Source organism: Zoogloea oryzae (genome assembly GCF_030161255.1).
Classification (GTDB): domain Bacteria; phylum Pseudomonadota; class Gammaproteobacteria; order Burkholderiales; family Rhodocyclaceae; genus Zoogloea; species Zoogloea oryzae.
In genome coordinates this window covers 1-56387 of the sequence record NZ_BSPX01000017.1, presented here as the reverse complement: position 1 = coordinate 56387, position 56387 = coordinate 1, and the positions used below count along the sequence as shown (strand labels likewise).

The 56387-nt window shown below is 67.8% G+C and carries 51 protein-coding genes and 1 riboswitch (1 of these 52 running past the window's edge); of the genes, 36 read left to right on the top strand and 15 right to left on the bottom strand.

All coding sequences use genetic code 11. From position 1 onward, the window contains the following. On the bottom strand, nt 1-574 hold the 5' portion of the coding sequence (locus QQK25_RS07705) for a cation:proton antiporter (RefSeq protein WP_284187416.1). Its footprint begins 662 nt before the window's first position; 574 of the gene's 1236 nt are visible here — the first part of the coding sequence; its start codon is at nt 572-574; its stop codon lies beyond the left edge, outside the window. Nucleotides 575-746: 172 nt separating this feature from the next. Between QQK25_RS07705 and QQK25_RS07700 the strand changes: the two genes are divergently transcribed. Continuing rightward, nucleotides 747-1238 carry a MarR family winged helix-turn-helix transcriptional regulator gene (locus QQK25_RS07700; protein WP_284187415.1) on the top strand — a complete coding sequence of 164 codons (492 nt, stop codon included), beginning with the start codon at nt 747-749 and terminating at the stop codon, nt 1236-1238. A gap of 34 nt (nt 1239-1272) precedes the next feature. Further along, complete coding sequence (locus tag QQK25_RS07695) at nt 1273-2055, top strand: gamma-glutamyl-gamma-aminobutyrate hydrolase family protein (protein WP_284187414.1); 783 nt, start codon at nt 1273-1275, stop codon at nt 2053-2055. On the opposite strand, the gene QQK25_RS07690 is transcribed toward QQK25_RS07695, so the two are convergent. Beyond that, a complete protein-coding gene (locus QQK25_RS07690) occupies nt 2052-2270 on the bottom strand; it encodes a hypothetical protein (RefSeq protein ID WP_284187413.1) in 219 nt (72 codons plus the stop codon). The genes QQK25_RS07695 and QQK25_RS07690 overlap by 4 nt on opposite strands. Next, nucleotides 2251-2913, bottom strand: a complete 663-nt coding sequence (locus QQK25_RS07685; RefSeq protein WP_284187412.1) for a class II aldolase/adducin family protein — start codon at nt 2911-2913, stop codon at nt 2251-2253. The genes QQK25_RS07690 and QQK25_RS07685 overlap by 20 nt, the downstream gene beginning before the upstream one ends. Nucleotides 2914-3049: 136 nt before the next feature. Here QQK25_RS07685 and QQK25_RS07680 point away from each other — a divergent pair, with 136 nt between their 5' ends. From QQK25_RS07680 to QQK25_RS07645, 8 genes are all read left to right on the top strand, one after another. Beyond that, nucleotides 3050-3523, top strand: a complete 474-nt coding sequence (locus tag QQK25_RS07680; RefSeq protein WP_284187411.1) for an RrF2 family transcriptional regulator — start codon at nt 3050-3052, stop codon at nt 3521-3523. A gap of 326 nt (nt 3524-3849) precedes the next feature. After that, a complete protein-coding gene (gene nudC, locus QQK25_RS07675) occupies nt 3850-4674 on the top strand; it encodes an NAD(+) diphosphatase (protein ID WP_284187410.1) in 825 nt (274 codons plus the stop codon). A gap of 20 nt (nt 4675-4694) precedes the next feature. Then, entirely contained in the window at nt 4695-5975 is a 1281-nt protein-coding gene (locus QQK25_RS07670; protein ID WP_284187409.1) for a glycerate kinase type-2 family protein, read from the top strand. A gap of 124 nt (nt 5976-6099) precedes the next feature. Further along, entirely contained in the window at nt 6100-6669 is a 570-nt protein-coding gene (locus tag QQK25_RS07665) for a YfiR family protein (RefSeq protein ID WP_284187408.1), read from the top strand. Next, nucleotides 6666-9431 (top strand): ATP-binding protein, encoded by a 2766-nt coding sequence (locus tag QQK25_RS07660; protein WP_284187407.1) that lies wholly within the window; start codon nt 6666-6668, stop codon nt 9429-9431. The genes QQK25_RS07665 and QQK25_RS07660 overlap by 4 nt, the downstream gene beginning before the upstream one ends. Continuing rightward, nucleotides 9424-11553 carry a putative bifunctional diguanylate cyclase/phosphodiesterase gene (locus tag QQK25_RS07655; protein WP_284187406.1) on the top strand — a complete coding sequence of 710 codons (2130 nt, stop codon included), beginning with the start codon at nt 9424-9426 and terminating at the stop codon, nt 11551-11553. Before QQK25_RS07660 ends, QQK25_RS07655 begins: the two co-directional genes overlap by 8 nt. Then, complete coding sequence (locus tag QQK25_RS07650) at nt 11550-13571, top strand: TonB-dependent receptor plug domain-containing protein (RefSeq protein WP_284187405.1); 2022 nt, start codon at nt 11550-11552, stop codon at nt 13569-13571. Before QQK25_RS07655 ends, QQK25_RS07650 begins: the two co-directional genes overlap by 4 nt. 120 nt (nt 13572-13691) lie before the next feature. Then, nucleotides 13692-14273, top strand: a complete 582-nt coding sequence (locus QQK25_RS07645) for a peroxidase-related enzyme (protein ID WP_284187404.1) — start codon at nt 13692-13694, stop codon at nt 14271-14273. Nucleotides 14274-14276: 3 nt separating this feature from the next. On the opposite strand, the gene QQK25_RS07640 is transcribed toward QQK25_RS07645, so the two are convergent. Further along, on the bottom strand, nt 14277-16610 hold the full coding sequence (locus tag QQK25_RS07640; RefSeq protein WP_284187424.1) for a putative bifunctional diguanylate cyclase/phosphodiesterase: 2334 nt from the start codon (nt 16608-16610) through the stop codon (nt 14277-14279). Between the two features lie 198 nt (nt 16611-16808). On the opposite strand from QQK25_RS07640, the gene napF reads away from it, so the two are divergent. The 11 genes from napF to QQK25_RS07585 all read left to right on the top strand — a co-directional run bounded on the left by napF (nt 16809) and on the right by QQK25_RS07585 (nt 28065). After that, on the top strand, nt 16809-17309 hold the full coding sequence (gene napF, locus QQK25_RS07635; RefSeq protein ID WP_284187403.1) for a ferredoxin-type protein NapF: 501 nt from the start codon (nt 16809-16811) through the stop codon (nt 17307-17309). Next, a complete protein-coding gene (locus QQK25_RS07630; protein ID WP_194271157.1) occupies nt 17306-17605 on the top strand; it encodes a chaperone NapD in 300 nt (99 codons plus the stop codon). Before napF ends, QQK25_RS07630 begins: the two co-directional genes overlap by 4 nt. After that, complete coding sequence (napA, locus tag QQK25_RS07625) at nt 17602-20160, top strand: nitrate reductase catalytic subunit NapA (protein ID WP_284187402.1); 2559 nt, start codon at nt 17602-17604, stop codon at nt 20158-20160. Before QQK25_RS07630 ends, napA begins: the two co-directional genes overlap by 4 nt. Before the next feature lie 74 nt (nt 20161-20234). Then, on the top strand, nt 20235-21143 hold the full coding sequence (napG, locus tag QQK25_RS07620) for a ferredoxin-type protein NapG (RefSeq protein ID WP_284187401.1): 909 nt from the start codon (nt 20235-20237) through the stop codon (nt 21141-21143). A 3-nt stretch (nt 21144-21146) separates the two neighbouring features. After that, a complete protein-coding gene (napH, locus tag QQK25_RS07615; RefSeq protein WP_284187400.1) occupies nt 21147-22022 on the top strand; it encodes a quinol dehydrogenase ferredoxin subunit NapH in 876 nt (291 codons plus the stop codon). Next, nucleotides 22022-22501: a nitrate reductase cytochrome c-type subunit gene (locus QQK25_RS07610; protein ID WP_153160662.1), complete on the top strand. Its 480-nt coding sequence runs from the start codon at nt 22022-22024 to the stop codon at nt 22499-22501. Before napH ends, QQK25_RS07610 begins: the two co-directional genes overlap by 1 nt. 25 nt (nt 22502-22526) lie before the next feature. Further along, nucleotides 22527-23186 carry a NapC/NirT family cytochrome c gene (locus QQK25_RS07605; RefSeq protein WP_153160660.1) on the top strand — a complete coding sequence of 220 codons (660 nt, stop codon included), beginning with the start codon at nt 22527-22529 and terminating at the stop codon, nt 23184-23186. A 203-nt stretch (nt 23187-23389) separates the two neighbouring features. Then, nucleotides 23390-25417 (top strand): PAS domain-containing hybrid sensor histidine kinase/response regulator, encoded by a 2028-nt coding sequence (locus QQK25_RS07600; protein WP_284187399.1) that lies wholly within the window; start codon nt 23390-23392, stop codon nt 25415-25417. A 206-nt stretch (nt 25418-25623) separates the two neighbouring features. Further along, a complete protein-coding gene (locus tag QQK25_RS07595) occupies nt 25624-26049 on the top strand; it encodes a c-type cytochrome (protein ID WP_284187398.1) in 426 nt (141 codons plus the stop codon). A gap of 28 nt (nt 26050-26077) precedes the next feature. Beyond that, on the top strand, nt 26078-27457 hold the full coding sequence (locus QQK25_RS07590) for a cbb3-type cytochrome c oxidase subunit I (RefSeq protein WP_153160655.1): 1380 nt from the start codon (nt 26078-26080) through the stop codon (nt 27455-27457). A 296-nt stretch (nt 27458-27753) separates the two neighbouring features. After that, nucleotides 27754-28065: a hypothetical protein gene (locus QQK25_RS07585; RefSeq protein WP_284187397.1), complete on the top strand. Its 312-nt coding sequence runs from the start codon at nt 27754-27756 to the stop codon at nt 28063-28065. Between the two features lie 4 nt (nt 28066-28069). Here the strand turns inward: QQK25_RS07585 and QQK25_RS07580 are convergent, their stop codons facing one another. Together QQK25_RS07580 and QQK25_RS07575 are read right to left on the bottom strand one after the other, a co-directional pair. Then, entirely contained in the window at nt 28070-29491 is a 1422-nt protein-coding gene (locus tag QQK25_RS07580) for a bifunctional aminoglycoside phosphotransferase/ATP-binding protein (protein WP_284187396.1), read from the bottom strand. 33 nt (nt 29492-29524) lie between these two features. Next, nucleotides 29525-30469, bottom strand: a complete 945-nt coding sequence (locus QQK25_RS07575) for a DUF805 domain-containing protein (RefSeq protein ID WP_284187395.1) — start codon at nt 30467-30469, stop codon at nt 29525-29527. 146 nt (nt 30470-30615) lie between these two features. Between QQK25_RS07575 and QQK25_RS07570 the strand changes: the two genes are divergently transcribed. From QQK25_RS07570 to QQK25_RS07555, 4 genes are all read left to right on the top strand, one after another. Further along, on the top strand, nt 30616-30861 hold the full coding sequence (locus tag QQK25_RS07570; protein WP_284187394.1) for an oxidoreductase-like domain-containing protein: 246 nt from the start codon (nt 30616-30618) through the stop codon (nt 30859-30861). A 9-nt stretch (nt 30862-30870) separates the two neighbouring features. After that, nucleotides 30871-30951: riboswitch (S-adenosyl-L-homocysteine riboswitch) on the top strand. A 61-nt stretch (nt 30952-31012) separates the two neighbouring features. After that, nucleotides 31013-34726 carry a methionine synthase gene (gene metH, locus QQK25_RS07565; protein WP_284187393.1) on the top strand — a complete coding sequence of 1238 codons (3714 nt, stop codon included), beginning with the start codon at nt 31013-31015 and terminating at the stop codon, nt 34724-34726. Nucleotides 34727-34756: 30 nt separating this feature from the next. Next, complete coding sequence (locus QQK25_RS07560) at nt 34757-35338, top strand: GIY-YIG nuclease family protein (protein WP_284187392.1); 582 nt, start codon at nt 34757-34759, stop codon at nt 35336-35338. A gap of 118 nt (nt 35339-35456) precedes the next feature. After that, nucleotides 35457-35900 carry a hypothetical protein gene (locus tag QQK25_RS07555; protein WP_284187391.1) on the top strand — a complete coding sequence of 148 codons (444 nt, stop codon included), beginning with the start codon at nt 35457-35459 and terminating at the stop codon, nt 35898-35900. 21 nt (nt 35901-35921) lie between these two features. On the opposite strand, the gene QQK25_RS07550 is transcribed toward QQK25_RS07555, so the two are convergent. Genes QQK25_RS07550 through QQK25_RS07540 form a run of 3 tightly spaced genes read right to left on the bottom strand, consistent with a single transcriptional unit; the run spans nt 35922 to nt 37579 of the window. Next, nucleotides 35922-36719 carry a CbbQ/NirQ/NorQ/GpvN family protein gene (locus QQK25_RS07550; RefSeq protein ID WP_284187390.1) on the bottom strand — a complete coding sequence of 266 codons (798 nt, stop codon included), beginning with the start codon at nt 36717-36719 and terminating at the stop codon, nt 35922-35924. Beyond that, on the bottom strand, nt 36716-36976 hold the full coding sequence (locus tag QQK25_RS07545) for a cytochrome C oxidase subunit IV family protein (RefSeq protein WP_284187389.1): 261 nt from the start codon (nt 36974-36976) through the stop codon (nt 36716-36718). The genes QQK25_RS07550 and QQK25_RS07545 overlap by 4 nt, the downstream gene beginning before the upstream one ends. A 9-nt stretch (nt 36977-36985) precedes the next feature. Then, nucleotides 36986-37579, bottom strand: coding sequence for a cytochrome c oxidase subunit 3 family protein (locus tag QQK25_RS07540; protein WP_284187388.1), 594 nt, complete (start codon nt 37577-37579; stop codon nt 36986-36988). A gap of 161 nt (nt 37580-37740) precedes the next feature. Between QQK25_RS07540 and QQK25_RS07535 the strand changes: the two genes are divergently transcribed. Continuing rightward, entirely contained in the window at nt 37741-38664 is a 924-nt protein-coding gene (locus tag QQK25_RS07535; protein WP_284187387.1) for a diguanylate cyclase domain-containing protein, read from the top strand. Between the two features lie 6 nt (nt 38665-38670). Here QQK25_RS07535 and QQK25_RS07530 read toward each other — a convergent pair whose 3' ends face one another. Both QQK25_RS07530 and QQK25_RS07525 read right to left on the bottom strand, forming a co-directional pair. Continuing rightward, nucleotides 38671-39162 (bottom strand): methyltransferase family protein, encoded by a 492-nt coding sequence (locus QQK25_RS07530; RefSeq protein ID WP_284187386.1) that lies wholly within the window; start codon nt 39160-39162, stop codon nt 38671-38673. A gap of 174 nt (nt 39163-39336) precedes the next feature. Further along, nucleotides 39337-39651, bottom strand: coding sequence for a hypothetical protein (locus QQK25_RS07525; RefSeq protein WP_284187385.1), 315 nt, complete (start codon nt 39649-39651; stop codon nt 39337-39339). Between the two features lie 128 nt (nt 39652-39779). Between QQK25_RS07525 and QQK25_RS07520 the strand changes: the two genes are divergently transcribed. Together QQK25_RS07520 and QQK25_RS07515 are read left to right on the top strand one after the other, a co-directional pair. Next, nucleotides 39780-41042, top strand: a complete 1263-nt coding sequence (locus QQK25_RS07520; RefSeq protein WP_153160638.1) for an AmpG family muropeptide MFS transporter — start codon at nt 39780-39782, stop codon at nt 41040-41042. A gap of 10 nt (nt 41043-41052) precedes the next feature. Then, nucleotides 41053-41772 carry a uracil-DNA glycosylase family protein gene (locus QQK25_RS07515; RefSeq protein WP_284187384.1) on the top strand — a complete coding sequence of 240 codons (720 nt, stop codon included), beginning with the start codon at nt 41053-41055 and terminating at the stop codon, nt 41770-41772. Between the two features lie 203 nt (nt 41773-41975). On the opposite strand, the gene QQK25_RS07510 is transcribed toward QQK25_RS07515, so the two are convergent. Further along, nucleotides 41976-43502: a helicase HerA-like C-terminal domain-containing protein gene (locus QQK25_RS07510; protein ID WP_284187383.1), complete on the bottom strand. Its 1527-nt coding sequence runs from the start codon at nt 43500-43502 to the stop codon at nt 41976-41978. Between QQK25_RS07510 and QQK25_RS07505 the strand changes: the two genes are divergently transcribed. Together QQK25_RS07505 and QQK25_RS07500 are read left to right on the top strand one after the other, a co-directional pair. After that, the gene (locus QQK25_RS07505; RefSeq protein WP_284187382.1) at nt 43501-43653 is read left to right on the top strand and encodes a hypothetical protein; all 153 of its coding nucleotides are present in this window, start codon (nt 43501-43503) and stop codon (nt 43651-43653) included. The genes QQK25_RS07510 and QQK25_RS07505 overlap by 2 nt on opposite strands. Nucleotides 43654-43691: 38 nt before the next feature. Beyond that, nucleotides 43692-44420, top strand: a complete 729-nt coding sequence (locus QQK25_RS07500; protein ID WP_284187381.1) for a YebC/PmpR family DNA-binding transcriptional regulator — start codon at nt 43692-43694, stop codon at nt 44418-44420. Nucleotides 44421-44522: 102 nt separating this feature from the next. Here the strand turns inward: QQK25_RS07500 and QQK25_RS07495 are convergent, their stop codons facing one another. Then, on the bottom strand, nt 44523-45194 hold the full coding sequence (locus QQK25_RS07495) for a choice-of-anchor E domain-containing protein (protein ID WP_284187380.1): 672 nt from the start codon (nt 45192-45194) through the stop codon (nt 44523-44525). Nucleotides 45195-45532: 338 nt separating this feature from the next. On the opposite strand from QQK25_RS07495, the gene QQK25_RS07490 reads away from it, so the two are divergent. Then, nucleotides 45533-45964 carry a PilZ domain-containing protein gene (locus QQK25_RS07490; RefSeq protein ID WP_284187379.1) on the top strand — a complete coding sequence of 144 codons (432 nt, stop codon included), beginning with the start codon at nt 45533-45535 and terminating at the stop codon, nt 45962-45964. Nucleotides 45965-46107: 143 nt separating this feature from the next. After that, complete coding sequence (locus QQK25_RS07485; RefSeq protein WP_284187378.1) at nt 46108-47739, top strand: ABC-F family ATPase; 1632 nt, start codon at nt 46108-46110, stop codon at nt 47737-47739. Between the two features lie 15 nt (nt 47740-47754). Here QQK25_RS07485 and QQK25_RS07480 read toward each other — a convergent pair whose 3' ends face one another. Next, nucleotides 47755-49887, bottom strand: a complete 2133-nt coding sequence (locus tag QQK25_RS07480; RefSeq protein WP_284187377.1) for an EAL domain-containing protein — start codon at nt 49885-49887, stop codon at nt 47755-47757. A 173-nt stretch (nt 49888-50060) separates the two neighbouring features. On the opposite strand from QQK25_RS07480, the gene QQK25_RS07475 reads away from it, so the two are divergent. The 4 genes from QQK25_RS07475 (at nt 50061) to QQK25_RS07460 (ending at nt 55654) form a co-directional block, all read left to right on the top strand. Continuing rightward, nucleotides 50061-50711 (top strand): hypothetical protein, encoded by a 651-nt coding sequence (locus tag QQK25_RS07475; protein WP_284187376.1) that lies wholly within the window; start codon nt 50061-50063, stop codon nt 50709-50711. Between the two features lie 31 nt (nt 50712-50742). Continuing rightward, nucleotides 50743-53718 (top strand): hybrid sensor histidine kinase/response regulator, encoded by a 2976-nt coding sequence (locus tag QQK25_RS07470; RefSeq protein WP_284187375.1) that lies wholly within the window; start codon nt 50743-50745, stop codon nt 53716-53718. Between the two features lie 223 nt (nt 53719-53941). After that, entirely contained in the window at nt 53942-55225 is a 1284-nt protein-coding gene (locus QQK25_RS07465) for a hypothetical protein (RefSeq protein ID WP_284187374.1), read from the top strand. Between the two features lie 9 nt (nt 55226-55234). Beyond that, nucleotides 55235-55654 (top strand): type 2 periplasmic-binding domain-containing protein, encoded by a 420-nt coding sequence (locus tag QQK25_RS07460; protein ID WP_284187373.1) that lies wholly within the window; start codon nt 55235-55237, stop codon nt 55652-55654. Between the two features lie 22 nt (nt 55655-55676). On the opposite strand, the gene QQK25_RS24430 is transcribed toward QQK25_RS07460, so the two are convergent. Beyond that, a partial coding sequence (locus tag QQK25_RS24430; protein ID WP_498027231.1) for a flavin monoamine oxidase family protein occupies nt 55677-56387 on the bottom strand: 711 nt, incomplete at its 5' end.

Sequence of the window (56387 nt, the reverse complement as noted above, 5' to 3'; positions counted from 1 at the left end):
TGGCGTAGCCAGGCGTCAGCTCGGTGGCGCCGCTGGCCGCGAGCACCGGGAGGAGGACGCTGACGGCGGCGAAAGCCACGCAGCCGTTCAGGGCCACGAGGCCGAACAGACGCCGGCTGAATGGCCCGTCGGCACCGGTATCGCGGGTGGTGGCGATGGTGATCGCCGGCGAAGTGGAGGCGGCGATGGCGGCGGCGAACAGCCCGCCGGCAAGCCCGAAGCCGAGCAGGTACATGAGGGTCGTGATCGTCGCGAAGACAGCGCTGGTCTCCGCCAGGCTGAGCAGTACGAGACGGCGGTCGATGCGGCGCCCCGTGAGCGGGAAGTGGTGGCCCAGTTCGAACAGGATCAGGCCGATCCCCGGGTAGATGAAAAACTGCGCGGCGTCGAGAATGTAGGGGTCGATCCAGCGCAGCCCGCTGTTACCGATCAGGACCCCGAACAGCACGAAGCCGGTGGTGCGCGGGAGCCCGAAGGCGCGACGGCTGATCTCGCCGCTGGCCAGCCCGCCGAGGAGGAGCAGGCCGAACAGCAGCAAGGGAGAGGCTTCGAAGGCGTAGAGCTGAGTCGGCATGAACGCGGCGGGTGCTTGGTCCGGGTGGGGAAAACCGGCCCGGTCTGCCTTCGCCCGGCAGGTGCGGGCGTGATGTCTGGGGCGAAAGCCTGCAACATCGAGACACGGTTTGAAATTTGTATTGATACAAATATAATTGACGACAATGAATTCTGCAAACACGAATCCGCGCTTGCCCGACGCAGCCGATGACCTGCCCATGGACACCATGCCCCTCGTGGTGCTCAAGCAGTTCCGGGTGATCTACGGGTCGGTGCGCCAGCACTTCCGGGATGTCGAACAACGTTGTGGGGTGTCCGGCTCGCAGCTGTGGCTGCTCCACGAGATTGCGCGAACGCCCGGCTGTGGGGTGTCTGAGCTGGCCAGCCGGCTGTCGATCCACCAATCCACCTGCAGTCAGCTGGTCGAGAAGCTCATCGCCAAGGGGCTGGTGAGCAAGGTGCGCAAGCCGGATGACCAGCGCCGCGTCGGCCTGCATCTGCAGGACGAGGCCGCCCGGGTGCTGGCCCTGGCCCCCGGTCCGTTCGAGGGGGTGCTGCCCCAGGCGCTGCAGGGGTTGCCGTCCGAGGTGCTGGCTCAGTTGCACCAGAACCTCGCGCAGGTGGTGGCCAATCTCACCGATCGGGATGAGCAGTCTGCGGAGCGTCCGCTGTCCGATCTTTGACGAAACAGGGGCTCGTGCCCCGGGAGGAGGCATCATGGCCCGCAACGCCACAATCAGGATTGGCCTGTCGGCGAGGCTGTTTCATCCCCAGGATGGTGCGACCGGTCTCCAGTCGAAAACGCTGCAGGTGCTGGAGCAATCCATCGCCCACTGGGTGATGTCCCGCAACGTGCTGGTCCTGATGGTGCCGTCCATCCTCAAGGACGGGCCGATCCACCGCAGCGACATCCGGCTGCGGGATTACGCGGATTTCCTCGACGGGCTCGTCCTCCAGGGCGGGGCTGACGTCAGCCCCGAGGCTTACGGCGAGCAGCCGCTCCGGGCGGATTGGGCCGGCGACCGGGTGCGGGACGCCTACGAGATGGAGCTGCTGCACGAGTTTGTCGAGGCGGGCAAGCCGGTGCTGGGGATCTGCCGGGGCATGCAGCTGATCAACGTCGCCTTCGGGGGCTCGCTCCATCAGGACATTCCGACCCAGTTCGGTGCCGGGGCCACCCACCAGGCCGATGCCTACGACCTGCACAGCCATGCGGTGGTCTTCACCGAAGGCGGTCAGTTTGCCCGGTGGTTCGGCGCGCCGGGGGGCGGGGATGTGGTGTCCATCCACCACCAGTGCGTCCGTGCCCTGGGCCGCGATCTGGTCGTCGAAGCCACCGCCCCCGAGGACGGGATGATCGAGGCGATCAGGCATACCGGCCACCGCTTCGTGGTCGGGGTGCAATGGCACCCCGAGTTCTACGCCGCCGGTGCGACACGCCTTCTCGACTGCGCTCCGCTGCTCGATGCCTTCCACCAGGCGGCGCGCAATGCGCGTTAGGTGGGCTGGGCGGCCAGGATCACCACATAGCCCAGCTTGAACACGGCGGCCGCCACCGGTAGGGCCAGGTGGCCGGCGATCTGCACGCCCAGGCTGAAGCGATCGGCCAGCGGGTAGGCGATGAGGATCGAGGCGATCATCCCGAGGCCGGCGACGATCATCATGATCTGACCCGTGGTGAGGATGCTGCGCGGATCAGGGGCGGAGGGCTGCATGGCGGACTCCCTGGGGTGTGGTGGCCGGCTGGCTGGCGGTGAGGGCGATGCGGCAGATGTGCTCCAGCCGCTCCACGTGTTCGAAGGCTTCCCACGGCGTCTTGCCGACGGCCACCACGCCGTGGCGGTCCAGCCCGACGATGTGGGGCGCCGGGCCGAGGGCTGGCTGGAAGGCCGCCTCGCAGGCTTCGGCGAGCTCCTCGCTGGTGGCAGGCAGGGCCGGCACGTCGGGCCCGACCCGGGTGTAGCGGGTGACCTCCGGGAAGTCCGCCGACAGCTCGGCCAGCCGGTGGCCCGCGTAGAGCGCCGCGACGATGTGGGTCGGGTGCAGGTGGAGCACCGTCAGGTTGCGGCTGCCGAACAGCGCCTGCAGGCGGCGGTGCAGCTCCAGCTCGCCCGACGGCCGCGGCCAGGCGTCCGGCGCGGGCGTCTGGTCGGCCGGGACGAACACGAACTGGGTGGGCACCAGCGCGTGCTTGACCACGCCGCTGGCCGACACCAGAAAGCCGCGGCGGTCGGTCATCGCCACCGACACGTTGCCGTCGCGGGTGCTGATCCAGCCCAGCTCGTAGGCCCGCCGCATCACGGCGCAGGCCTGCTCGACCACGGGGTGTTCGGGCGGGGTGTCCTTCTTCTCGATCATGGCGCTCTCCGTTGGGGTTGTTTGAAGTGGACTTTAGAATGCATCTTTTAAAGAGTCAACAAAAATGAATCTTTACGGAAATCCCCTATAATCGAAGGGTCAATCACCCCGCGGCCCCGGATCGCGCCCGCCGACCATGCACATCACCCTGCACACGGACTACGCCCTGCGCGTCCTGATCTACCTGGCCTCCAACGAAGAGCGCCTGCCGACGATCCAGGAAATCTCCGAGCGTTTCGACATCTCGCGCAGCCACCTGATGAAGGTGGTCAATCAGCTGATCCGCAACGGTTTCGTCGAGGGCATCCGCGGCAAGGGCGGCGGCCTGCGCCTGGCCCGGCCGCCGGCGGGGATCGGCATCGGCGACGTGGTGCGCAAGATGGAGACCGACCTGTCGCTGGTGGAATGCTTCACCGACACCAGCCGCTGCCTGCTCACCTCGAGCTGCAAGCTGCGGGGCGTGCTCGACGACGCGCTGGAGGCCTTCTTCGCGTCGCTGGACAAGGTGACCCTCGCCCAGCTGCTGGGGCCCGCCCAGCGGCAGATCCTGTTCATGCCCCAGCGCCCGCCCGCGCCTGCCGCCGGCCGCGGCGCCCCCTCCGACGGCTGAAGACGGCGCACGCTCCCGGGTCGATCCGGGGCTGCCGACGTGGCCCTGGCGCGTGTTTCCTTACCTACGCCGGCCATTCCCCCGCCAGCGAGGACCGCAAGTGCTTCCCACGTATCCGCACCTCGCCGGAGGCGCTGCCGCGTCCACGACACGGGTGAAATCCTGATACATCCGCCTATACCTTTCGAAATAGATCGAAGGTAATGTCTCGAGATGATGCATAATGGATACTTTCGTGCCGTGTTGCGGTGCGATGCGTCGCCCGGGCGGCGCCTGCTTTGCCTACAATCCTGAAATCCTCCCAGCCCCTGGAAGCCCTTCTGCCGATGACTGCGCCCCTTTCCGACACCTTCGACCTTGCCGACGCCCGAGGCTGGTGGTTCGTCCAGCGCGGCCGGGAAGTCCTCCTCGACGAAACCGGCGGCGTGCCCTGCGGCCCCAACCCGCTGCTGGGCCTCGATCCGCTGCCGGTGCTGCAGGTGGGCGAGTTCGACGGCATTCCCTGCTTTGCGGTCGAACTGCCCCTCGATGCGCCCTTCGGCGGCTTCTTCGGCGATCCGAAGCGCCTCTACGACAGCCTGCCGCTGCCGGCCCGCACGCCCCTGTCGCGGGCGCTGGAGGTGCTCGAATGGGATCGCACCCACCGCTTCTGCGGCAGCTGCGGCGCGCCTACCGAGCACCGCGGCGCGGCCATCGTGCGCCACTGCAGCAACGATGCCTGCGGGCGCGAGCACTTTCCGCGCGTCTCGCCGGTGGTGATCATGGCCGTCGAGCGCGGCGAGGAGATCCTCCTCGGGCGCTCCCATCACTTCCCGCCGGGCGTCTACAGCGTGCTGGCCGGTTTCGTGGATGCCGGCGAGAGCGCCGAGCAGGCCGTGCACCGGGAGATCTTCGAGGAGACCGCCCTCACCATCCGCGACGTGCGCTATTTCGCCAGCCAGCCGTGGCCGTTTCCCCATTCGCTGATGCTCGGTTTCCAGGCCCAGTGGGCCGGCGGCGAGATCGTCTGCGACCCGCGCGAGATCGAGGACGCCGCCTTCTTTCATGTGGACCGGTTGCCCAAGACCTTCCGCTTCAGTTCAACCCTGTCGTTCTGGCTGATCCAGGACTTCTGCAAACGCCACGGCCGCCCTTGGCCGGACGGCGTGTGACCCGCCCCGGAGACACCCCGATGTCGATTTCCCCCCGCGACCTGCTGACGCGGATGTTCACCGCAGCCGTCAGTGCCGCCCAGCCCGAGCATTGCCTGCCCCGCTTCCTGCCCAAACCGCCCAAGAAGGGCCGCACCATCGTGATCGGCGCCGGCAAGGCCTCGGCCGAGATGGCCCGGGTGCTCGAACGCCACTGGCCGGGCGAGCTGTCCGGCCTCGTCGTCACCCGCTACGGCCACGCCGTGCCCTGCGAGCGCATCCAGATCGTCCAGGCCGCCCACCCGGTGCCCGACGGCGCCGGCCGCGCCGCGGCGGGCCGCATGCTCGACATGGGCCGCCAGGTGACCGCCGACGATCTGGTGATCTGCCTGATCTCCGGCGGTGGCTCGGCCCTGCTGCCGCTGCCCGGCGACAACATGATGCTGCAGGACAAGCAGGCCATCTCCCGGGCGCTGCTCAAAAGCGGCGCCACCATCTCCGAGATCAACTGCGTGCGTCGCCACCTGTCGGCGGTCAAGGGCGGCCGGCTGGCGGCGGCCTTCCATCCGGCGCGGGTGGTCAATCTGCTGATCTCCGACGTGCCCGGCGACAACCCGGTGGACATCGCCTCCGGCCCCACGGTGGGCGATCCAACCACCTGCGCCGACGCCCTCGACATCGTCCGCCGCTACGCCATCGAGCTGCCCAAGGGCGCCCGCTGGCTGCTCGAGACCGGCGAGGGCGAGACGGTGAAGCCGGATGATCCGCGCCTCGCCCGGGTCGAGACCCACCTTATCGCCACCCCGCAGATGGCCCTCGAGGCCGCCGCCGAGGTGGCCCGCAAGGCCGGCGTCACGCCGGTGATCCTCGGCGACAGCATCGAGGGCGAAGCCCGCGACGTGGCCAAGGTGATCGCCGCCATCGCCCTCCAGGCAAAGCGCCACGGCCAGCCCGCCGGCGCGCCCTGCGTGCTGCTGTCGGGCGGCGAGACGACCGTCACCGTGCGCGGCGCCGGGCGCGGCGGGCGCAATGTGGAGTTCCTGCTCGGCCTTGCCCTGGCCCTCGATGGCGCGCCGGACATCTTCGCGGTGGCCGGTGACACCGACGGCGTGGACGGCCTGGAGGACATCGCCGGCGCCTTCGTCACGCCGGACACCCTCGCCCGCGCATGGGCGCTGGGCATCCGCCCCCGCGACAGCCTCGACGCCAACGACGGCCACGGCTTCTTCGGGGCGCTGGGCGACGCCCTCGTCACCGGCCCGACGCTCACCAACGTCAATGATTTCCGTGCCGTGCTGGTGGGTCTGCCGGGCAAGGGCTGAGCACTGACGGAGGGCCGGGCAGGGTCAAGAATCAGCCCGTCCGGCCGTTATCTCCGTCATGATTTGCGCGCATCTTTCGGCCTGACCGATGACGCCGGGGCTCAAGCTTCCGGGCGTCGTTGCGGTGGGGGCCTCTTCCCTTTCCACGCCGCCGCGCCAGGTTCCGCGTCTGAGTCGGCTTGCGCTTGCGGGCCTGCTGTTGCTGGCGGCCTGCTTTCCAGGGGGCGCCGCGGCCGAGACGGCGTCCGAGGCCCAGCTTCGGGCCGCGTATCTGGTCAATTTCCTGAAATACGTCGAATGGCCCGCCGCCATCACGGGGGCCAACATCTGCGTGCTCGGTCGTGACAGCCTGGCCGGGCCGCTGGCGTCCTACGAGGGGCGGCTGATCCAGGGGCGGGAGATCCGTATCCGCCGGGTCAGCCAGCCCGAGCAGCTGGCCGACTGCCAGGAGGTGTTCGTGCCGGACGGCGACGAAGAGCGCTTTGCCGGCGCGATCCGCAACCTGAGCCGGCAGCCGGTGCTCACCGTCGGCGAGAACGCCCGTTTCGTCGAGCAGGGTGGTGGCGTGGCCCTGGTGCGGGTGGACAACCGGCTGGTGTTCGACGTGAATCTGCCCGTGCTGCAGCGGGCCGGGCTGAAGGTCAGCCCGCAGATGCTGCGGCTTGCGCGTGACGTTGTCGGAGGCCATCGATGAGCCGCTTCGGTCCCGCCCTCGACGCCCGCATCGCCGCGCTCCCGATCTGCCGCAAGCTGACGCTGATCGTGGCCATCGCGGTGGCGGTCGGACTCGCCTTCGTGTTCGTGATCGTCGGGGTTGGGCAGCTGCGCGAGAACTACACGGCGCGGGTCGCCAAGCTGCGCGCGGTGGCCGACGTGGTGGCCTTCAACGCCTCGGCGGTGCTCGACTTCCAGGATGCTGGCGGCGCCACCAACCTCTTCCGGGCCTTCGAGAGCGATCCCGACATCGTCGCGGCCCACCTCGTCCAGAAGGGCGGCAGCTTCAGCCACACCTACATGGCGAAGGGCTGGCAGGCGCCCCTGCCGCCGCCGACGACCCGCCTCGCCGACCATTTCGCCACCCACTTCGACTGGATCACCCTGTCGGTGATGGTGCCGATGTACAGCGGCGGCGAGCTGATCGGATCGCTGGCGGTGGTCAGCCGGCTCGACAACATGTGGGGAGCCGTCGCGCTGCAGTTCCTGCTTTTCGGCGTATCCTTGGCGCTGGCCTTCGTCCTGGCCACGGCGGTGGCGGTGCGCCTCCAGCGCTCCATGAGCGGCGCCATCACCGCCCTCACCGAGACTGCCCGGCAGGTATCCGAATCCCGCGACTTTGCCCTGCGCGCCGACCGCAGCACCGGCGACGAGATCGGCGAGCTGGCCGACGCCTTCAACACCATGCTCGGCGAGCTGGCCAACCGCGACCGGGAGCTCGCCGCCCACCGGGAGCGCCTCGAGGAGACCGTCCAGACCCGCACCGCCGAGCTGCGCCTCGCGAAGGACGCGGCCGAGAGCGCCAACCGGGCCAAGAGCCAGTTCCTGGCCAACATGAGCCACGAGATCCGCACCCCGATGAACGGCATCATCGGCATCGCCGAGCTGCTCGACGCCAGCACGCTGGATGCCCGTCAGCGGGAGCTCCTCGCCAACCAGCGTTCGTCGGCCACGACCCTGCTCCATCTGCTCAACGACATCCTCGACTTTTCGCGGATGGAAGCCGGCAGCCTGCAGCTCGAGGCCGTGCCCTTCAACCTGCGGGAGACCATCGAGCAGACCGCGGCGGTGTTTGCGCCGGCTGCCCGCAAGAAGGGGTTCGAGCTGTCCGTAGACATCGCCCCGGCGATGCCCGATCTGTTCCGCGGCGATCCGCACCGGATGCGCCAGATCCTCAACAACCTCATCAGCAACGCCATCAAGTTCACCGAGCGCGGCGAGGTGCGCATCCAGTGCGCGCTGGTCGCCGGGGAGCCGGCGCCCTGCGTGCGCCTGACGGTGCGTGACAGCGGCATCGGCATCGGCGCCGACGCCATCGGGCGGATCTTCGATCCCTTCCGCCAGGCCGACAACTCCACCAGCCGGCGCTACGGCGGCTCGGGCCTCGGGCTGGCGATCGTCCATGACCTGGTGGCGCTGATGGGCGGCCAGGTGAGCGTGCGCAGCGAAGTGGACGTCGGGTCCACCTTCGAGCTGGCGCTGCCTCTGCTGCCCATCGACCGGGTGCGGCGCCTGCCGGCCTGGGTGGGCGGGCTGCGCGGAACGCGGGTGACGGTGATCTGCGCCGATCTGGAGCGGGGCGCCCGCTGGGCCGGCGCGCTGGCCATGGGCGGCATCGACGCCAGCATCGTCAGTGCCTGCAGCACCGCCCTCGACGCCCTGGCGGCCGGGCGGGTGGACGCGGTGGTCGTCGAGGAGGCGCTGTGCCTCGCCATGGCCGCTGCCCATCCCGATTTTGTCGGGCCCGGCGTGCCGGTGCTCTTCGTGCGCAGCTTCGCCACCCCGGAGGACATGCGTCTGGCGGTGCCGGCATGGGTTGGCGCCGAGGTCCACGAGCCGGTCTCCGACATCGCCCTGTGGCGTGGCCTGGCCGGGCTGCTGGGGGTGGATACCGGCTTTGTCCGGGTGCGCCCCGATCTGGGCGGCCTGCCCGCCGGGCTGCGGGTGCTGATGGTCGAGGACAACCAGGTGAATCAGCTGGTGCTCAACGAGATGCTGCGCAACTGCGGCTGCGCGTGCACCCTCGCCGGCAACGGCGAGGAGGCCCTCGCGATCCTCGCCGGGCAACAGTTCGACGTGGTGCTGATGGACATGCAGATGCCGGTGATGGACGGCCTCACCGCGACCCGCGAGCTGCGCCGCCGCGAAGCTGCCGAGGGGCGTCCCCGCCAGCTGGTGATTGCCCTCACCGCCAACGCGCTCGCCGGCGACCGGGAGATGTGCATCGAGGCGGGCATGGACGACTACGTCGCCAAGCCGGTCACCTTCGACGCCCTGCGCGCCGCCTTCACCCGCTGCATGCCGGCGGGGCGGCTGGCGCAAGCCCAGGCCGGAGAAGTCGCCGCGCCGGTGGCGCCGGTCAACACCGCCGAGGCGGCGCTGCCGGTGTTCGATGTCGAGATCCTGCGGGCCACCCTCGGTGAAGGGGCGGCCGATGTGCTGCCGGCGGTGCTGTCGTCGTATCTCACCGAAGGCGGGCGGAATGTCGACACCCTGGCGGCCATCGGCGACGACTTCGACCGCCAGCTGGTCACCCGCCTCCTGCACAACCTGAAGAGCTCCAGCGCCGCCATCGGCGCCCAGGCCTTCTCGGCCCTGTGCCGGGTGGCCGAGCAGGCCGCGCGGGAGGACGACTGGGACGCAGTGCGCCGGCACATCCCCGAGCTGGTGGTGGCCTTCGAGCCGGTCCGGGCCGCGGTCGCCGCGCGACTGCAGGAAGAAGGGGAGGCCCACCATGAATGAAGTGCGCGTGCTGGTGGTGGACGACGAGCCGGTGACCCGCATCATCACCGACAAGGTGCTGCAGGCCCAGGGCTTCACGGTGCGCTCCGCCGAATCGGCCGAGGCAGCCTTTGCCCTGCTGGCCGATGATTTCCGCCCCGACCTGATCCTCCTCGACGTGGTGATGCCCGGCATGAGCGGCTACGAAGCCTGCCGCCGGCTGCGCGCCGATGCCCGCTACGAGCACCTGCCGATCGTGATGCTCACAGCCCTCGACGACCAGAAGTCCATCGACGAGGCCTATTTCAGCGGCGCCACCGACTTCATCACCAAACCCCTCAACATGCCGCTGCTGCCGCACCGGGTGCGCCACCTGCTGCGCTCGGCGATGACCTTCCAGCAGCTCATGACGAGCCGCGAGACCCTGCTCAACACCCAGAAGCTGGCCGGGCTGGGCGACTGGACGCTGGACAGCAGCGGGGCCTTGCTCGAGTGTTCGGAGCAGTTCCGGGCGCTGCTGGGCATCGGCCGGCCGCCGCGTCCGGCCAGCGCCCTGCTGGCCCGCGTCCATCCCGAGGACCGGGCGCGGGTCGAGGCGGCCCGGGCCGGGTTGCGGGGCGGCGCCGGCTACGAGATCGAATACCGGCTGGTGGGGCCCGACGGCGCCATCACCCATCTGCTGGAGGTCGGCTACCCCAATTCGCCCGACGCCCCGCCGGGCGCCCACGGCTACACCCAGGACATCACCAAGCGCGTCGAGGTGGAAGCCCAGGTGCGTCGGCTGGCGTGGTTCGATCCCCTCACCGGGCTGCGCAACCGCTCGCGGATGGTCGAGCTGATGGCCGACGAGATGGCCGGGCCCGACGGGGCGGCTGGCGTCCTCAACCTGTTCTTCGTCCATCTCACCGGCCTGCGCAAGTTTGCCCTGCTGTTTGGCCAGGCCCGCGCAGATGCGGTGCTGCGGGCCTTCGTGGAGCGGCTGCGGCGTTTTCTGGCCGCCGATGCCGCGGCCCTGGCCGGTCTGCCGGACGACGCCCTGGCGGGCGTCGGTCTGGGCCGCTACGACGAGGCCGACTTCATGCTGAGCCTGCCGGGCGACCATTCGCTGCCGGCGCTTGCGCGCTTCGCCGAAGCCTTGCTGGCGGCCATCGCCGCACCGCTGGAAGTGGCCGCCGACGATCCGGGTGAGGCCTTCAGCCTGGCCCCCGCCATCGGCGTCAGCCGCAGCCCGGCCGACGCCCGCGATGTCCATGGGCTGATCCACTGTGCCATGCGCAGCGCCATCCGCGGCGCCGTCGAGGGTGGCAGCCGGGTGGTGTTCTTCGATCCCGCCCACGAGGCCGAGCTGGCCGCCCGCCACCTGCTGGAGCGCCAGCTCCGCGTGGCCATCGACCACGGCGATCAGCTCGAACTGTATTTCCAGCCCAAGGTGGACGCACTCTCCGGGGCGCCGGTCGGGGCTGAGGTGCTGCTGCGCTGGCAGCATCCGGAGCGCGGCATGGTCAGCCCTGGCGAGTTCATCCCGCTGGCCGAACAGAGCGGCCTCATCCGGCCGATGACCGACTGGCTGCTGGCCCGGGCGGTAGAGCAGATCGCCGCCTGGCGGGCCGCGGGGCTCACGCCGGGGCGGGTCAGCATCAACATGTCGGCCCACAGTTTCTATGGCGGCGGAGTGGTGCGGCTGATCGACGAGGTGCTCGCGCGCACCGGCGTGCCGGCGTCCCAGCTGGTCGTCGAGATCACCGAAGGCACCCTGATGCACGACCACGTGGCCGCGCTACAGGTGCTCAACGCCCTGCGCGAGCGCCAGATCGGGATCTCCCTCGACGACTTCGGCACCGGCTATTCGTCCCTCGGCTACCTCCAGCGCTTCCCCATCGACGAGATCAAGGTCGATCGCTCCTTCGTCACCGACCTGGACACCAACCCCGGCAACCAGGCGCTGGTGAGCGCCATCGTCGGGCTCGGTCGGGCGCTGGGGCTGGCGGTGGTGGCCGAAGGGGTCGAGACCGACGCCCAGGCCGGTCACCTGCGCCGTCTTGGTTGCCACATCCTTCAAGGTTTTCTGTATGGCCGGCCGATGCCGGCGGCGGATTTCGCCACCTACATTGCCCGACCTTTCCGGAGCGCATCCGCATCATGATGCCCATACCCCGCCTTCGCCGCGCCCCGCCGCCCCGCCTGCGTGTGCTAGCGGCGCTGCTCGCCGCCACCCTGGCGCCGCTGCCTGCCCTGGCCAACGCCCGGCTGGACGGCATCGCCATGTCCCTCGAAGAGCTGGCCGAGGTGCGCATCCTCGCCACGCCCAAGTTTGCCGAGGACGCCGAACATTCCCCGTCTGCCATCACCATCGTCACCCGCGCCGACATCCGTACCTTCGGCTGGCGCACCCTGGCCGACGTGCTGCGCTCGCTGCAGGGCTTCACCGTCACCGACGACCACACGTATTCGTACGCCGGTGTGCGCGGCGTGTCGGCGCCCGGGGATTACCGCCAGCGCTTCCAGGTGCTCATCGACGGGATGAGCGTCAATGAGAACGTCTTTGCCAGCGTGCCGGTGGATTCGGCCTTTCCCCTCGATCTCGACCTCGTCGAGCGCATCGAGGTGATCCGCGGGCCCAGCGCCTCGGTGTACGGCGGCGACTCGATGTTCGGGGTGGTCAATCTGGTCACCCGCAGCGGCGACAGCCTGAACGGCAACGAGGCGGCCCTGTCGCTCGGTAGTGGCCTCGACCGTCGCGCCCGCCTGACCCGCGGCGGCGAGACCGATGGCGGCATCGGCTACCTGGTGTCGGCCAGCGGGTTCAACGCCCAGGGGCAGGGGATGGATTTTCCCGAGATGGGCGCGGCCGGTATCGACACCCGCGCCACCCGGCTGCGTGGCGAAACCGGCGGGCGGCTGTTCGCCCAGCTGCGCAGCAACGACTGGCGCGCCACGCTCACGCACTCCGAGCGGGACCGCATCGTGCCCACCGGCAGCTACACCACCGATTTCAACGACCCGGCGCACCGGGAGAAGGACGTCTTCACCCTCGCCGAACTCGGCGCCGTGCAGGCGCTGGACGGCGACACCACGGTGCACGAGCGGGTGTACTTCGGCCGCTACCGTTACCGGGGCGTGTTTCCCTACACCGAAGCGCCCGATTACGTCCTCAACCGGGACGACGTGGTGGGCGAGTGGTGGGGCATGGAGGGGCGGGTGGTCAGCCGGGCGCTGGCCGGCCAGCGCTGGACGGTCGGCGCCGAACTGCGCGAAAACCTGCGCCAGGATCAAAAGAATGCCGACGCGGGCTACGGTTGCTACGGCCTGTCGACAAGCCCGTGTCTCGACAGCCGCGAGCAAAGTCGCCTGTTCAACCTGTACGCCCAGAACGAGATCAACCTGGGCCCGGCCACCTTGCTGACCCTCGGCATGCGCTTCGACCAGCGCTTTGGCGGCAACCGTCACTGGAGCCCCCGCGTCGGGCTGGTCCACGAAACCGCCAACGCCGGCATCTTCAAGCTGCTGTACGCCAGCGCCTTCCGCGATCCGACGGTGTTCGAGCGCTTCTACACCACCCCGACCTACATCTACGGCAACCCCGTGCTCCGCGCCGAGCGCATGCAGTCGATCGAGGCAGCATGGGAGAAACGGATCGGCAACGGCCGGCTGACGGCTTCGGTCTATCTGTTCCGCCTGAAGGACCTGATCGCCCCGGACGTCGACACCGGCGTGGTGCGCAACAGCGGGCCGCTCACCGGCCAGGGGCTGGAGCTGGAGTACGAGCAGCGCTGGCTCGACCGCTACAGCCTGCGCACCGGCTACACCTTCCAGCAGCCCCGGGGCGATGGCGGCCGCCCGGAGAACGCAGCGCGCCACATGCTCAAGGCCAATCTGGGCGCCGAACTGGGCGGCGGCTTCATCGCCGGCCTCGAAGGCCAGTACGTCAGCACCCGGCTCACCGGTGACGGCGGGCGGCGTGTCCCCGACTACGCCATCGCCAACCTCAACCTGCGCTACGTGCCGGCCGGCCCGGCGTGGGAACTGGCGCTGGGCCTGTACAACCTGTTCGACATCCGCTTCAGCGAGCCCGCCGCCGGCGACACGACCGTCGCCGGTGCGCGCTGGACGATGCCGCAGCTGGGGCGGACTGCGATGCTCACCGCCAGGCTGGGTTTTTGATGCGGGCCGTGCAAATTCCGTCAATCGGATTGACCTTTCCGCCGATCTGAGCCGGCGGGGTTTTCAGCCCGGCGGGGCGTCGTACACTGGTGTGACAACAACTCACATCAGGAGACCCGCATGACCGCCCTGCCCGTCAGCCGCTACCCCATCCCCGATCTCGCCAGCCTGCCCGACGACGTGCGCGAGCGCATCCTCGGCGTGCAGGAGAAGGCCGGCTTTGTGCCCAACGTCTTCCTCACCCTGGCCCACCGGCCGGCCGAGTTCCGCGCCTTCTTCGCCTACCACGACGCGCTGATGGAGAAGGACGAGGGCCTCACCAAGGCCGAGCGCGAGATGATCGTCGTCGCCACCTCGGGCGCCAACCAGTGCCTGTACTGCGTGGTGGCCCACGGCGCGATCCTGCGCATCCGCGCCAAGAATCCCCGCGTCGCCGACCAGCTCGCCACCAACTACCGCAAGGCCGAGATCACCCCGCGCCAGCGCGCGATGCTGGATTTCGCCATGAAGCTGTCGGCGGATTCCGCGTCGGTGGGCGACGCCGACATCGACACCCTCAAGGCCCACGGCTTCGACGACGAGGCGATCTGGGACATCGGCGCGATCACCGCCTTCTTTGCCATGAGCAACCGCCTGGCCAACCTCACCTCGATGCGCCCCAACGACGAGTTCTATCTGATGGGGCGCCTGCCCAAGACGTGACGCTCAGGCGCCCACGGCCTCCGGCGCGGCGAGCAGGGCGTTGAAGGCCTCGTTCGTCAGCGGACGGCCGAGCAGGTAGCCCTGAAAGGCGTCGCAGCCGAGTTCCTGCAGGGCGCGCAGCTGGAACGCATCCTCGATGCCCTCGGCCGTGCACTGCAGCTTGAGGGCGCGAGCCAGCCCGATCACCGCCCGCAGCATCGCCATCGCCTGGCCGCCAGGCTGGAGCAGGGGCTGGATGAAGGCCCGGTCGATCTTCAGGCGGTCGAAGCCGAAGTGCTGCAGGTAGGACAGCGACGAGAAGCCGGTGCCGAAGTCATCCAGCGCCAGTTGCACGTCGAGCGCACGCAGGGCTTCGAGCACGCGGCGTGCGATGCGCCGGTCGGCGAGGGTCGATTCGGTGATCTCCAGCTCCAGCCGGCGGGCCGGTAGTCCGCTGTCGCTGAGCGCCTTGCGCACCGCATCGACCAGCCCCAGGTCGTTGAGCTGGCGTACCGACAGATTGACAGCCACCCGCAGGGGGCGATCCCAGCCCACTGCGTCGGCACAGGCCCGGCGCAGCACCCACAGCCCGATGGGCACGATGAGGCCGGACTCCTCGGCCAGCTCCAGGAAGTCGGATGGCGGCAGCAGGCCCAGGTGCGGGTGCCGCCAGCGCAGCAGCGCCTCGGCCGCCACCGGCGGGCCGCCGCCGGCCTCGAAGACGGGCTGGTAATGCACCTCCAGGGTGCCGCGGCGGATCGCCTCGGACAGCTCGTGGGTCCGCCGCAAGCGCGTCGACACCCGCGTGCCGATCTCCTCGTCGAACACGACCAGGGTGTTGCGACCTTTCATCTTGGCGGCGTAGAGGGCCATGTCGGCGCAGCGCAGCAGATCGGTGCGGTTGTGGGCGTGGGCCGGCGCGAAGGCCAGCCCGGCGCTGGTACGCACCTCCAGGCGCAGATCGCCGATCAGGAATGGGTGGCTCAGGTTTTCGAGGACGCGCCGGCTGTGGTCCGCCATCGCCATCGGGCCGCCAGCGCCCGCCAGCAGGATGGCGAACTCGTCGCCCCCCAGGCGGGCCAGGGCCAGCCGGGTGCTGCCGCCGGGCGGCTTCTCGAGGCGGCGGGCGACCGCCGCGAGGAGGCGGTCGCCAACCCCGTGGCCGTGGGCATCATTGACGGCCTTGAAGGCGTCCAGATCGAGCACCAGCAGGCCGACGGGCTGGGCCGGCCCGGCCGGGTGGAAGCAGGTGTCGAGGGCGTGGTTGAACGCATGGCGATTGGCCAGCCCGGTGAGGCTGTCCCGGGTGGCGAGCCGTTCGAGTTCCTGGCGGTGGATCTGGTCGGCGGTGACATCCACGCCCACCCCGCGCCAGCCGATCACCTCGCCGCGGCCGGATAGCAGCGGCTTGCCGCTGAGCGACCACCACTGGCTGCCCGCTGACGTCTGCAGCGGCAGGATCAGGTCGCGGAAGGCCCGGTGGCTGGCGAGCCGGCTGGCCAGCAGGCGGGTGGCGTTGGCGAGATCGGTCCGGCGGCTGGCGTTGGCGGTCTCCAGCGCGGCGATCAGCCCGACCCCCAGCAGCGACGCGTCGCTACGGCCGAGGGCTTCGGCGAGGCGTGTCGAGGCGTGGGTGAGCCGCCCGTGGGCGTCGCATGCCCAGAACCAGTCGCGGGAGGCGTCTTCGAAGTCGGTCAGCAGCAGGGCGACCATCTGGGTCTGGCGCTCGGCCTCGAACTCGGCCAGGCAGCGTTCGACGAACTCCCGGGACGTGGCGAGCATGTCGCGGGTGACCACGGCGGCGTAGAGCAGCACGGCCACCGCCGCGGCGAGGCTGGTCTCCCGGTCGATCTGCCAGAGGGTGATCAGGGCCGCCGTCACCAGGGTGCCGAGCCACACCATGCCGGCCGGGGGGAACCGGGCGTAGCTGAGGGCTTCGGCAAACAGCACGCCGGCACTGAGGATGCCCAGCTGCATGCGCAGCTCGTCGTTGCCGCGCAGGAACAGCCAGCTGGTCATCACGATGAACAGCAGCGCGGTGACCAGCGCCTGCAGACAGACCAGCTCCGGCGTGATCAGCCGGGGGCTGTCGAGGCCCCGGGCGAGGCGCGGCAGCCAGAACTTCGACAGGGGGTTCAGGGCCATCGCGGCCAGCCACGCCACTGCCAGATAGGGGTCGATCAGCGGCCCGGCCATCCACACGAAGAGCGTGGCGACCGCCAGCATGGCCAGATCGGTGACCCACAATGAGGTGCGGGCGCGGTCCAGCTGACGTTCGAGCAGCCGCGCCTCGTCAAGCCCGGCCGGCCTCCAGGCATCCCTGATGCCAGCCAGAAGTCCACTTGGGCGGATACGCACAGGTGGCAAGGGTCTGGTCGTCAATGTGATGCCTTCTGGCAATGTCAATGGATTATTTTAACAGATTGTGATGTTCCTGGCGGTCTGGTCGGGGTGCGCGTGGTGGGCGACACCTTGGGAAATCCTTCGCATAGATCAAGGATTTCGGTCGGGCGGAGGCATAGGATCGATCCCCTCGACAATGACCACGAGCCCAACATGGATGTTTCCCGCCGCCGCTTTCTGGGTGCACGTGTGCCCGGCCCGGCGCCGTTTCGTCCGCCGTGGAGTGTCGTGGAGGCCGCCTTCCTCGATCGTTGCACCCGCTGCGACGACTGCGTGAAGGCCTGCCCCACCGGGCTCCTGCAGCGGGGTGACGGGGGGTATCCGGAAGCCGACTTCTCGGCCGCGGCCTGCACTTTCTGTGGCGACTGCGCCAAGGCCTGTGCCAGCGGCGCCATTGGCCGCGACACCACGCAGCCGCCCTGGTCGTTCGGGGTCGTCATCGGCGAAGGCTGCCTGGCAGCCCAGAACGTCGAGTGCCGCATCTGCGGCGAAGCCTGCGATGCCGGCGCGATCCGTTTCCGTCCCCGTATCGGCGGCGTTCCGCTGCCCGATGTCGATCTCGCCGCATGCACTGGCTGCGGCGCCTGCATTGCGCCCTGCCCGGTGGTGGCGGTGACCCGCAAGGCCCTTCCTTCCGCCCTGGAGCAATCATGAACATCGTCAGTCTCGTCCTGCGCATCAAGCCGGAGACCCGGGCGGAGGCCGAAGCGGCCCTGACCGCCTTTCCCGGCGTCGAATGCCACGGCATGTCGGACGACGGCAAGCTCGTCGTCACCGTCGAAGACGCCGAAGGCGCCGCCATGTCCGACACCCTCATCGCCCTGCACCGCGTGCCGCAGGTGCTCGCCGCCACCCTGGCCTACGAGCACTGCGGCGTCGAGGACGGCGACAGCCCTGTTTCGAATCAACCGGAAGCCCTGAAATCCCCCTGCGAGGAGGCTCAATCATGACCATCAACCGACGCGACTTCATCAAGACCCAGGCGATCGCCACGGCCGCCGCCACGGCCGGCATTTCGCTGCCCGCCCTCGCAGCGAAGAAGGAGGACGCCCCGGCGCCCGCCGAGAACGCCACCGCCGTGCGCTGGGACAAGGCGGCCTGCCGCTTCTGCGGTACCGGCTGCTCGGTGCTGGTGGGCGTGCAGAACGGCCGTGTGGTGGCCACTCAGGGCGATCCGGATTCCCAGGTCAATCGCGGCCTGAACTGCATCAAGGGCTACTTCCTGTCCAAGATCATGTACGGCGAGGACCGCCTCACCCGCCCGCTGCTGCGCATGAAGGACGGCAAGTACAGCAAGGACGGCGAGTTCACCCCGATCACCTGGAACCAGGCCTTCGACATCATGGCCGAGAAGTGGAAGACCGCGCTGAAGGCCGAAGGCCCGGGCTCGATCGCCATGTTCGGCTCTGGCCAATGGACGATCTGGGAAGGCTATGCCGCCGCCAAGCTGATGAAGGCCGGCTTCCGCTCCAACAACCTCGACCCCAACGCGCGCCACTGCATGGCCTCGGCCGTGGCCGGCTTCATGCGCACCTTCGGCATCGACGAGCCGATGGGCTGCTACGACGACATCGAGCAGGCCGACGCCTTCGTGCTGTGGGGCAGCAACATGGCCGAGATGCATCCGATCCTGTGGACGCGCATCACCGACCGCCGCCTCACCAAGACCGACGTGCAGGTGCACGTGCTGTCCACCTTCGAGCATCGCAGCTTCGAGCTGGCCGACAACGGCATGATCTTCGTGCCCCAGACCGACCTGGCGATCCTCAACTACATCTGCAATCACATCATCCAGGCGGGCAAGGTCAACCAGGAGTTCGTCAAGAAGAACGTCAACTTCAAGATGGGCGAGACCGACATCGGCTTTGGCCTGCGCCCGGCCCACGCGCTGGAGAAGGACGCCAAGTTCAACGGCTACCCCGGCGCCGACGGCAAGCCCAAGAACAACCCGAACGACGCCAAGCCGGCCACGTTTGAAGACTTCAAGAAGTTCGTCTCGACCTACACCCTCGACTACACCGCCAAGCTCACCGGCGTGCCCAAGGATCGCCTGCAGAAGCTGGCCGAGCTGTACGCCGACCCGAAGAAGAAGGTCGTCAGCTTCTGGACGATGGGCTTCAACCAGCACACCCGCGGCACCTGGGTGAACAACATGATCTACAACGTCCACCTGCTGGTGGGCAAGATCTCCACCCCGGGTTCCGGCCCGTTCTCCCTCACCGGCCAGCCGTCGGCCTGCGGCACCGCCCGTGAAGTGGGCACCTTCGCCCACCGTCTGCCGGCCGACATGGTAGTGACCAACCCGGATCACCGCCACCACACCGAAGAGATCTGGCAGCTGCCCGAAGGCACCATCAACGAGAAGATCGGCTACCACGCCGTGGCCCAGAGCCGCGCCCTGAAGGACGGCAAGCTCAAGTGCTACTGGACGAGCACCACCAACAACATGCAGGCCGGCCCCAACGTCAACCAGGAGATCTACCCGGGCTGGCGCAACCCGGCGGCCTTCGTGGTGGTGTCGGATGTATACCCCACCGTCTCGGCCCTCGCCGCCGACCTGATCCTCCCGTCGGCGATGTGGACCGAGAAGGAAGGCGCCTTCGGCAACGCCGAGCGGCGCACCCAGTTCTGGCGCCAGCAGGTCAAGGCGCCGGGCGAGGCCAGGTCCGATCTGTGGCAGTACATGGAGTTCTCCAAGCGCTTCAAGGTCGAGGAAGTGTGGCCGGCCGAGCTCATCGCCAAGAAGCCGGAGCTGAAGGGCAAGACCCTCTACGACGTGCTGTACGCCAACAAGGTGGTGAACAAGTTCCCGAAGGCCGATCTCGCCAAGGCCAACGAGCACGCCATCAAGAACTACACCAACGACGAATCCGAAGCCTTCGGCTACTACGTGCAGAAGGGCCTGTTCGAGGAATACGCGCTCTTCGGCCGCGGCCACGGCCACGATCTGGCCTTCTTCGACGTCTATCACAAGGCCCGCGGCCTGCGCTGGCCGGTGGTCGATGGCAAGGAAACCCTGTGGCGCTTCCGCGAGGGTTACGACCCGTACGTCAAGGCCGGTGAGGGCGTGAAGTTCTATGGCCACAAGGACGGCAAGGCGGTCATCTTCGCGCTGCCCTACCAGGACCCGCCCGAGAAGCCCGATGCCGAGTTCGACCTGTGGCTGTGCACCGGCCGCGTGCTGGAGCACTGGCACACCGGCACCATGACCCGTCGCGTGCCCGAGCTGCACAAGGCGGTGCCCGAGGCGCAGGTCTTCATGCACCCGGATGACGCCAAGAAGCGCGGCCTCCAGCGTGGCATGCAGGTCAAGGTCCAGTCCCGGCGTGGCGAGATGATGGCCCGCATCGAGACCAAGGGCCGCAACAAGCCCCCGGTCGGCCTGATCTTCGTGCCCTTCTTCGACGAATCCAAGCTGGTGAACAAGCTCACGCTCGACGCCACCTGCCCGATCTCGAAGGAAACCGACTACAAGAAGTGCGCCGTCAAGGTAGTGCGCGCCTGATCTTCCAGGTGGCTGGCTGCAGGCTGGGCTGACGCCTGGCCTGTCGCCACCACCCGGATCAAAGCAGAACAATCATGGATACCGGCAAGAAACCCGCCCGCAAGCCCTCCGATGCCGCCTCACCGGCGTCGGCGGCCCGGCGCAAGTTCATCAACAGCGTGGCTGCCGCGGCTGGCGGCGGCTGTCTGCTGGCGCTCGGGGCGGGGCTGTATGCCAAGAGCGCGTCGGCCTTGCCGGCCCAGGCCCTGCGTCCGCCCGGCGCCTTGCCTGAATCCGACTTCCTTGCGGCCTGCGTGCGCTGCGGCCTGTGCGTGCGCGACTGCCCCTACGACACCCTCCACCTCGCCGATCTCGGCGATCCGGTCGTCGCCGGCACGCCCTACTTCACCGCCCGCCAGGTGCCCTGCGAGATGTGCGAGGACATCCCCTGCGTGAAGGCCTGCCCCACCGGCGCCCTCGACCGCAGCCTCACCGACATCAACAAGGCCCAGATGGGCCTCGCCGCCCTCGTGGACCACGAGAGCTGCCTCAACTTCCTGGGTCTGCGCTGCGACGTGTGCTACCGGGTGTGCCCGGTCATCGACAAGGCGATCACCCTCGAAACCCAGCACAACCCGCGCTCCGACCGCCACGCGATGCTGCTGCCGACGGTCCATTCCGACGCCTGCACCGGCTGCGGCAAGTGCGAGAAATCCTGCGTGCTGCCGGTCGCGGCGATCAAGGTCTTCCCGCGCCAGCTGGCCCAGGGCGCGCTGCCGGCCCACTACCGCAAGGGGTGGGAAGAAAAGGCCCGCCACGGCGGATCGCTGATCGGCGATCAGGTCGAGCTGCCCGTGCGCGGCTTCGAGGGCCCCACTGCCGGACGCGCCGCCACCGAAACCGTGGTCGCCCCGACTGGCCCGGCGCCGGCACCTGCCGCGCCGGCCGCGCCACCGCCGCCTGCGAAGGCCGCCGGCGGCATCAACTCCCACTGGAAGCCGTAGATCATGGCGACCACCACGATTTCTTCCGCCAGGCCGGCCGACGCCGCCTGCGCCCCGGCCCGCAGCCTGTGGCAGCGTCAGCGCTGGCTGATCCTCCGCCGCACCAGCCAGCTGCTGATCCTGTTGGCCTTCCTGGCCGGGCCGTGGTTCGGGGTGTGGATCGTCAAGGGCAACCTGTCCTCGTCCCTCACCCTTGGCGTGCTGCCCCTCACCGATCCGCTGCTGGTGCTGCAGACCCTCGTCACCGGCCATCTGCCGTATTCGTCGGCGTTGATCGGCGCGGCCATCGTGCTCGGCTTCTACCTGCTGGTGGGCGGGCGGATCTTCTGCAGCTGGGTGTGCCCGGTCAATGTGGTCACTGACGCCGCCGCCTGGAGCCGTCGCCGTCTCGGCATCAAGACCGGCCGGGTGCCCGACGCTGCGACCCGCTACTGGCTGCTGGGCGGTCTGCTCGTGGCCGCCGCCGTCACCGGCAGCCTGGCCTGGGAATGGGTCAATCCGGTGTCGCTGCTGCACCGGGGCCTGATCTTCGGCATGGGCGGCGGGCTGTTCGTGATCGCCGGCATCTTTCTGTACGACCTGCTGGTGGCCAGCCGCGGCTGGTGTGGTCACCTGTGCCCGATGGGCGCTTTCTACGGCCTGCTCGGCAGGAAGGCGCTGGTGCGCGTCTCCGCCAGCAAGCGCGCCGCCTGCGACGACTGCATGGACTGCTTCGCGGTGTGCCCCGAACCCCAGGTGATCCGCCCGGCCCTCAAGCAGGTCGGGCAGGAGAGCCCCCTGATCCTGGCCTCAGACTGCACCACCTGCGGCCGCTGCATCGATGTGTGCGACAAACAAGTTTTCAAAATGACCCATAGGTTCGATCAAAGGAGCGAGTGATGAACAAGCCGACCTTCCATTCCGCCCGCCTGCGGGCAGCCGCCCTGGCCGTGTGCCTTGCCCAGACTTTCCTTGCTCCTGTCGCTGCTGTTGCCGCTGGCGAGCCGGCCATCAAGCTCATGACCCTGCGCGGTGCCGAAATCAACGCCAGCGACCCAGAAGGCGACGGCACCCGTTACGGCCGCGATTCCGCCCCGTTGCCCCGGGATTTCGTCCAGCAGCCGCCGCTGATCCCCCACACCATCAAGGGCTACACGGTCACCAAGAATTTCAACAAGTGCCTCGACTGTCACGCCTGGGCCCGTGCCAAGGAAACCGGCGCCACCAAGATCTCGGTGACCCACTTCAAGGATCGCGAAGGCCAGGAGCTGTCCAGCGTGTCGCCGCGCCGCTACTTCTGCAACCAGTGCCACGTGCCCCAGAGCGACGCCAAGCCGCTGGTGGGCAACACCTTCAAGCCCGGCACCGGGATGCGTTGACGGATAGACAAGGGAGTTCGGACAAATGGATACCAACAACAAGGGCCTGATCGGGCGCATCCGATCCCTCGGCTGGGGGTTTGCGGCGATGCTGTTCATCGCCGGCATCGTGTTCTGGGGCGGCTTCAACACCGCCATGGAATGGACCAACCGGGAAGCCTTCTGCATCTCGTGCCACGAGATGAAGGACAACGTCTATCAGGAGTACCGCTCCACCATCCACGCCTCCAACCGCTCCGGCGTGCGGGCCACCTGCCCGGACTGCCACGTGCCGAAGGAGTGGGGCCCGAAGATCATCCGCAAGATCCAGGCTTCCAACGAAGTCCTGCACAAGGTTCTGGGTTCGATCGACACGCCCGAGAAGTTCAACGCCAAGCGGCTGGAGCTGGCCAAGCATGAATGGGAGCGGATGAAGAAGACCGACTCCCGCGAGTGCCGCAACTGCCACAACTTCGACAGCTTCGACTACGCCGAGCAGGGCCGCCGTTCGTCCAAGATGCACCAGACCGGCCTGAACGAAGGCAAGACCTGCATCGACTGCCACAAGGGCATCGCCCACACGCTGCCGGAAGTCGAACAGGCCATTGGCGCGCCGAAGGAAGGCGCGACGCCGGAGGAATTCCATCCGCCCACGCCCAAGCCTGAAGAGGCCAAGCCTGAGGCCGACAAGGCCGCGAAGGGCTGATCCGCCGACATGGAGCACCCCGGGTCGCAAGGCTCGGGCAAGGGGGGAGGCGGGCCGCGTCATGCGGCCCGTTTTCCGTCTGGAGAAAGGCCTACTGCCGCCAGGGTGAAGCGACTGGAGTAAGATTCGGGTAACCCCTGCCGCCGGATGTCCCGGCTGGCATTTTCTCTCCCGAACTCCGGAGTCGGACTCTCTTGGTTCCCATGCGGAATGATGACGAATCCCAGGCCTGCCTGCTGAGCGCGATCCTCGAAGGCTCGGAGGACGGCGTGCTGGCGGTAGATCGGGATAATCGCCTCGTCGCCGTCAACGAGCGTTTCTTCTCGGTGTGGGGCGTGCCCCGTCCGCCCGGACCGCTGGCCGCGCTGTTCCGGAGCCCCTTCGATCCGATCTACGACGCGGTGTTGTCGCGGGTTGTTGCGCCCGCGCACTTCCAGGAATGGGGGCTCCATGTGCTTCCGCTCATGGAGCAGGTGGATTCCGGCGATGTGCCCCTCAAGGATGGCCGCACGCTCCGGGGGCATGCCATTCCCTGGCGGGCAGGCAACGGCGAGCTGCTGGGCCGGATCTGGTATTTTCGGGATGTCACCGAGATGGTCCGCTCGATCCAGACCATCGAAGCGAGCGAGCGGCGCTACCGCACGGCCTTCCAGACGACCCTCGATGCGATCGCCATCACGACCCTGGCGGGCGGCGTTTACGTCGACGTGAACCAGGCTTTCCTGGACATCACGCAATACAGCCGCGACGAGCTCATCGGCCGCAGCTCCCTGGAGCTTGGCATCTGGGCCGACACCAACGACCGCGTGTCCTTTGCCGAGAAGGTGCGCCGGGAGCAGGCGCGGGTCAGGCTGGAGGCCCGTTTCCGCAAGAAGAACGGGGAGATCTTCTGGGGCATGTTCTCGGTGTCGCCGATGGAGTTCAACGGCGAGCCCTGCCTGCTGTCGATCACCCGCGACATCACCGAAAGCAAGGCCGCCCAGGACGAGCTGGCCCGCCATCGGGACAGCCTGGAGCTGCTCGTCGCCGAGCGGACCGCCGAGCTGTCCCGGGCCAAGGAGGCCGCCGAGGCCGCCAGCGTGGCCAAGAGTGCCTTCCTGGCCAACATGAGTCATGAGATCCGCACGCCCCTCAACGCCATCACCGGCATGGCCTACCTCATCCGCCGCGGCGGGCTCACGCCCGAGCAGGCGGCCCAGCTCGACAAGCTGGTGGGGGCGGGCGAGCACCTCCTCAAGATCATCAATGGCGTCCTCGAGCTCTCGAAGATCGAGGCCGGCAAGATCGTCGTGTCCGAAGCGCCGCTGCGGGTCGAGAGCGTTCTGCAGAACGTCGTCTCGATGCTTCATGTCCGCGCCGTCGAAAAGCGCCTGCGGCTCGCCACCGAGTGCGATCCGCTGCCCGCCGATCTGCTGGGCGACGCCACGCTGTTGCAGCAGGCGCTGCTCAATTACGCGGCCAACGCGGTGAAGTTCACCGAAGGCGGCAGCGTGATCCTGAGGGTGAAGCTGCTGGAGGAAACCCCCGACGCTGCCCTGCTGCGTTTCGAGGTCGAGGATTCCGGCATCGGCATCGACCCGGAGGTGCTGTCCCGACTCTTCCGCGCCTTCGAGCAGGCCGACAACACCATGACCCGCAAGCACGGGGGGACGGGCCTGGGGCTGGCGATCACCCGCGAACTGGCGGAGCGGATGGGCGGGGCTGCGGGCGCATCCAGCTGTCCGGGGGTGGGCAGCACGTTCTGGTTCACCGCGCGGCTTGGGCGTGGTCAGCGTGCCGGTCTGCCTGCGGTGCACTTCGACGCCGACGCCGACGCCGAGGCCACCCTCATGGAGTCCTTTGCCGGACGGAGGATCCTCCTCGCGGACGACGAGCCCATCAACCGTGAGATCGCCGAACTGATGCTGGTCGGCGCCGGCCTGCAGGTCGACACCGCCGAGGACGGCGCCGAGGCGGTGCGGCGCGTGGCGCAGGACGCCGGCTACGACCTGATCCTGATGGACATGCAGATGCCCAACATGGACGGCCTGGAGGCCACGCGGCAGATCCGCGAACTGCTCCAGGGCCGGAACATCCCCATCGTCGCCATGACCGCCAATGCCTTCGCCGAAGACCGGGCGCGGTGCCTGGCTGCCGGCATGGACGACTTCATCGCCAAGCCGATCGATCCTGACCGGGTCTTCTCGACCGTCCTCTGCTGGCTGCGGCAACGGGCTTCCGAGCTCGGCTGAACGGCCGAATCAGCCTTAATCCGTTCCTTTGTCATTCCCGCGGCTGCCGCCAGAACGCAGTCGCGGCGCGTGTTCCCGCCTGCTCGCGGGCGTCCGGTGCTGCCACTGCCCGGCCCGCTTGACCGCCATCAAGGACTCGTCCCCCCTCCAGCCCGCACCATCCCGGCCAAGCTGCGTCGTGCAGCGATGCCATCCAGGGAGGTTCCATGAGCGGGACATTCACAAAATCAATGGCGCGAAACATCTTCTTCGGGGGCACTGTTTTCTTTGCGCTCCTGTTCATCGCGCTGACCTTCGATTCGATGCAGACCCTTCCCAAGCGGGACAACCGGGCCAACCTGACGCCGGCTGTCGCGGCGGGCAAGAAGGTGTGGGAGGTCAATAACTGCATCGGTTGCCACACCCTGCTGGGTGAGGGCGCGTATTTCGCTCCCGAGCTGGGCAACGTCTACAAGCGTCGCGGCCCCGAGTTCATCAAGGCCTGGATCCAGTCCCAGCCCACGGGTGCCCCGGGTCGTCGCCAGATGCCCAACTTCCACCTGACCGACCAGCAGCTGAACGATCTCGTCGAGTTCCTGAAGTACACGTCCGAGATCAACACTGCCAACTGGCCGCCCAACATCGAAGGCTGATTGCCGATCTGAAAGGGAGCTATCAACCATGCAATATTCCTCACAGTCGGTCGCGAAGCCATACTTCATCGCGGCCATCGGGCTGTTCCTTGGTCAGATCCTGTTCGGCCTCATCATGGGCCTGCAGTATGTGATCGGCGACTTCCTGTTCCCCGCCATCCCGTTCAACGTGGCCCGGATGGTCCACACCAACCTGCTGATCGTCTGGCTGCTCTTCGGCTTCATGGGCGCGGCCTACTACATGATCCCGGAAGAGGCCGAGACCGAGCTGTACTCGCCAAAACTGGCGCTGCTCATGTTCTGGGTCTTCCTCGTCGCCGGTGCGGCGACCATCCTCGGTTATCTGCTCGTGCCCTACGCCACCCTGGCGAAGTTCACCGGCAATGACATCCTCGAGACGATGGGCCGGGAGTTCCTCGAGCAGCCGCTGCTGACCAAGATCGGCATCGTGGTCGTCGCGCTGGTGTTCCTGTTCAACCTGACCATGACCATGCTCAAGGGCCGCAAGACCTCCATCGGCATCGTGCTGATGATGGGCCTGTGGGGCCTGGCGGTGATGTTCCTGTTCTCGTTCTACAACCCGCACAACCTGGTGCTGGACAAGTACTTCTGGTGGTGGGTCGTGCACCTCTGGGTCGAAGGCGTCTGGGAGCTCATCCTCGGTGCACTGCTGGCCTTCGTGCTGGTCAAGGTGACCGGTGTCGACCGCGAAGTGATCGAGAAGTGGCTGTACGTCATCATCACCCTGACCCTCGTCACCGGCATCATCGGTACCGGCCACCACTACTTCTGGATCGGTACGCCGGAATACTGGCAGTGGTGGGGTTCCGTGTTCTCTGCCCTCGAGCCGATCCCGTTCTTCGCGATGACCGTGTTCGCCTTCAACATGGTGAACCGCCGCCGCCGCGAACACCCGAACAAGGCCGCCACCCTGTGGGCCCTCGGTACCGGCGTGATGTCCTTCCTGGGCGCTGGCGTGTGGGGCTTCCTGCACACCCTTGCTCCGGTGAACTACTACACCCATGGCACGCAGATCACCGCGGCTCACGGTCACATGGCCTTCTACGGCGCCTACGCCATGGTTGTCATCACCATCATCAGCTACGCCATGCCGATCCTGCGGGGCCGCGCTGCCAACAGCGAAAAGGCGCAGGTGATGGAGATGTGGTCGTTCTGGCTGATGACCGTCGCGATGGTGTTCATCACCCTGTTCCTGACCGCCGCGGGCATCCTGCAGGTCTGGCTGCAGCGCTACAGCGCCACGCCGATCCCGTTCATGGCCGCGCAGGACCAGCTGGCGATCTTCTACTGGCTGCGTGAAGGCACTGGCGTGATGTTCCTGGTGGGCCTGCTGGTCTACATCGCCAGCTTCTTCGTGGGCGGCGAGACCAAGAGCCGCGCAGCCTAAGCTGTTTCAGGTGGTAAGTTGGTACGACGAGCCCGGCGCAAGCCGGGCTTTTCGTTTCTGGTCGAGCAGTGGGGTGCGCGCGATGCCCATTTCGGGGGCGGTTTCCGGCATGACATGGTGCAGGCAGCGTCACGCCGGGTGGCAAAGTGCTTTTATGCACCACTGCAGTGCTTCAGCCATCCGGGATGCTTCGTCATGGGGCGTTTCCGTGCCGTGCAAGCCCGGATTCCCGTGGTTTCGGGGCGGCACGGCATTTGCTGTGGGTTTGTTAAAAACCTACATCAGAGAGAGCAGTCATGGAATCGGATTCCGTCATTCTCGGCCTGCTCGGCCGCATTCATGTACTCATGCGCCGGGTGACCAACCGCATCACCGATGTGGAGTACATGCGTAGCAACAAGGAATACGCCCGGGAGATCGTGCGGCTCGCCGGTGAAACCGGCCATGCCGAACTCATCGAGCTGTGCGACCGCCTGCGGGCGGCCATGGAGCTCGATCCGCCCCCGGAAAGCGACACCCCGGCTCGCGCCAGTCTGCTGGAGCGGCTGCGCGCTGGCCGGCCGGCGGCAACCCATCCGGTGGATCGCTACGTGGGTACCCTGCGCTAGTCAGTCACGCCGGCCCGACCGCCCGGGCCTGTTCGTCGGCGTCGAGCGGTTCCATCCAGCGAAGCTGCCGGTCGAGCACATCGACGGTGGCTTCCGACGCGTCGCCGTGGCGCGCCAGCAGGCGGCGGCGGAGTTCGCCAGCAGGTGCCGAGCAGGCCAGGATGCCCATCGGGGCGCCGTGGGCGCTGGCAAGGGCGAGGAAGCGCGTCCGCTCGTCGCGCCGCAGGAAGGCTGCATCCACCACCACCGACCAGCCGGCGGACAGCAGCAGTCCGGCGGTGTCGTGGAGCATGGCGTAGGTGCGCAGGGTGCTGTCCGGGGTGTAGATGCCGCCGGGCACTGCGCGGCTGTCGTCCAGGGGGCCGAGGCCGAACAGCCGCTTGCGCTCCACGTCCGAGCGCAGGCGCAGGGTGGTGGCGCTTGTATCGGCGAGGAGCAGATCGGCGCTGGCGGTGGTCTTGCCCGAGCCGGACACCCCGAAGGTGATGGTGAGCCGCGGGGGCGGCGGGGATGCGATCTCGCCGGCGAGGCGCAGGTAGGCGTCCACGCCCTCGCGCTCGCCGCCCAGCCCGGCTACCTTGGCGCGCACCATCGCCCGATACACCGCATAGAAGCGCAGCACCTTCATGGCCTCGAAATCGCCCGAGACGGTCAGCCACTCGTTGAGCAGCCAGGTGGCCAGATCGGGGCGCCGGTGATCGAGGAGGTCGATGTAGGTGAAGGCGATCTCCGAGGCCACGTCGATCCAGCGCAGGCTGTCGTTGAATTCGATGCAGTCGAAGGGCGTGATCCGGTCGTCCAGCAGCACCAGATTGCCCAGGTGCAGGTCGCCGTGGCATTCACGCACCCGTCCGGCCGCCTTGCGGGCGGCGAGGGTGGGGCGGATGCGCGCGTACTCGTCGCGGGTCCAGGCTTCGAGGGCGGCGAGGCGGTCGGCGTGCGCTGGCGCCAGGGTGACGAGCTCGGTGAAGTTCTCGATGGCCTGGGCGAACACCTGGGCTGGCTCACCGAAGGGGCTCTCAGGGCCGGCCACCGCGGTGCGGGTGTGAAAGCGGTGCAGGGTGGTCGCCAGGGCCGACAGCTGGTCGAGCCGCAGGTGGCCGTGGGCGCACACGTGGTCGAGGCGCTGGGCTTCGGGGAAGCGGCGCATCCGCACGGCCCATTCCTCGCCGTCGTCGCTGTGGCCGATGGCCTCCGTGCCCAGGTATAGATCCGGCGCGAACTGCCGGTTGAGACGCAGCTCCGCCTCGCAGCAGCAGCGCCGGCGCGCGGCGTTGCCGTAATCGAGAAAGGGCAGGCTGATCGGTTTCTTGATCTTCCAGGCCAGCGCGCCGGCCAGCAGCAGCCACGAGATGTGGGTCTCGATCACTGTCGCGTCGTGGCGCGCCCGGAAGTCTTCCAGCCAGGGGGGCAAGGGGGCAGTCATGAGCGGATTATCGTACCGTCAAGCCGATGTTGTTCAGCCGGCCGCCCGGCCCGGGGCGGCCGGTGCAGCCCCGCGGGTGAATACGGCGCCCGCGTCGTCGCTCGGCAGCAGCGGCGCATCGGCCGGCGCGACGTGGGCGAGATAGCCGAGGCTGCCCAGGTATGCGGCCAGCGCCAGCAGGAAGGCCGGTACGCTGGTGCGTCGGTGCGGGCCCCATTCGTTGGCATCCGCGCGGCCGGGCCAGAAGGCCAGCTTGAAGGTGAAATACAGCCCGAGCACAGGCACCAGCTGGGCCAGCCACACCCATCCACGCCAGTCCAGATCGTGGCTGCGGCGGATGAGGGCGCGGATCTTGAAGAACCCGCCGGCGAATCCGGCCAGCAGGCACAGGGGCATGGAGCCGAGCGTGAAGAGCGCGATGAGGCCCAGGTTGATGGCGGTCAGACCCACGAGGAAGCTCTGGAACATCAGGCCGCGACCGAAGCGCCCGTTGAGTCCGACGCCGAGGAATTCGCTGGCAACCGGCACCGTCTTGTCCATCGCGCCCTGGGGCTGGGCGGCGTTGGCGCTCTTGGCCGCCTGGGCGGCCAGAAACCCCGGCATGTTGATCGAGCACGCCCGGCACACGGTGCGCAGCGACTGGGTCTCGCCACAGGCCGGGCAGACCACCTGGGGCAGGCCCGAGGCGCTGCTGCGGGTGGTGTCATCGCGGGCGGCGCTGAGGCGCTTGTCCAGCATGTCGGGCGGCAGGGGCGGGTCGATGGCCACCTTCAGGCCGATCCCCTTCAGTCGCAGCTCGTAGCGCTGGGCCTCGACGGCGGAGAGGCCCTTGCGCAGACGCACGCGCTGGCCCGAGAACACCTGATGGATGGTCTGGTGGGAACATCCGAGCAGGGTCTGGAGCTGTATGCGGGCGACGCTGCGGTCGTAGCCCGGCAGGGTTTCGCCAAAGAAGACGATGTTATGGACGGGTTCCAAGGTGCTTTCCCGATGGCGTGTCGGGCGGGATTCTACGGCCCCACCGGCTGTCGGGCAATGACGGGCAGATGAACGGGCGGCGGGCGGGCGCTTTCGCCGGCTGGCCGCCGGTGATATGTTCGCGCCCTTTTCCGCCGGAGCCGCCGATGAACGCCGCCGCCGACCCCTTTGATTTCCGGCCCGCCACCCTGGCCGAGGCCGAAGCGCAGATCGCTGCCATCCGCGAGCGTCTTGCCGGGCGTGGGCTGGCCCACCGCAACCCGCCCCCGCCGCCCACCGCCTGCTGCGGCCGAGGCTGCAACGGCTGCGTGTGGGAAGGCTTCTACGCGGCCCTCGGATGGTGGCGCGACGACGCCCGCGCACTGCTGGCGGATACGCCAAAACCCTTGTAAAATCCGCCGCTTGCCGAGGAGCGTTGCGACCTGCTGATGAAGCCATCCAGCAGGCCAGGCTCGGCAACCGATCAACGGCGCTCACAAACCTTGCCAGGTTTGTTGCGCCGTTTTTCTTTGCGCGCCCCGGCCGATTTTTTTAGGAACCGCCATGCAGCCCGACCGTACCGCCGAACTCCACAATCAACTGACCCACCGCATCCTGATCCTCGACGGGGCGATGGGCACGATGATCCAGCAGCACAAGCTGGGTGAAGCCGACTACCGGGGGGCGCGTTTCGCCGAACACGGCAAGGATCTCAAGGGCAACAACGACCTGCTGGTGCTCACCCGGCCAGACGTGGTCGGCGGCATCCACCGGGCCTACCTGGAGGCCGGCGCCGACATCATCGAGACCTGCACCTTCAACGCCACCCGCGTGTCGCAGGCCGAATACGGCCTCGCCGACGTGGCCTACGAGCTCAACGTGGAAGGTGCCCGCCTCGTGCGCGCGCTGTGCGACGAATTCACCGCCGCCAACCCGGCCAAGCCGCGCTATTGCGCCGGCGTGCTCGGCCCCACGTCGCGCACCCTGTCGATCTCTCCGGACGTGAACGATCCGGGCTACCGCAACATCAGCTTCGATGCGCTGGTGGACGACTACTACGATTCGGCCAAAGGCCTGCTCGAAGGCGGCGCCGACATCCTGCTGATCGAAACCATCTTCGACACCCTCAACGCCAAGGCCGCGGTGTTCGCGGTCGAGAAGCTGTTTGCGGATCTGGGCAAGCGCGTGCCGGTGATGATCTCCGGCACCATCACCGACGCCTCCGGCCGCACCCTGTCGGGCCAGACCGCCGAGGCTTTCTGGAACTCCCTCTCCCACGCCCAGCCGATCAGCTTCGGTCTCAACTGCGCGCTGGGCGCCAAGGAGCTGCGCCAGTACGTGGAGGAGCTCTCCAACGTCTGCAACACCTTCGTCTCGGCCCATCCCAACGCCGGCCTGCCCAACCCCCTGTCGCCCACCGGCTACGACGAGACGCCCGAGCAGCTGGCGAGCGAGATCGTCGAATGGGCGCGCTCCGGGCTCGTGAACATCGTTGGCGGTTGCTGCGGCACCTCGCCGGCGCACATCAAGGCGATCGCCGATGCGGTCAGTCTCGTCACCCCGCGCACGGTGCCGGATATTGAAAAGAAGCTGCGCCTGTCGGGCCTGGAGCCCTTCAACGTGGGTGCCGACTCGCTGTTCGTGAACGTGGGCGAGCGTACCAACGTCACTGGCTCCCGCGCGTTTGCGCGGATGATCCTCGAAGGCCGCTTCGACGACGCCCTGGCGGTGGCCCGTCAGCAGGTGGAAAACGGCGCCCAGGTCATCGACATCAACATGGACGAGGCGATGCTCGACTCCCTCGCGGCGATGGAGAAGTTCCTCAAGCTCATCGCCTCCGAGCCGGACATCTCCCGCGTGCCCATCATGCTCGATTCGTCCAAGTGGAGCGTGATCGAGGCCGGCCTCAAGTGCATCCAGGGCAAGGGCGTGGTCAACTCCATCTCGATGAAGGAAGGCGAGGCCGAGTTCCTGCGCCAGGCGCGCCTGTGCCGCCAGTACGGCGCCGCGGTGATCGTGATGGCCTTCGACGAGAAGGGCCAGGCCGACACCTTCGCCCGCAAGACCGAGATCTGCGCCAAGGCCTACGAGCTGCTCACCGGCATCGGCTTCCCGCCCGAAGACATCATCTTCGACCCGAACATCTTCGCCATCGCCACCGGCATCGAAGAGCACGACAACTACGCCGTGGACTTCATCAACGCCGTGGCGTGGATCAAGGCCAACCTGCCTTACGCCAAGATCAGCGGCGGCGTCTCCAACGTGAGCTTCAGCTTCCGCGGCAACGACCCCGTGCGCGAGGCGATCCACACCGTGTTCCTGTACCACGCCATCAAGGCCGGCATGAGCATGGGCATCGTCAATGCCGGCATGCTCGGCGTCTACGACGACCTGGAGCCCGAGCTGCGCGCCAAGGTCGAGGACGTGGTGCTCAACCGCCACCCCGGCGCCGGCGAGGCGCTGGTGGAGTTTGCGCAAACGGTGAAGGAAGGCAAGGCCAAGGATTCCGGGCCGGATCTGTCCTGGCGCGAGCAGCCGGTCGAGGCGCGCCTGAGCCACGCGCTGGTCAAGGGCATCACCGATTTCGTGGTGGCCGACACCGAGGAAGTGCGCGCCAAGCTCGAAGCCGAAGGCAAGCCGCCGCTCTCCGTGATCGAAGGCCCGCTGATGGCCGGGATGAACGTGGTGGGCGACCTCTTTGGCGCTGGCAAGATGTTCCTGCCCCAGGTGGTCAAGTCGGCCCGGGTGATGAAGCAGGCCGTGGCCCACCTCATCCCCTACATCGAAGCCGAGAAGCTGCGCACCGGCGCCACCAGCAAGGGCAAGATCGTCATCGCCACCGTGAAGGGCGACGTCCACGACATCGGCAAGAACATCGTCGGCGTGGTGCTCGGCTGCAACGGCTACGACGTGGTGGACCTGGGCGTGATGGTGTCCTGCGACAAGATCCTCCACGCGGCCCGCGAGCACGGCGCCCAGGCCATCGGCCTGTCCGGCCTCATCACGCCGTCGCTCGAAGAGATGAGCCACGTGGCCACCGAGATGCAGCGCCAGGGCTTTGCCGATGGCCAGTCGATTCCGCTGCTGATCGGCGGCGCCACCACCAGCCGCGCCCACACGGCCATCAAGATCGCTCCCCACTACAGCGGGCCGGTGATCTACGTGCCCGATGCGTCCCGCGCGGTGGGCGTGGTCACCAGCCTGCTCTCCGAAGGCCAGCGTGACGGCTACGCCGCCGAGGTGGCCGCCGACTACGAGAAGATCCGCGCCCAGCACGCCGGCAAGAAGGGCGTCGCGATGGTCAAGCTCGACGCCGCCCGCGCCAACGCCTTCCGGTGGAACCTCGACCCGGCCTACAAGCCGGTCAAGCCCGCCCAGCTGGGTGTGCACGCCTTCGACATCGACCTCGCCGAGCTCGTCGATTTCATCGACTGGGGCCCGTTCTTCCAGACCTGGGATCTGGCCGGCAGCTACCCGAAGATCCTCGACGACGAGATTGTCGGCGAGACCGCCCGCGAGCTCAAATCCGACGCCGAGGTGATGCTCGCCCGGATGGTCGCCGAGCAGGACACCAACCCGTGGATCAAGGCCCGCGGCGTGATCGGCCTGTTCCCCGCCAACGCGGTGGGTGACGACATCGAGATCTACGCCGACGAATCCCGCAGCAACGTGCTGATGACCTGGCGCGGCCTGCGCCAGCAGCACGAACGCCCGGCCGGCAAGCCCAACTACTGCCTGGCGGATTTCGTCGCGGGCAAGGAATCTGGCGTGGCCGACTACGTGGGCGCCTTCGCGGTAACGGCCGGCCTCGGCATCGAGGGCCGCCTCGCTGCCTATGAGCGCACCCACGACGACTACCACGCGATCATGCTCAAGGCGCTCGCCGACCGCTTCGCCGAAGCCGCCGCCGAATGGCTGCACACCCGCGTGCGCAAGGAGTTCTGGGGCTATTCGGCGGCCGAGACCTTCAGCACCGAAGAGCTCATCAAGGAAGCCTACCAGGGCATCCGCCCGGCTCCCGGCTACCCGGCCTGCCCCGATCACACCGTCAAGGGCGACCTCTTCAAGCTGCTCGATGTGCCCGCCAACACCGGCATGGGCCTCACCGAGAGCTTCGCGATGACCCCGGCGGCAGCCGTCTCCGGCTTCTACTTCGCCCACCCGGATAGTCACTATTTTGCGGTCAGCAAGATCGGGCGGGATCAGCTGGAGGATTGGGCGAAGCGCACCGGCATGACGGTGGCCGAAGCGGAAAGGTGGCTGGCGCCGCTGCTGTAAGCGATCGAGCAGGATCCGGGGGATTCGACCATGAGCACGGATACGTCGTACTACGTCTATGCCCTGAAAGACCCCCGGCAGTCGCCGGCCCTGCCGTTCTACATCGGCAAGGGCACCGGCACGCGCGCCCACGACCATCTGGTCAATCCTGACGACTCGCTCAAGGGCCAGCGGATCAAGGAGATCGAAGCCGCGGGGGCCAAGGTGCTGGTCGTCCGGCTCGTGGATACGCTGACCGAGGCGCAGGCGCTCAAGATCGAAGCCGAACTGATCGCGGCCTTCGGGACGATCGAAACCGGCGGCTCGCTGACAAACGCCGTCATGCCGTCGGGGCTTGCCCGAAAAGCCCGTGCGACGGTGGTCGTCCCCACGGGCGTCCGCGAGAAGGCCCAGGTCGGGCTGGCGCTGCTGAAGGATGCGGTGCTCGAGCTGGCGAAGGCCAACCCCCAGGGGATTTCCAACTCAGACGCCGCCAGCTTGCTGGGTTTGCGCAGCGACTATGGCGGCGGTTCGAAGGACTACCTCTCGTACAGTGTGATCGGACTGCTGATGCGCGACGGCAAGCTCGCGCGCACGCAAACGGGTCGCAAGCACATAGCGAAAGTGGATTGAGTGGGTTTTCCACCTCTGCGCTGATCGCCGCTGTATTTGATCGTCGTAAATAACATCGGGTATGATGAATGGCTTAATTCATTGCTGGTGTTATTTATATATGTTTTGCTTGCGTAACTTGCTGGTTTTTCTGGCTGCCAGCCTGATTTCGGTTGTCGCTCTTGCTGATCCGCTGTCTCAAACCAAGCACCAGCGGATCATGGGGCTGGCGGCCGAGCAAGGTCAGAACTCGGTGACGGTGGTCAGCATTGAGGAGGCCAATAATGCGCTCGCCACGATGCTGATGGTTGGCGCCCTCAATTCCGGCGTTCCCTCGGGGAATTCCGGTGTCGTGCGGCAGTTCTTTGAGGGCAAATTTAAGGTGAAGGTCTTGGGGGTTGTCGGCGACGATGACGCCCTGACTGCAGCAACAGTTGCCCGGGCGTTGGAGGACGTCAAGGGTAAGGCTGTGTCCGACGTGTCTTTGCTCGTGGTGCTGGACGATGAGGCGCAGCGCAGTCGTCTTGCAGACCTGGCTGCAGCCGCAGGCGTTCGACTCGTGCTCGCGCCGCTGCAGCGTTAGTGCTCGCGATGCCGCCTGCCGTCACCGCCCAAACGTCGCCCGCACCACTTCCAGCAGCGCGTCGGCCACGTCGGCGTCGTCGGTGAGGCTTTCCACCAGCGCCGAGCGGCAGGCTTCGATGGGGTCGAGGCCGACCTTCACCAGCTTGGCGGCGTAGACCAGCAGGCGGGTGGACACGACTTCTTCCAGATCCACATCTTTCAGGCTGCGCAGGCGGGCGGCGATGGAGACGAGCTGCTTCGCCAGCATCGGGTCGCAGGCGGCTTCGCCCAGCAGGATGGATTCCTCCCGCGCCGCGCTGGGAAACTCGAAGCGCAGGCTGATGAAGCGCTGGCGGGTGGAGGGCTTGAGGCCCTTCAGGAAATTCTGGTAGCCGGGGTTGTAGGACATCACCAGCATGAAGTTGTCGGGCGCGTGGAGCAGTTCGCCGGTGCGCTCGATGGGCAGCACGCGGCGATCGTCGGCCAGCGGGTGGATCACCACCGTGGTGTCGCGGCGGGCTTCGACCACTTCATCCAGATAGCAGATGCCGCCTTCGCGCACCGCGCGGGTGAGCGGGCCGTCGCACCACACCGTCTGGCCGTCGCCCAGCAGGTGGCGGCCGACCAGATCGGCGGCGGTGAGGTCGTCGTGGCAGGCCACGGTGTACAGCGGCAGCCCCAGCCGCGCCGCCATGTGGGCGACGAAGCGGGTCTTGCCCACGCCGGTGGGGCCCTTGATGATCAGCGGCAGGCGATTCTTCCAGGCCTGCTCGAAGACTTCCACTTCGTTGCCGGCGGCTTCATAGAACGGGATGTTGGTGGTCATCGGGGCATTCATGGGATGGCGATCCAGTAGGCGACGGCGATCAGCGTCGAGACGAGCAGCAGCCAGCCGAGCAGCAGGCCGCGCCAGAAGAATTTGACCCCGCGCAGGCCCATGAAGTCGAGCACCACGAGGCGGCCCTTGATGAAGCTGATGGTGAGCAGCGCGGCCATGGCGGCCGTTCCGGCGCCGCCGCGCTCGCCGATCTCGAAGGTGGCGACGGTGGCGGCGAGCAGCACGACCAGCACGATGTTGAGGTGTCTGGTGTTCATCGCAATCCCTCAGCGCATCACGTAGACGAGCGGAAACAGCACGATCCACACCAGATCGACCATGTGCCAGTAGGCCGCGCCGGTTTCGATGCCGTTCATGTTGTCCGGGCCGTAGTCGCCCTGGCGGGTCTTCCACCACAGGGCGGTGAGGATCACCAGCCCGAGGATGACGTGCATGAAGTGGAAGAAGGTGAGCGACAGGTAGAACATGTAGAAGGTGTTGGTGGACAGGTTGATCCCCGCGCCAAACTTCGCCGCGTATTCAAAGCCCTTCACCACCAGAAAGCCGCCGCCGCAGGCGATGCCGGCGACGAGCCAGCGGGCGCCGGTTTGCGAGCGGGCCCGCCCGACCGCCTCGACCGCCCGGGCCACACACCAGCTGCCGGTGATCAGCAGCACCGTGTTGAATGCGCCGGCCTGGCGGTCGAGCGTCTCCTGCATGGTGTTGAAGAGTTCGACGTTGTGGGCGCGCCCGAAGGCATAGGCCGCAAAGAAGACCCCGAAGGCGAGCAGCTCGGCGAGGATGAAGAACCAGATCGCCAGATCACCGGGCGGCGCGCTGGCCGGGTGGGGGGCTGGCTGGGGTGGTGCGGTGGTGTCCATGCCCGCGAGTATCGGCGGGCGGCGGGCGGCCAGCCTTGATCTGCACCAAGTGCCAGCCCGGACGGCGTCAGCGCATGCCGTCAGAGATGCGAAAGGTTTCCCGTCTAATATTACTTTAGATATAAGAACACGCTCCGGGAGGGAGTATGCGGATTCTGGTGGTGGATGACTCCCGAACCATCACGACGGTGTTTGGTGCGCGGCTCGTCGAGATCGGCCACGAGGTGGTCATCGCCGAGAACGGGCAGCTTGCCGTCGAGCGATTTCAGGCGTCGGCGCCCGATCTGGTGCTGATGGACATCGAGATGCCGGTGATGAACGGGTTCGAGGCCGCCAAGCAGATCCGCGCCGTCGAGGCCACCCAGGAATGGGCGTGGACGCCGATCATCTTCCTCACCGGCTCCGACACCCCGGAAAATCTCGTCATGGCCATCGAGGCCGGCGGCGACGACTTCATCCCCAAATCGGCCCCCGAGGGCGTGGTCCAGGCCAAGATGAAGGCCATGGCGCGCATCGCCGGGCTGCGGGCCGAACTCTCCCTCGCCAACCGCAAGCTTGAGGCCCAGGCCAGCCAGGATGGGCTGACCGGCCTGTTCAACCGCCGCTACATGGATCTGCGGCTCGACCACCAGTGGGGCGAGGCGATCCGCTGCGGTGCGCCCTTCGGGCTGCTGATGATGGACGTGGACAACTTCAAGCTGTTCAACGACCACTACGGCCACCTGGCGGGCGACGACTGCCTGCGGGCGATCGCCGCGACGCTGCAGAAGGTGGTCGAGGAGGTCAATGCCCGGCGCCTGGCCCACGATGCCTTCGTGGCGCGTTATGGCGGCGAGGAGTTCGCGATGATGCTGCCCCGCTGCACCCCCGAAGCGCTCGCCGAGATCGCCCGGGTCACGGTGGATGCGGTGTGCCGGCAGGGGATTGCCCATGCGCGCAATGCGGAGTGGGGCGTGAGCACGCTGTCGGTGGGCGGCGTTCACATGAGTCGCGCCGAAGGTGCCCTGGCGCAGCTGTTCCGGCGCGCCGACGCGAACCTCTACCGGGCCAAGCAGAACGGCCGCAACCGGGCCGAGCTGGGCTGATGCGACTCAGTAGATCAAGGGGATCAGCTTGCGGACGCGCCGCTGGTAGTCGGCGTAGGCCGGAAAGCGCTCCAGCAGCCAGACCTCCTCGCGTCGCGACTTGATGTCGAAGAACACCAGCAGCAGCGCGGCCCACAGCAGCGTGAGCCAGCCCTGGGCGATCAGCGCCCAGCCGAAGGTCGCCAGGATCAGCCCGGAGTAGATCGGATGGCGGACCCAGCCGTAGGGGCCGGTTTCCACCAGCCGGCAGTCGTCCCGGGGATGGGGCAGGGGCGTGAGGTTGCGGCCCAGGCGCAGCACGGCCGCGGCGCAGATCGTGACGCCGAGGGCCAGCAGCATCGCGCCGAGCGCCTGGCCGGGAAACGCCAGCATCCGCGGCCAGGCCGGAAGGCCCGGCAATGAAGACGGCCCGAAGGCGATCAGCGCGAAGATGCCGCCCTGGGCGACCACATACCATTCGCCGCGGGGGCCTTTCCACCAGGGCGTGCCGCGCTTCATGGCCGGCTCCCGGCTTGGGGCCGCGCCCCGGAAATCAGATCCGCCCGTCGGCGAATGCCGTGAGCCGTGTTGCCTTTCCGTGTGCCTGCCACCGCGTGTCATCCCCGTTCGACGGCCGGATGCCGTCGTCAGCCGCCATTCTAGGCCTCGGGGCGGCGCGGTGCAGGGTGGCGTTCAGCCCACCACGAAGCCCGGCACGTCGATGCGCACGGCGGGGCGGTCGAGCACCACCGCGACGTTGCTTGCGAAGCTCCGCGCCCATTCGCCGCCCTGGGCGAAGCGCTGCTCGCCGCCGTATTTGGCCACGTTGAGGATCACGTCGAGCATCAACACCTTGCCCACCGGGTTGCTCGGCGTGCATTCGAGCTCGTCGAACTCATCGTGGAGCCAGTCCTGGGCGCTGGCCTTGGTGAGATTGGCCACGTCGGCGGCGTGCACATGAAATTCGTATTCCCGGTCTGCCCGGAACACGACGGTGACGGTGTACATTCGGGTCTCCTCGTTATTTTTCCACCCTGATTGACGCATTTTTCGGTGGGCCGGCGGCAAGATCAAGTAACCGATTGTTATCATCCCCCGCTGGCCTGCATCCTTCCCTCCGCTTCCCCGTTCCGCCCATGACCGAATCCCCCTGGCGCGCCCTCGCCAACCGCCGCATGCTGATCTGCGTGCTTACCGGTTTCTCGTCGGGCCTGCCGCTGTACCTGCTGCTCAACCTGGTTCCGGCGTGGCTGAAGACCGAGGGGCTATCACTCAAGGCGATAGGTGCGTTCGCACTCATCCAGTTTCCATATACGTGGAAATTCGTCTGGTCGCCCTTCCTCGACCGCTTCGCGCTGCCGCTCCTCGGCCGCCGGCGGGGCTGGATGGCGCTGACGATGCTGCTCCTGCTGGCGGCGGTGGCGTGGCTCGGCACCCTGTCGCCCACTCATCAGCTCGGGCTGGTGATCGGCCTCACGGCGCTGATCGCCTTTCTGTCGGCCACCCTCGACATCGTCCTCGACGCCTATCGGCGCGAACTCCTGCCCGAGATCGAGCTGGGCATCGGCAATGCGATCCACGTGAATGCCTACAAGCTCGCCGGGCTGGTACCGGGCAGCCTGTCGCTGGTGCTGGCCGATCACCTGCCGTGGTCGCAGGTGTTCCTGGTCACCGCGCTGTTCATGGCGCCGGGGCTGGTGATGACGCTGCTGGTGAAGGAGCCCGCCGCCGCCCGGGGCGCCCCGCGCACCCTGCGCGACGCGGTGGTCGAGCCCTTCCGCGAGTTCTTCGGCCGCCACGGCGTGCGCTCGGCGCTGGTGGTGCTGGGCTTCATCTTTCTCTACAAGCTGGGCGATTCGCTGTGCACCGCGCTCGCCACGCCCTTCTATCTGGACATGGGCTTCTCCAAGACCGAGATCGGCCTCGTCGCCAAGAACGCCGGCCTGTGGCCCAGCGTGATCGGCGGCATTCTGGGCGGGCTGTGGATGGTCAAGCTCGGTATCAACCGGGCGCTGTGGGTGTTCGGCGTGGTGCAGTGGCTGGCGATCTTCGGCTTTGCGTGGCTGGCCTGGCTCGGGCCGGCCGAGGCCGACGCCGGCCGGCTCGGCGTGCTGGCGGCGGTGATCGGGCTGGAGGCGCTGGGCGTGGGCCTCGGCACCACCGCCTTCGTGGCCTACATGGCGCGCACCACCCACCCGGCCTACACGGCCACCCAGCTCGCGCTATTCACCAGCCTGATGGCGGTGCCGCGCACCTTCATCAACGCCTCGGCCGGCTGGCTGGTGGAGTACTTCGGCTGGTTCGATTTCTTCCTGCTGTGCGGCGTGCTGGCGGTGCCCGGCATGCTGCTGCTGTTCAAGGTGGCGCCGTGGCGCGAGACGCCCGCGGCCGTCGCCTGATTTTCCATTGATGCCCACCATGACGCCCCTCGAATCCGCCGCCCGCAGCCTGTGCGACACCCTGGCCCCGATGCGCTTCGCCGCGCCGGTCAGCCACGTGTACAACTCCCTCGACTACGCTTGGGCGCCCAATGCGCTGTATCTGCAGCGCTTTGGCCAGGGCAAGAAGAAGGTGATCTTCGTGGGCATGAACCCCGGCCCCTTCGGCATGGTGCAGACCGGTGTGCCCTTCGGCGAGATCGCCGCGGTGCGCGACTGGATGGGCATCGAGGCGGCGGTGAGCAAGCCCGCGGTCGAGAACCCCAAGCGGCCCATCGAGGGCTTCGCCTGCCCGCGCTCCGAGGTGAGCGGGCGGCGCCTGTGGGGGCTGTTTGCCGAGCGCTTCGGCAGCGCCGAGGCCTTCTTTGCCGATCACTTCGTGGCCAACTACTGCCCGCTGGCCTTCTTCGACAACGGCCGCAACCTCACGCCCGACAAGCTCCCGGCCGCCGAGCAGGGCCCGCTGCTGGCGGCCTGCGACGCCCACCTGCGCCGCGTGGCCGAGGCGCTTGAGCCCGACTGGGTGATCGGTGTGGGCGCCTGGGCCGAATCGCGCGCCCGGGAGGCGTTGGGCGGAATGCCGGTGAAGTTCGGCCGCGTGCTCCACCCCAGCCCGGCCAGCCCGGCGGCCAATCGCGGCTGGAGCGAGGCGGCGACCAAACAGCTCGTCGCGCTTGGCGTGTGGGGTTAGGGCACCTGTAGGTCGGACTGAAGTCCGACATCGACGAGGCACACCAGGCAGCGTTGTCGGACTGAAGTCCGACCTACAGTTCTGGCTTCACCAAGGGGGTGTGCCTGGCTTGCGGGGCTGGCCCGATGGGAGCAGAAAAGTGCAAGGTCGGCGTTCTCTGCTCCCGGTCGGGAGCAAAAAGATCTGAACCGGGGCGGGTGGCGTCAGCGGCGCCGGCTGCCTCCGCCGAGGATCGAGCCCAGCACGCCGCGGACGATCTCGCGGCCGATGGCCGAGCCGACCGTGCGCACCGCGCTGCGGGCGGCCTGTTCGGCGAGGCCCGGATGGCGACCGCCGCGGGGGCCGGTGGTGCCGAACAGGATGCCGGAGAGCCCACCCAGCAGGCCGCCACCTTCTTCTTCCTGCGCGGCCGGGGCGCCCGCCTGGGCGGTGCCACCGCCATTGCCGGCCGGGGCTGAGCCGCCGCGGAGCTTCTCGAAGGCCGATTCGCGGTCGATGATCTCCTCGTAGTGCCCGTAGATCACCGAGCCTTCGATGGCGGCCTTGCGTTCGGCGGCGCTGAGCGGCCCGAGGCGGGAGTTGGGGGCGATGATGAAGCAGCGCTCCACCATGTGCGGGCGGCCCTTCTCGTCGAGGAAGGAGATCAGCGCCTCGCCCACGCCCAGCTCGGTGATGACCGTGGCGGCGTCGAACTCGGGGTTGGCGCGCATGGTCTCGGCGGCGGTCTTGACGGCTTTCTGGTCCCGCGGCGTGAAGGCGCGCAGGGCGTGCTGGACGCGGTTGCCGAGCTGGCCAAGCACCGTCTCGGGCACGTCCAGCGGGTTCTGGGTGACGAAGTAGACGCCGACGCCCTTGGAGCGGATCAGCCGCACCACCTGCTCGATCTTCTCGAGGAGGGCCTTGGGCGCCTCGTTGAACAGCAGGTGCGCTTCGTCGAAGAAGAACACCAGCTTGGGCTTGTCCACGTCGCCCACTTCCGGCAGCTGCTCGAAGAGCTCGGCCAGCATCCACAGCAGGAAGGTGGAGTACAGCTTGGGCGAGTTGTAGAGCTTGTCGGCGGCGAGGATGTTGATGACGCCGCGGCCGTCGGCGTCGGTCTGGATCAGGTCGGCGATGTCGAGCATCGGCTCGCCGAAGAACTTGTCGCCGCCCTGGGCCTCGATGCCCATCAGGCCGCGCTGGATGGCACCGATGGACGCGGCGGAGATGTTGCCGTATTCGGTGGTGAAGTCCTTGGCGTTGTCGCCCACGTATTGCAGGGTGGCGCGCAGGTCTTTCAGGTCGATGATGAGCAGGCCCTGGTCGTCGGCGATCTTGAAGACCAGCTGCAGCACGCCGGCCTGGGTGTCGTTGAGGTTGAGCAGGCGTGCCAGCAGCATCGGGCCCATGTCGGACACCGTGGCCCGCACCGGGTGGCCGGCCTCGCCAAAGACGTCCCAGAACACCGTGGTGTTGGCCCGCGGGGTGAATTCGGTGATGCCCAGGGCGGCCAGGCGCTCCTTGAGCTTGGGCGATTCGACGCCCGCGGCGCCGATGCCCGACAGATCGCCCTTCACGTCGGCCATGAACACCGGCACGCCGATGCTGGCAAAGGATTCGGCCATCTTCTGCAGGCTCACCGTCTTGCCGGTGCCGGTGGCGCCGGTGATCAGGCCGTGGCGGTTGGCAAGCTGGGGCAGCAGGGCAATTTCCTTGTCCTTGGACTTGGCGATGATGAGGGGCTCGGTCATGGAATCCTCCGGGTGGGCGAAAAGGGATCAGCCGGCAATTATCGGCCAACTGCCCGCAACAGGCATGAAATCTGCCCTCGCGCGCCAAAAAATGATTGGCAAATTGATCCGCGGCAAGCGCGGGCTGCGCGAAGGGCGGGCGGCGGGGTAAAATCGCCGCTTTTAGTTGCAATCCAAGGACACAGAATCATGGCGGGTCATTCCAAGTGGGCCAATATCCAGCACCGCAAGGGCCGGCAGGATGAAAAGCGCGGTCGGGTCTTCTCCCGGCTGGCCAAGGAAATCACGGTTGCGGCACGCATGGGTGGAGGCGATGCCGCCTTCAATCCGCGCCTGCGCCTGGCGGTGGATCGCGCCAAGGCGGTGAACATGCCGGCCGACAACATCGACCGGGCCGTCAAGAAGGGCACCGGCGAGCTGGAAGGCGTCACCTACGAGGAAGCCCGCTACGAGGGCTACGGCATCGGCGGCGCGGCGGTGATGGTCGATTGCCTCACCGACAACAAGACCCGCACCGTGGCCGATGTGCGTCACGCCTTCAACAAGTACGGCGGCAACATGGGTACCGACGGCTGCGTGGCCTTCCAGTTCAAGCACTGCGGCCAGATCCTGTTTGCGCCGGGCACGTCGGAAGACGCGCTGATGGAAGCCGCTCTCGAGGCCGGGGCTGATGATGTCGTGCCGAACGACGACGGCTCCATCGAGGTGCTCACCGACCCGTACCAGTTTGGCGAGGTGAAGGAAGCGCTGGAGAAGGCCGGCTTCACTGCCGAGTTTGGCGAAGTCACCATGAAGCCGCTCAACGACACCGAGCTCGCCGGCGACGACGCGGTGCGCATGCAGAAGCTGCTCGACGCGCTGGAATCCCTCGACGATGTGCAGGCGGTTTATACCTCCGCCGCGATGGATGATGCCTGATCGGCTCTTCCGATAACCGGAACGCCAGATACAAAAAAGCCACCTTGCGGTGGCTTTTTTGCTTTGCAGCGCATCCCGGACCAAGCCGGGAGGCAAGGCAAATTACTTGCGGCGACGGGCAGCGGCCAGGCCCAGCGCGCCAAGGCCAACCAGGGCCATGGAGGTGGGTTCCGGAACCGGGGTGGTCGGCACGGTGTAGTCGTAGGTCAGGGTCAGGTTGTAGCGAGCCTGGGTGGAGATGGAGGAGTCCAGGTTGCCGTTGTCGGAGTTGATGGAGCCGTTACCAACCGCGCGCACGTTGAAGCCAGCCAGGGTGCCGGCGCCGATGAAGTCGGCCAGGTCAGCAGCGCTGGTGAAGGTGATGGCGGCCAGGGAGCCGGCAGCGGTCAGGGAGCCGAAATCAACACCGGAGGTGCCGGCGAAGTCGGAGGTGCCGTCGAAGGCGCTGGCGGCGAAGGCGGAGCCGGTGTTGCTCAGGGCCAGGGTCTGCAGGGTGGTGGTGCCCTTGCGGAACAGCAGGTTGGCGCCAGCAACCGGGGTCAGGTTGTCAGCAACAGCGCCGGTGTTTTCAGCCTTCAGAACCTGGACGATGTCGCCGGACAGGTTGATGGTGACGGCGTTCAGGGTGCCGAGGCTGGAGTCGAACTGGCTCAGGCCGGACAGGGCGTTGGTCCAGTTGGTGGTGGCCAGGCCGAAGGTGTCGGTCAGAACGATGGTGTCGGCTTGGGCGGCGCCGGTGGCGGCAACCAGGGCAAGTGCGAGCAGTTTTTTCATGTGAAAACTCCAGATTGAAAATCGTCAAAAATATTTTGCAATGGGGGCGATCCCGACTGCTGGCTCAATCTGAGCAAAACGCGTGCCCGCTTTGGGGTGTTTTAGTTAAATCAATCACTTAAGTTTGTAAATTGGTTTGCCGAAATTCGTTTGTAAAAATTCTCGACAGGTTGATGTGAATTTCTGTGTATCCGTGATGGGTGCCACGAAAATTCGAATCGAATTCCGCGTCCCGCCGATGAATTTGAGTTTTTAGGTAAAAAATATCGTTTTGCTTGTGAATTTGTTGTATTTTGAGCAAAGCTGTTGGATCAGAGATTTTGAAAGGGTTTGCCGTGATGGAGCTTCAGACCGCGACTGCCACTCCCGCCGTTCCGCGCGGTGAGCGTCGCAAGCGCCAGCGTTTCGTGGCCAAGCGTTGGGGGAACGTGTGCTTCTGGGTGGTGATCGATGGCGAGCGCATGCCGGTCAATGATCTGTCCCTGGAAGGTTTCAGCGTGCCGTGGGGCTCGCCGCTGGCCGAGCCGGAGGCCTTTCCTTTCGTGATGCAGCTCGAGGGCATCCCCGACGTGATCCGTGGCATGGCCGAGACCGTCAACTTCGTGCTCGGGGCCGACGGCGGGATGATGGGCTGCCGTTTCGTCACCCTTTCCCGCGATGCGGCCGACCGTCTGCACGAGTGGCTGACCCTCCACGTCATCTCCACCGCGACGATCCGGATCTCCGAGTCCGACGCGGCGTCCATCGTATCGGGGCCGTCGCTGGTCTGATGCGCTGCACCAAGCACCGAGAAAATTTCTCAGGTGCTTGAAAGACATGATAAATTTCGGACAAGCTGCGCCGGCCCCGTGCCGGCGCCTTTGTTTTGCCCGTGTCGCCGCCTGCGACCGCCGGAATTTAAGGAATTCGTGTCGTGCTCATCGCCAACAACATCACCATGCAGTTTGGGGCCAAGCCCCTTTTCGAGAACGTCTCCGTCAAGTTCGGCGAAGGCAACCGCTACGGCCTGATCGGCGCCAACGGGGCCGGCAAGTCCACGTTCATGAAGATCCTGGCCGGCGTGCTGGAGCCCACCGCCGGCAACGTGGCCCTCGACAGCGGCGAGCGGATGGCCTTCCTGAAACAGGATCAGTTTGCCTATGAAGACGTGCGGGTGCTCGACGTGGTGATGCAGGGCCACGCGGAGATGTGGGCGTGCATGCAGGAGAAGGACGCCATCTACGCCAACCCGGAAGCCACCGAAGAGGACTACATGAAGGCGGCCGAGCTGGAAGGCCACTTCGCGGAGTACGACGGCTACACCGCCGAGGCCCGCGCCGGTGAGCTGCTGCACGGTGTCGGCATCCCCACCGAACAGCACAACGGCCCGATGCGCGAAGTCGCCCCGGGCTGGAAGCTGCGGGTGCTGCTGGCCCAGGCCCTGTTCGCCAACCCGGACATCCTGCTGCTCGACGAACCGACCAACAACCTCGACATCAACACCATCCGCTGGCTGGAGGACGTGCTGAACCAGCGCAACTCCACGATGATCATCATCTCCCACGACCGTCACTTCCTGAACCAGGTGTGCACCCACATGGCGGATCTGGACTACGGCCGCATCCAGGTGTGGCCGGGTACGTGGGACGACTACATCGAGGCGTCCACCCAGGCCCGCGAGCGCCAGTCGAACGCCAACCAGAAGGCCAAGGAGAAGGTCCAGGAGCTGCAGGAGTTCGTGCGCCGCTTCTCGGCCAACAAGTCCAAGGCCCGTCAGGCCACCAGCCGCGCCAAGCAGATCGAGAAGATCAAGATCGAGGAATTCAAGCCGTCCTCCCGTCAGTACCCGTGGATCCGCTTCGACTACGACGAGAAGGATAAGCTGCACCGTCAGGCCGTCGAGATCGAGAACCTCACCTTCGGCTACGATCCGGCCAACCCGATCATCAAGAACTTCACCTTCACCGCCGACGCCAACGACCGCATCGCGATCATCGGCGAGAACGGCATCGGCAAGACGACGCTGCTCAAGCTGCTGGTCGGCCCCGGCCTGCACGGCCTGGCGCCCCAGTTCGGCACCGTCAAGTGGGCCGAGAAGGCCAAGCTCGGCTACTACGCCCAGGATCACGCCGATGACTTCGCCAGCGGCGAGAATCTCACCGACTGGATCAGCGGCTACGTGCGCGAAGGCGGCTACGAAGGCGACGACGCCGAAACCCTGATCCGCGGCACGCTGGGCCGGCTGCTCTTCAAGGGCGACGACGTGAAGAAGTCGGTCAAGGTGATCTCCGGCGGCGAGCAGGGTCGGATGCTGTTCGGCAAGCTCATGCTCCAGCGCAAGAACGTGCTGCTGCTGGATGAGCCCACCAACCACATGGACATGGAATCCATCGAATCCCTCAACTCGGGCATCGCGGATTTTGGCGGCACGCTGTTCTTCGTCTCCCACGACCGGGCGTTCGTGTCGTCCATCGCCACCCGCATCCTCGAAATCCGTGGCCCGGGCGACATCGTCGACTACCGCGGCACCTACGAGGAATACCTCGCCAGCCAGGGCATCGAGTAAGCCTGTCGGTTGTCTTTACACGATGGCCGGGCTGTCCTGCCGGGCGCCCGCCTGCTGCGCTTCGATGTAGGTGCGGCAGGCTTCCGGGCTCACCGCCGGGCTGTACAGCCAGCCCTGGAAACCGTCGCACCCCAGGCTCGCCAGCAGGTCGCGCTGGGCCTGGGTCTCCACGTACTCGGCCACCAGCCGCACATCCTGGCTCCGGCACAGCTGGCCGACGCTGGCGATGATCTCGCGGCAACTGGCGTTGTTCAGCACCTCCCGCGTCAGCGATCCATCCAGCTTGATCGCGTCGATGCGGAAGCGCCGCATGTACAGCAGCGAGCTGTAGCCCATCCCGAAATCGTCCATTGCCAGCTTGACGCCCAGTGCGCCCAGGGCTGACAGGTTGTGCGCCGAGGTTTCGGTGCTGCTCACCAGATGGCCTTCGGTGATCTCGATCTCGAGCGCGCCGGGCGCCAGTCGGTGGCGCGCGAGGCAGCGTTCGACCCGTGCCGCGAAGGCCGGGTCTTCGAGCTGCAGGGGCGACACATTCACCGCCATCTCGATGCCGGAAAGGCCGGTCTCGCGCCACTGCTGCAGCTGCCGGCAGGCCATCTCGAGCACCCGGTCGCCCACCTCGTTGATCTTGCCCGCATCCTCGATGATCGCCACCGCCACGTGGGCCGGCACGCCGCCCAGCAGCGGGTGATCCCAGCGCAGCAGGGCCTCCACGCCGGTGACCCGCCCGGCCTGGTCGAGCTTGGGCTGGTAGGCCAGATGGATGCGGCCGCTGCGCAGATCCTGGTCGAGCCGGGCCGCCAGGCTCCGCGCCAGACTGCCGATCTCGTCGGTGCGACCGAGCAGCTGCTGGCCCGGCTGAACCAGAATCCCCTGCATCGAACTGATTAGCCGCGCAAAGGTGGCCCGGGTGCGGGCGCGCTGGAGGCGGTCGTTGCGGCGCACGAAGGGCAGGTAGATCGCCACCGAAAGCCCGATGTTGACCAGCTGCAGCGCAACCCCCCGCCACGAATCGGCGGTGAGCCAGGCGTTGAGCAGCAGCGGCGTGGCCCATGGCACGTGGCCGGCGTTGGGCGGGACGAGGCCGGCGGCCACCGCACCCCACGCGACCAGCAGGCTCGCCAGCGGCGCCAGCAGGAAGGGCAGCAGCAGCGTCGGGTTGAAGACGATGGGCAGGCCGAAGATCAGGATCTCGTTGATGTTGAACAGGGCCGTCGGTGCCGCCAGCCAGCTCAGGCGCCGACGGCTGCCGCGGGTGACGGCCAGCAGCGGGATCAGCAGGCCGATCGTGGCGCCCGACCCGCCCAGCAGCACGAAGGCATCCACGAAGGCGTTGGTGATGATCTCCGGTGGCGCCTGCCCGGCCTGCAGGGCGTGGATGTTGGCTTCGCTGGCCGGGAAGAGGTGGTCGCGGTAGAACAGTTCCAGCGCGTTGTTGCCGTGCACGCCGACGAACCACAGCAGGTGGGCCAGCACGGTGAACAGCACGGTGCGCAGCAGGGCGCTGTCCGACAGCCCGAACAGCCAGCCCAGCGCCCGGTCGCCGATGGCGTCGGCCGACTGGGCGTAGGGGGCGATCAGGGCGTGCTGGATCACGAAGAACAGCCCGATGGTGAGCATGCCGGGGAGGACGGACTTGAGCACCGCCGGGAGTTCGGAATCCGCCTCGGCCAGCATGGACAGGTCGAGCCCGCGCACGCGCCGCAGGCGCAGGAAGAGCTCGGTGGCGGCGATGCCCACCAGCACCGACAGGAACACCCCCCGCGGCACCGCCAGCTCGCTGGAGAGCAGGCCCTTGCCCGGCAGGACCAGGATGAAATAGCAGCACAGGGCGATCAGGGCCACCGCCACCGGGCTTGTGTCGGTGCGCTGCCGGGCCGCGACGAGCGCCGCCAGCGCATGGCTGGTGGCGAACACCACGGCGATCGACAGCAGCCCCAGGCTGGCCTGCCAGGCGGACTGCACGGCAGCGCGCCAGTCCGGCCCCCACCAGCCGTCCATGGCGGCCTGGTAACCGGGGATCGGCAGGTTGAGGACGAGCAGGGCGACGGCGCCGCTCAGCACCAGCGGCAGGGTCAGCAGAAAGCCCCGCCGGACCGCCAGGGCCCACGGGTGATCGCCCGCGCCGGAGCGCTCCACGTCAGTCATGGCGGAGCATGGGCAGGCCGCTGCAGGATGAATCTGGCGCCAGCGTCGGCATGGGGTCTCCTCGGATGACATGCCCGGGGCGTGCTGCAGTCGGGCAGGCGGATCGTCGTTCGGCGGCCTCTACGGGCGCCTGCCCGGTATCATCGCGCATTCCGCACCCACAGTAATACCCCATGCCGCAAACATTGACGCTCGCGCTGCTCTGCGCACTCACCATCGCCTTCGGGCTGGTGGCGGATCGCTTTGGCGGCGCGTGGGGCCAGCCACTGGTGAGCGTCTGGGTGTGGGCCCTGTGCGCGCTGCTGGTGGCGGCCCATCCGGCCCAGCGCTCGCGTCTGCTGGCCTGCCTGGTGATCGCTACCGCGGGTGAGGTGGTGCTGTCGCTGGTCTTGGGGCTCTACGACTATCGTCTCGGCAACCTGCCGCTGTTCGTGCCGCCGGGGCATGTGCTGCTCTACTGGCTGGGCCTGTACCTCGCCGATCGCCTGCCCGGCCGGCTCCTCACGGCCACCGCGTGGCTGGCGGTGGCGGGCGTCAGCGCGCTGGCGCTGGGCGGTGTGGACTGGCTCGGACCGCCGCTCCTGCTGATCTTCCTGGCCTGTCTGCGCTGGGGGCCGGCGCCGCGGCTTTACGCGACGATGTTCCTGCTGTCGCTGGTCATGGAGTTGTGGGGCACCTGGCTCGGCAACTGGGCCTGGCGGGCGACGCTGCCCGGGCTGGGCTGGCCGGTGAGCAATCCGCCGCTGGCGGCCGGGGCGTTCTATTGCGTGCTCGATCTGCTCAGTGAAAGTGTGCGACGGCGCCGGGTTGCTGCAACTGCCTGAGGGTGGTGGCGGTGTAAGCTGGCATTTGCCAATGAAGCTCTCCAAGCTCTCGCTCATCTTCTCGGTCGTGCTGCTGTTGATCCTGGGGATCAACGGATCGATCTCGTTGCTTGCCCTGGCGGCCTTCGACAAGGTTCAGGCGGTGCAGCAGAACCGTGCCGATGCCCTGCGCCAGGTTGATGACCTGCGGCGCGAGATGGAAATGCTCAGCCGTCTCGTGCGCAGCTACGTGGTCACCGGCGAGACGAGCTACCTCAAGTACTACTACGCCATCCTGGCGATCCGCGAAGGCGAGCGGCCGCTGGTTGTCGATGACGACCCCTCCACCTACTGGGACCGGGTCATCGCCGGCACCACGCCTTTCGTCCAGCGCCCGCCCGGGACAGGGGTTTCCCTGCGGGCCCGGATGATTTCCCTGGGCTTCGACGGCACCGAGCTCGAAGCCCTTCAGCAGGTGCTGTCCGAGGCCGAGGCGCTGAAGGTCCACGAGCAGGTGGCCTTTGCCGCAACCCAGGGGCTCTACGACCCCAAGGCCGACTCCTTCGTGTCGGAAGGCGTCCCCCACCCCGAGCTGGCGGTCAAGTTCGTCCATAACCGCGAATACGACATCCTGCGTGCCCGCATGGCCCAGGCGGTGGCCGAACTCAAGGGCCGGGTCGACCGCCGGACCGGCGCGGCCGTGAGCGACGCCCGGGCCCGCCTGCGCGACTGGATCGTGACGGCGATCATCGGCATGGTGGTGACCGCGCTGCTCGTGGTGCGGGGCTTCTTCACGGTGCGCCGGCGGGTGCTCCAGCCCATCGAGGACATGTGCGCCGCCACCGACCGGCTGGCCCGCGGCGAGTACGACGCGCGCATCCCCGACGTGGCCGGCGTGGCGGAGATCCGGACCCTGCGCGACACCTTCAACTCGATGGCGGGTTCCATCGAGAGCGACATCCTCGACCGCGAGCACATCCGCCAGGAGCTGGTCGAGGCCCGCGCCCGCGCCGAGCAGGCCACCCAGGCCAAGTCGATGTTCCTGGCCAACATGAGCCACGAGATCCGCACCCCGCTCAACGCGGTGATCGGCATGGCCGAGCTGATCCTCCACAGCCGGCTCTCCCCCCGCCAGCGCGACTACGTCAGCAAGATCCGCATCGCCGGCCGCACGCTGCTCGACACCCTCAACGACATCCTCGATTTTTCCAAGATCGAAGCCGGCCGGCTGGAGCTGGAAGACATCCCCTTCCGGCTCGAGCAGGTGGTCGCCAACGCCTTCCTGCTGGTGGAGCGCACGGCCCTCGAGAAGGGCGTCGAGCTGCTCTTCGACGTCCGCCCTGCCAGTGCCGGGCTGCTCCGTCAGCGCCTGAGGGGCGACCCCCTGCGCATCGGCCAGGTGCTCGCCAACCTGCTCTCCAACGCGGTCAAGTTCACCCCCTCCGGCCATGTGTCGCTGTGCATCGACGGGAAGCCGGCGGACGACGGTCGGCATCTGGTCATCCTCACCGTTGAAGATACCGGCATCGGCATGCGGCCCGAGCAGATCGAGTTCCTCTTCGACGACTTCGTCCAGGCCGATGGTGCCACCACCCGCCAGTACGGCGGCACCGGGCTGGGGCTCGCCATCGTCCGCCGGCTGGTCGAGGCGATGGGGGGCGAGATCCGCGTGCAGAGCGCGCCGCGCGCCGGCAGCCGCTTCCAGATCCAGATCCCCCTGACCCGCGACGGCGACGAGCCGGCGAGCCCGCCGCCGCCCCTGCCGCCGATGCGCGTGCTGATCGCCGAGGATTACCCCGAGGCCCGGCTGGCCCTCATCGACCTGCTCAACATCGAAGGCATCGACGACGTGGAAGCGGTCAGCAGCGGCGGCGAGGTGATGGCCTGTCTGCGCGCCGCGCGGGCCACGGATCGTCCCTACGACCTGATGTTCCTCGACTGGTCGCTGCCCGATCTCGACGGCGGCGCCATCATGCGCGCCCTCGGCGAGCAGCCCGAGCTGGTGCCCGCGCACATCGCCCTGATGTCGGTTCCGCGGACCCTCGGCGAGGACGTGGCCGAGCTGCGCCCCGGCGGCCTGCACTTCTGCGACCGCCCGCTCCTGCCCGGCACCTTGCGCCAGCTGTGTGGCGTCGTGCTGGGCCTGCAGACGAAGGAGGCGGGCGGCAGCGTGGCCACCGGCGCCCTGGACGGGATGCGCGTGCTGCTCGTCGAGGACAACGCCACCAGCCGCGACGTGGCGGTGGCGCTGCTGGGCCGCTGGGGTGTCGAGGTGGACACCGCCGCCGACGGCCGCGACGCCCTCGCCCAGCTGGGCGCCGAGGCGCCGGATTACTACGCCCTGGTGCTGATGGACCTGCAGATGCCGGTGATGGACGGCTACGAGGCCATCCGCCAGATCCGTGCCCGGCCCGAATTCGGCAACCTGCCGGTGTATGCCCTGTCGGCCCACCGGGGGCGCAGCGTGCTGGAGCAATGCCTGGCCCTGGGCATGAACGGCTGCCTCAACAAGCCCTACGAGCTGCCCGAACTGTTCGACGTGCTGAGCCGGCATTACCGGCCCGAGTTCGCACCGGCGCCGACACCGGTCCCCGCCGGCGGCCCGGCGCTGATGGGGCTCGAAGCGGTGCCCGGGCTCGACCCCAACTGCGCGATCAACGACACCGGGATCAGCCCGACCCTCTACCCGCGCCTGCTCGCCAAGTTCCGCGCCCAGTTCGCCGACGGTCCGGTGGCCCTGCGCAAGGACGTGGCGGCGCGGGACTGGGCGGCGGTGGCACTGTCGTCGCACACCCTCAAGGGCCGGGCCGGCCTGCTCGGCATGAACGGGATCTCGATGATGTCCGGCCGGCTCGAGGCCGCCGCCCGGGCGGGCGACCCGCTCCGCGCGATGACGGCGCTGACCGAGCTCGAGAACCAGATGCGTTCCCTCGTCGATGGCCTGGGCAAGGCGCTGTTGCCCGATGTCGGCGAGCCCGACCCGCCGTCCGCGTTGCCCGATCAGACGTCTCCCCCGGGAAGCGTCTGACGGGGGCATGGCGGCTGCCGGCCGCCCGCGCCGGGCTGCCCGGCCCGATCACCACGTGACCTGCCCGCGCTTCATCGAAGGTCGGGACCATGCTGTCCGCTCACGGCGCCGTTTTATGTCGTGAGGCTTTTTCGTGACAGTTTGTTGCCAACCGTCCCGGCGCCTCGGGAGAGAATGTGCCGCGATCCCTGGGCCTGGCCAGGGATGCCCACATTCTCTCGCGATGAGTCTTTTCCTTCGAATCCTGTGTGTCGGCCTGGCCTTGCTGGCCCAGGCGTCCGCCGCCCAGGATGTACGCTACTCGGCCTTCGGGACCATCGGCTACGCCCGATCCACCGACGAGCACCGTTACCAGCGTGCCGTCGACAGCGATGGCACGCTGGCGCGCGACTCCCTGCTCGGCGCCCAGATCGATGCCGCGCTGACTCCCGAGCTCGGCGCCACCGTCCAGGCCCGACTGGCGCCAGCCGGCAACAACGACGAGGAAGTGAACCTGCGCCTGCCGTGGGCCTTCCTTTCGTGGCGGCCCGACAACGCGCTCACCATCCAGGCCGGCAAGATGCGCCTCCCGGTGCTGCTCTACGCCGAGAACATCGACGTGGGCGCGACCTTCCCCTTCGCCCGTCTGCCGGTGGAGATCTACGCGATCCTGCCTTCCTGGGATTTCTATGGCGTCTTGGCCGGCGGCCACTGGACGCCCGGCGCGCTGGAGGTGGATCTGGATGGCTTTGCCGGCTGGTCCCGCACGTCGGCGCGCGTCTATATGCGCAACCGGCCGGGTTCGGAAGGGCCTGTCGCGTGGTACGAGGGCATCCACGGCGCGCTTGCCGGCACCGTGCTCACCGTCCGCCGGGGCGACAACCGCTACCGCCTGGGCGTGCTGGCCTGGGATGCCCGGCTCGACACCATGCGCTTCGGCAAGGAGTACCCCTACGTGCCCATCGCCCCGGGCACCGGCTACTACCAGACCAGCAACGCCCTGCCCGGCCCCGGGGTGGTGATGCGCGACCGCATCCGCTCCCAGATCGTCAGCGTCGGCTTCGAGAACGAACTGCCAGGAGGCTTCCGGGCGGTGGGCGAGGGCGTGCTGCGGTGGGGCGAGCGGGTGGATCAGGCCGCCGGCACCGACGCCTGGGGCGGCTATCTTTCCCTGCTGCGTCCGACCGGCGCATGGACGCCCTACGTCTATGCCGCGAGCCTGCGTTCGTCGTCCCGCGCCCGCAAGCTCTACGCCAAGCTCAATGGCAGCCGGATTCCCGACAGCGTGCCGGACGCCGCCCTGCTCAACGCCAGCCAGATCTGGGGCGCCGACACGGTGATCCTCTCCGACCAGCGCACCTGGGCGGTGGGCACGAGCTACGCGCTCGCCAGTGGGCAGGTACTCAAGGCCGAATGGCAGCGCACCCATGTCGGCCGCAAGTCCGCCTTCCTCGACGTGCCGGAGGGCACCTCCGAAGGTAGCCGTCAGCTGGATGTCTTCTCCCTCTCCTACAGCTTTTCGTTCTGAGGGGAGACGATGCTGAAACGACTCCTGCTCTTTGTCGTGGGCCTCTTTGCCGGGGTTGGCCCGGTGCCGCTCCGGGCCGCCGGCAATGTGGTGCTGATCGGCCATCCATCGGTGCCGCGCCTCGACCGGATGGCGGTCGAGCGCATCTACACCGGCAAGATCGTCGAGGTCGGGGACCAGCGCATCATGCCCCTCGACCTGCCGCCCGACAGCCCCGTGCGCAGCCGCTTCCTGTCCCGCTGGCTGAGCCGCGACGAGGCCCGCTACACCGCCTACTGGACGGTGCGCCGCTACGTGGGCAAGGGCGTGCCGCCGCTGGAGGTGGCCTCGACGGCCGACGTGATCCGGCTGGTATCCACCAAGCCCGGCGCCGTGGGCTACATCGACGAGGCCGACGTGACGCCCGGGATGAACGTGGTGGCGCGCTGAGGCGTCTGCCGCGCCGCCGGCGTCAGAGTGCCTTCCGCGCAGCGTGATCCCCCCACCACACCGCCTCCTCGAACACCGAGTAACCCGACAGATCCGCATGGGCGAACAGCACGCGCCCGTCCGCCGCCCGCAGCGCGGCGAGCCCGGCGTTGGCGAGGCTGCCCGGCACCGGCGTGGCCATGCCGTGGCCGCGTACGGTGATCTCCACCGCGCGGGTGCGCTGCCACATCTCCACTTCGCCGTAAGCCGCGCGCAGGTCGATGCCGGCGAGGTCCAGCAGCTCGTCGGCGCTGGCGGTGGCGTGGCGCTGGCGGGCCTCGGCGGGTGAGGCATCGGCCAGCGCCCGGTAGGCGGTGAACACCGTATGGGCCGGCCGCGCGGCGCGGATCAGCTGGTGGGTGGCGACCACCCAGCCGAGGCCCGGGCTGGCGTGGATCACGTTGTCCCAGGCCATCGGCAGTTCGCCGGATTCCTGCGGAAAACCATCCAGCAGGAAGTTGGCCACCAGCCACGGCGCCTGGGGCGGCAGGTGGCGGGCCGGGTCGAAGCCCAGTTCGCGGATCGTCGGCACGACATGCGCCGCCACGTGCAGCGGCATCGCGCAGATGGCGCGGCGGGCGTGGATGCGGACGGCGCCGGTGGGTGTGGCGCACAGGATCGTCACCCCGTCGCGGCGCTCATCCACCCGCAGCGCGTGGCCGGGATCGGAAGAGCACACGTCTGAAAGAGTGTA

Excerpts from the sequence above, each read along its gene's own strand:
- QQK25_RS07695 (WP_284187414.1), top strand. The coding sequence starts at position 1,273 with ATGGCCCGCAACGCCACAATCAGGATTGGCCTGTCGGCGAGGCTGTTT.
- QQK25_RS07690 (WP_284187413.1), bottom strand. The coding sequence starts at position 2,270 with ATGCAGCCCTCCGCCCCTGATCCGCGCAGCATCCTCACCACGGGTCAG.
- QQK25_RS07685 (WP_284187412.1), bottom strand. The coding sequence starts at position 2,913 with ATGATCGAGAAGAAGGACACCCCGCCCGAACACCCCGTGGTCGAGCAG.
- QQK25_RS07680 (WP_284187411.1), top strand. The coding sequence starts at position 3,050 with ATGCACATCACCCTGCACACGGACTACGCCCTGCGCGTCCTGATCTAC.
- nudC (WP_284187410.1), top strand. The coding sequence starts at position 3,850 with ATGACTGCGCCCCTTTCCGACACCTTCGACCTTGCCGACGCCCGAGGC.
- QQK25_RS07670 (WP_284187409.1), top strand. The coding sequence starts at position 4,695 with ATGTCGATTTCCCCCCGCGACCTGCTGACGCGGATGTTCACCGCAGCC.
- QQK25_RS07660 (WP_284187407.1), top strand. The coding sequence starts at position 6,666 with ATGAGCCGCTTCGGTCCCGCCCTCGACGCCCGCATCGCCGCGCTCCCG.
- QQK25_RS07655 (WP_284187406.1), top strand. The coding sequence starts at position 9,424 with ATGAATGAAGTGCGCGTGCTGGTGGTGGACGACGAGCCGGTGACCCGC.
- QQK25_RS07650 (WP_284187405.1), top strand. The coding sequence starts at position 11,550 with ATGATGCCCATACCCCGCCTTCGCCGCGCCCCGCCGCCCCGCCTGCGT.
- QQK25_RS07645 (WP_284187404.1), top strand. The coding sequence starts at position 13,692 with ATGACCGCCCTGCCCGTCAGCCGCTACCCCATCCCCGATCTCGCCAGC.
- napF (WP_284187403.1), top strand. The coding sequence starts at position 16,809 with ATGGATGTTTCCCGCCGCCGCTTTCTGGGTGCACGTGTGCCCGGCCCG.
- QQK25_RS07630 (WP_194271157.1), top strand. The coding sequence starts at position 17,306 with ATGAACATCGTCAGTCTCGTCCTGCGCATCAAGCCGGAGACCCGGGCG.
- napA (WP_284187402.1), top strand. The coding sequence starts at position 17,602 with ATGACCATCAACCGACGCGACTTCATCAAGACCCAGGCGATCGCCACG.
- napG (WP_284187401.1), top strand. The coding sequence starts at position 20,235 with ATGGATACCGGCAAGAAACCCGCCCGCAAGCCCTCCGATGCCGCCTCA.
- napH (WP_284187400.1), top strand. The coding sequence starts at position 21,147 with ATGGCGACCACCACGATTTCTTCCGCCAGGCCGGCCGACGCCGCCTGC.
- QQK25_RS07610 (WP_153160662.1), top strand. The coding sequence starts at position 22,022 with ATGAACAAGCCGACCTTCCATTCCGCCCGCCTGCGGGCAGCCGCCCTG.
- QQK25_RS07605 (WP_153160660.1), top strand. The coding sequence starts at position 22,527 with ATGGATACCAACAACAAGGGCCTGATCGGGCGCATCCGATCCCTCGGC.
- QQK25_RS07600 (WP_284187399.1), top strand. The coding sequence starts at position 23,390 with ATGCGGAATGATGACGAATCCCAGGCCTGCCTGCTGAGCGCGATCCTC.
- QQK25_RS07595 (WP_284187398.1), top strand. The coding sequence starts at position 25,624 with ATGAGCGGGACATTCACAAAATCAATGGCGCGAAACATCTTCTTCGGG.
- QQK25_RS07590 (WP_153160655.1), top strand. The coding sequence starts at position 26,078 with ATGCAATATTCCTCACAGTCGGTCGCGAAGCCATACTTCATCGCGGCC.
- QQK25_RS07585 (WP_284187397.1), top strand. The coding sequence starts at position 27,754 with ATGGAATCGGATTCCGTCATTCTCGGCCTGCTCGGCCGCATTCATGTA.
- QQK25_RS07580 (WP_284187396.1), bottom strand. The coding sequence starts at position 29,491 with ATGACTGCCCCCTTGCCCCCCTGGCTGGAAGACTTCCGGGCGCGCCAC.
- QQK25_RS07570 (WP_284187394.1), top strand. The coding sequence starts at position 30,616 with ATGAACGCCGCCGCCGACCCCTTTGATTTCCGGCCCGCCACCCTGGCC.
- metH (WP_284187393.1), top strand. The coding sequence starts at position 31,013 with ATGCAGCCCGACCGTACCGCCGAACTCCACAATCAACTGACCCACCGC.
- QQK25_RS07560 (WP_284187392.1), top strand. The coding sequence starts at position 34,757 with ATGAGCACGGATACGTCGTACTACGTCTATGCCCTGAAAGACCCCCGG.
- QQK25_RS07550 (WP_284187390.1), bottom strand. The coding sequence starts at position 36,719 with ATGAATGCCCCGATGACCACCAACATCCCGTTCTATGAAGCCGCCGGC.
- QQK25_RS07545 (WP_284187389.1), bottom strand. The coding sequence starts at position 36,976 with ATGAACACCAGACACCTCAACATCGTGCTGGTCGTGCTGCTCGCCGCC.
- QQK25_RS07540 (WP_284187388.1), bottom strand. The coding sequence starts at position 37,579 with ATGGACACCACCGCACCACCCCAGCCAGCCCCCCACCCGGCCAGCGCG.
- QQK25_RS07530 (WP_284187386.1), bottom strand. The coding sequence starts at position 39,162 with ATGAAGCGCGGCACGCCCTGGTGGAAAGGCCCCCGCGGCGAATGGTAT.
- QQK25_RS07525 (WP_284187385.1), bottom strand. The coding sequence starts at position 39,651 with ATGTACACCGTCACCGTCGTGTTCCGGGCAGACCGGGAATACGAATTT.
- QQK25_RS07520 (WP_153160638.1), top strand. The coding sequence starts at position 39,780 with ATGACCGAATCCCCCTGGCGCGCCCTCGCCAACCGCCGCATGCTGATC.
- QQK25_RS07515 (WP_284187384.1), top strand. The coding sequence starts at position 41,053 with ATGCCCACCATGACGCCCCTCGAATCCGCCGCCCGCAGCCTGTGCGAC.
- QQK25_RS07505 (WP_284187382.1), top strand. The coding sequence starts at position 43,501 with ATGGAATCCTCCGGGTGGGCGAAAAGGGATCAGCCGGCAATTATCGGC.
- QQK25_RS07510 (WP_284187383.1), bottom strand. The coding sequence starts at position 43,502 with ATGACCGAGCCCCTCATCATCGCCAAGTCCAAGGACAAGGAAATTGCC.
- QQK25_RS07500 (WP_284187381.1), top strand. The coding sequence starts at position 43,692 with ATGGCGGGTCATTCCAAGTGGGCCAATATCCAGCACCGCAAGGGCCGG.
- QQK25_RS07495 (WP_284187380.1), bottom strand. The coding sequence starts at position 45,194 with ATGAAAAAACTGCTCGCACTTGCCCTGGTTGCCGCCACCGGCGCCGCC.
- QQK25_RS07490 (WP_284187379.1), top strand. The coding sequence starts at position 45,533 with ATGGAGCTTCAGACCGCGACTGCCACTCCCGCCGTTCCGCGCGGTGAG.
- QQK25_RS07480 (WP_284187377.1), bottom strand. The coding sequence starts at position 49,887 with ATGACTGACGTGGAGCGCTCCGGCGCGGGCGATCACCCGTGGGCCCTG.
- QQK25_RS07475 (WP_284187376.1), top strand. The coding sequence starts at position 50,061 with ATGCCGCAAACATTGACGCTCGCGCTGCTCTGCGCACTCACCATCGCC.
- QQK25_RS07470 (WP_284187375.1), top strand. The coding sequence starts at position 50,743 with ATGAAGCTCTCCAAGCTCTCGCTCATCTTCTCGGTCGTGCTGCTGTTG.
- QQK25_RS07465 (WP_284187374.1), top strand. The coding sequence starts at position 53,942 with ATGAGTCTTTTCCTTCGAATCCTGTGTGTCGGCCTGGCCTTGCTGGCC.
- QQK25_RS07460 (WP_284187373.1), top strand. The coding sequence starts at position 55,235 with ATGCTGAAACGACTCCTGCTCTTTGTCGTGGGCCTCTTTGCCGGGGTT.